This window comes from Kitasatospora sp. NPDC002551 (assembly GCF_040296005.1).
Lineage (GTDB): Bacteria > Actinomycetota > Actinomycetes > Streptomycetales > Streptomycetaceae > Kitasatospora.
The window spans coordinates 1-57,671 of record NZ_JBEOWI010000029.1 but is presented as its reverse complement, the minus strand read 5'-3'; the positions used below and the strand labels follow the sequence as shown (position 1 = coordinate 57,671).

Annotated in this window: 46 protein-coding genes and 2 pseudogenes; 18 read left to right on the top strand and 30 right to left on the bottom strand. The window is 73.2% G+C overall.

The window, feature by feature from the left end; translation table 11 throughout:
- Positions 1–49: 49 nt before the first annotated feature.
- The 10 genes from secG to uvrA form a co-directional block, all read right to left on the bottom strand.
- On the bottom strand, positions 50–286 hold the full coding sequence (secG, locus tag ABT093_RS23630) for a preprotein translocase subunit SecG (RefSeq protein WP_350567525.1): 237 nt from the start codon (positions 284–286) through the stop codon (positions 50–52).
- 87 nt (positions 287–373) lie between these two features.
- A complete protein-coding gene (gene tpiA / locus ABT093_RS23625; protein WP_350567522.1) occupies positions 374–1,159 on the bottom strand; it encodes a triose-phosphate isomerase in 786 nt (261 codons plus the stop codon).
- A 7-nt stretch (positions 1,160–1,166) separates the two neighbouring features.
- A complete protein-coding gene (locus tag ABT093_RS23620) occupies positions 1,167–2,369 on the bottom strand; it encodes a phosphoglycerate kinase (protein WP_350567519.1) in 1,203 nt (400 codons plus the stop codon).
- A 151-nt stretch (positions 2,370–2,520) separates the two neighbouring features.
- Positions 2,521–3,525, bottom strand: a complete 1,005-nt coding sequence (gap, locus tag ABT093_RS23615; protein WP_350567516.1) for a type I glyceraldehyde-3-phosphate dehydrogenase — start codon at positions 3,523–3,525, stop codon at positions 2,521–2,523.
- A gap of 327 nt (positions 3,526–3,852) precedes the next feature.
- Positions 3,853–4,833: a DNA-binding protein WhiA gene (gene whiA, locus ABT093_RS23610; protein ID WP_209411690.1), complete on the bottom strand. Its 981-nt coding sequence runs from the start codon at positions 4,831–4,833 to the stop codon at positions 3,853–3,855.
- Entirely contained in the window at positions 4,824–5,972 is a 1,149-nt protein-coding gene (locus ABT093_RS23605; RefSeq protein WP_502884297.1) for a gluconeogenesis factor YvcK family protein, read from the bottom strand. The genes whiA and ABT093_RS23605 overlap by 10 nt, the downstream gene beginning before the upstream one ends.
- 63 nt (positions 5,973–6,035) lie before the next feature.
- Positions 6,036–6,947, bottom strand: a complete 912-nt coding sequence (rapZ, locus tag ABT093_RS23600; RefSeq protein WP_344324851.1) for an RNase adapter RapZ — start codon at positions 6,945–6,947, stop codon at positions 6,036–6,038.
- Between the two features lie 118 nt (positions 6,948–7,065).
- Complete coding sequence (uvrC, locus tag ABT093_RS23595) at positions 7,066–9,102, bottom strand: excinuclease ABC subunit UvrC (RefSeq protein ID WP_350567512.1); 2,037 nt, start codon at positions 9,100–9,102, stop codon at positions 7,066–7,068.
- A gap of 51 nt (positions 9,103–9,153) precedes the next feature.
- Positions 9,154–9,588: a Rieske (2Fe-2S) protein gene (locus tag ABT093_RS23590; RefSeq protein WP_350567509.1), complete on the bottom strand. Its 435-nt coding sequence runs from the start codon at positions 9,586–9,588 to the stop codon at positions 9,154–9,156.
- A 114-nt stretch (positions 9,589–9,702) separates the two neighbouring features.
- The gene (gene uvrA, locus ABT093_RS23585) at positions 9,703–12,621 is read right to left on the bottom strand and encodes an excinuclease ABC subunit UvrA (protein WP_350567506.1); all 2,919 of its coding nucleotides are present in this window, start codon (positions 12,619–12,621) and stop codon (positions 9,703–9,705) included.
- Positions 12,622–12,899: 278 nt separating this feature from the next.
- Here uvrA and ABT093_RS23580 point away from each other — a divergent pair, with 278 nt between their 5' ends.
- Positions 12,900–13,634 (top strand): maleylpyruvate isomerase family mycothiol-dependent enzyme, encoded by a 735-nt coding sequence (locus ABT093_RS23580; RefSeq protein WP_350567503.1) that lies wholly within the window; start codon positions 12,900–12,902, stop codon positions 13,632–13,634.
- A 57-nt stretch (positions 13,635–13,691) separates the two neighbouring features.
- Complete coding sequence (locus ABT093_RS23575; RefSeq protein WP_350567500.1) at positions 13,692–14,345, top strand: MBL fold metallo-hydrolase; 654 nt, start codon at positions 13,692–13,694, stop codon at positions 14,343–14,345.
- A gap of 77 nt (positions 14,346–14,422) precedes the next feature.
- Here ABT093_RS23575 and ABT093_RS23570 read toward each other — a convergent pair whose 3' ends face one another.
- The 5 genes from ABT093_RS23570 to zapE form a co-directional block, all read right to left on the bottom strand.
- Positions 14,423–15,406, bottom strand: a complete 984-nt coding sequence (locus ABT093_RS23570; RefSeq protein WP_350567498.1) for a TerC family protein — start codon at positions 15,404–15,406, stop codon at positions 14,423–14,425.
- A 254-nt stretch (positions 15,407–15,660) separates the two neighbouring features.
- Entirely contained in the window at positions 15,661–16,242 is a 582-nt protein-coding gene (locus tag ABT093_RS23565) for a TerD family protein (RefSeq protein WP_350567495.1), read from the bottom strand.
- A 279-nt stretch (positions 16,243–16,521) separates the two neighbouring features.
- Entirely contained in the window at positions 16,522–18,621 is a 2,100-nt protein-coding gene (gene uvrB / locus ABT093_RS23560; RefSeq protein ID WP_350567492.1) for an excinuclease ABC subunit UvrB, read from the bottom strand.
- 56 nt (positions 18,622–18,677) lie between these two features.
- Positions 18,678–18,986, bottom strand: coding sequence for a helix-turn-helix domain-containing protein (locus tag ABT093_RS23555; protein ID WP_350567489.1), 309 nt, complete (start codon positions 18,984–18,986; stop codon positions 18,678–18,680).
- Positions 18,987–19,383: 397 nt separating this feature from the next.
- Positions 19,384–20,457, bottom strand: coding sequence for a cell division protein ZapE (gene zapE / locus ABT093_RS23550; RefSeq protein ID WP_502884296.1), 1,074 nt, complete (start codon positions 20,455–20,457; stop codon positions 19,384–19,386).
- Between the two features lie 129 nt (positions 20,458–20,586).
- Between zapE and ABT093_RS23545 the strand changes: the two genes are divergently transcribed.
- The 4 genes from ABT093_RS23545 (at position 20,587) to msrB (ending at position 23,890) form a co-directional block, all read left to right on the top strand.
- Positions 20,587–21,354, top strand: coding sequence for a pyrimidine reductase family protein (locus ABT093_RS23545; RefSeq protein WP_350567487.1), 768 nt, complete (start codon positions 20,587–20,589; stop codon positions 21,352–21,354).
- A 141-nt stretch (positions 21,355–21,495) separates the two neighbouring features.
- Positions 21,496–21,957: an indole-3-glycerol phosphate synthase gene (locus tag ABT093_RS23540; protein ID WP_350567486.1), complete on the top strand. Its 462-nt coding sequence runs from the start codon at positions 21,496–21,498 to the stop codon at positions 21,955–21,957.
- 124 nt (positions 21,958–22,081) lie between these two features.
- Positions 22,082–23,464 carry a UDP-N-acetylmuramate--L-alanine ligase gene (murC, locus tag ABT093_RS23535; protein WP_350567630.1) on the top strand — a complete coding sequence of 461 codons (1,383 nt, stop codon included), beginning with the start codon at positions 22,082–22,084 and terminating at the stop codon, positions 23,462–23,464.
- A gap of 21 nt (positions 23,465–23,485) precedes the next feature.
- Positions 23,486–23,890 (top strand): peptide-methionine (R)-S-oxide reductase MsrB, encoded by a 405-nt coding sequence (gene msrB / locus ABT093_RS23530; RefSeq protein WP_350552787.1) that lies wholly within the window; start codon positions 23,486–23,488, stop codon positions 23,888–23,890.
- 51 nt (positions 23,891–23,941) lie between these two features.
- Here the strand turns inward: msrB and ABT093_RS23525 are convergent, their stop codons facing one another.
- The 8 genes from ABT093_RS23525 to ABT093_RS23490 form a co-directional block, all read right to left on the bottom strand.
- Complete coding sequence (locus tag ABT093_RS23525; RefSeq protein WP_350567483.1) at positions 23,942–25,144, bottom strand: cytochrome P450 family protein; 1,203 nt, start codon at positions 25,142–25,144, stop codon at positions 23,942–23,944.
- Positions 25,141–25,776 carry a GTP-binding protein gene (locus tag ABT093_RS23520; RefSeq protein WP_502884294.1) on the bottom strand — a complete coding sequence of 212 codons (636 nt, stop codon included), beginning with the start codon at positions 25,774–25,776 and terminating at the stop codon, positions 25,141–25,143. The genes ABT093_RS23525 and ABT093_RS23520 overlap by 4 nt, the downstream gene beginning before the upstream one ends.
- Positions 25,754–26,116, bottom strand: a complete 363-nt coding sequence (locus tag ABT093_RS23515) for a DUF742 domain-containing protein (RefSeq protein ID WP_350567480.1) — start codon at positions 26,114–26,116, stop codon at positions 25,754–25,756. Before ABT093_RS23515 ends, ABT093_RS23520 begins: the two co-directional genes overlap by 23 nt.
- On the bottom strand, positions 26,113–26,565 hold the full coding sequence (locus ABT093_RS23510) for a roadblock/LC7 domain-containing protein (RefSeq protein ID WP_350567478.1): 453 nt from the start codon (positions 26,563–26,565) through the stop codon (positions 26,113–26,115). Before ABT093_RS23510 ends, ABT093_RS23515 begins: the two co-directional genes overlap by 4 nt.
- An 11-nt stretch (positions 26,566–26,576) precedes the next feature.
- Positions 26,577–28,430 (bottom strand): ATP-binding protein, encoded by a 1,854-nt coding sequence (locus ABT093_RS23505; RefSeq protein WP_350567476.1) that lies wholly within the window; start codon positions 28,428–28,430, stop codon positions 26,577–26,579.
- A 77-nt stretch (positions 28,431–28,507) separates the two neighbouring features.
- Complete coding sequence (locus tag ABT093_RS23500) at positions 28,508–29,530, bottom strand: MBL fold metallo-hydrolase (RefSeq protein ID WP_350567473.1); 1,023 nt, start codon at positions 29,528–29,530, stop codon at positions 28,508–28,510.
- 167 nt (positions 29,531–29,697) lie between these two features.
- A complete protein-coding gene (locus tag ABT093_RS23495; RefSeq protein ID WP_350567470.1) occupies positions 29,698–30,444 on the bottom strand; it encodes a hypothetical protein in 747 nt (248 codons plus the stop codon).
- Between the two features lie 241 nt (positions 30,445–30,685).
- Positions 30,686–31,609 (bottom strand): GNAT family N-acetyltransferase, encoded by a 924-nt coding sequence (locus ABT093_RS23490; protein WP_350567468.1) that lies wholly within the window; start codon positions 31,607–31,609, stop codon positions 30,686–30,688.
- A gap of 268 nt (positions 31,610–31,877) precedes the next feature.
- On the opposite strand from ABT093_RS23490, the pseudogene ABT093_RS23485 reads away from it, so the two are divergent.
- The 3 genes and pseudogenes from ABT093_RS23485 (at position 31,878) to ABT093_RS23475 (ending at position 35,243) form a co-directional block, all read left to right on the top strand.
- Positions 31,878–33,205, top strand: a pseudogene (locus ABT093_RS23485) (MbnB/TglH/ChrH family RiPP precursor modification enzyme).
- An 86-nt stretch (positions 33,206–33,291) separates the two neighbouring features.
- A complete protein-coding gene (locus ABT093_RS23480) occupies positions 33,292–34,380 on the top strand; it encodes a TIGR04222 domain-containing membrane protein (protein WP_350567465.1) in 1,089 nt (362 codons plus the stop codon).
- An 86-nt stretch (positions 34,381–34,466) separates the two neighbouring features.
- Positions 34,467–35,243, top strand: a complete 777-nt coding sequence (locus ABT093_RS23475) for a TIGR04222 domain-containing membrane protein (RefSeq protein ID WP_350567462.1) — start codon at positions 34,467–34,469, stop codon at positions 35,241–35,243.
- Between the two features lie 57 nt (positions 35,244–35,300).
- Here the strand turns inward: ABT093_RS23475 and hemQ are convergent, their stop codons facing one another.
- The 3 genes and pseudogenes from hemQ to ABT093_RS23460 all read right to left on the bottom strand — a co-directional run.
- Positions 35,301–36,026 carry a hydrogen peroxide-dependent heme synthase gene (gene hemQ / locus ABT093_RS23470; RefSeq protein WP_350567459.1) on the bottom strand — a complete coding sequence of 242 codons (726 nt, stop codon included), beginning with the start codon at positions 36,024–36,026 and terminating at the stop codon, positions 35,301–35,303.
- Positions 36,023–37,459 (bottom strand): protoporphyrinogen oxidase, encoded by a 1,437-nt coding sequence (hemG, locus tag ABT093_RS23465; RefSeq protein WP_350567456.1) that lies wholly within the window; start codon positions 37,457–37,459, stop codon positions 36,023–36,025. Before hemG ends, hemQ begins: the two co-directional genes overlap by 4 nt.
- Positions 37,460–37,493: 34 nt before the next feature.
- Positions 37,494–37,727: pseudogene (locus tag ABT093_RS23460) on the bottom strand (Uma2 family endonuclease); the annotation flags it as partial.
- A 162-nt stretch (positions 37,728–37,889) separates the two neighbouring features.
- On the opposite strand from ABT093_RS23460, the gene ABT093_RS23455 reads away from it, so the two are divergent.
- Both ABT093_RS23455 and ABT093_RS23450 read left to right on the top strand, forming a co-directional pair.
- The gene (locus tag ABT093_RS23455) at positions 37,890–38,363 is read left to right on the top strand and encodes a 2-thiouracil desulfurase family protein (protein ID WP_350567453.1); all 474 of its coding nucleotides are present in this window, start codon (positions 37,890–37,892) and stop codon (positions 38,361–38,363) included.
- Positions 38,364–38,499: 136 nt separating this feature from the next.
- The gene (locus tag ABT093_RS23450) at positions 38,500–39,510 is read left to right on the top strand and encodes a DUF4349 domain-containing protein (protein WP_350567451.1); all 1,011 of its coding nucleotides are present in this window, start codon (positions 38,500–38,502) and stop codon (positions 39,508–39,510) included.
- A 52-nt stretch (positions 39,511–39,562) separates the two neighbouring features.
- On the opposite strand, the gene hemE is transcribed toward ABT093_RS23450, so the two are convergent.
- A complete protein-coding gene (hemE, locus tag ABT093_RS23445) occupies positions 39,563–40,576 on the bottom strand; it encodes a uroporphyrinogen decarboxylase (RefSeq protein WP_350567625.1) in 1,014 nt (337 codons plus the stop codon).
- A 259-nt stretch (positions 40,577–40,835) separates the two neighbouring features.
- Here hemE and ABT093_RS23440 point away from each other — a divergent pair, with 259 nt between their 5' ends.
- From ABT093_RS23440 to ABT093_RS23420, 5 genes are all read left to right on the top strand, one after another.
- On the top strand, positions 40,836–41,498 hold the full coding sequence (locus tag ABT093_RS23440; RefSeq protein ID WP_350567448.1) for a DUF3000 domain-containing protein: 663 nt from the start codon (positions 40,836–40,838) through the stop codon (positions 41,496–41,498).
- A gap of 317 nt (positions 41,499–41,815) precedes the next feature.
- Positions 41,816–42,541, top strand: a complete 726-nt coding sequence (locus ABT093_RS23435) for a LuxR C-terminal-related transcriptional regulator (RefSeq protein ID WP_350567446.1) — start codon at positions 41,816–41,818, stop codon at positions 42,539–42,541.
- A 164-nt stretch (positions 42,542–42,705) separates the two neighbouring features.
- Positions 42,706–43,956 (top strand): HRDC domain-containing protein, encoded by a 1,251-nt coding sequence (locus ABT093_RS23430; RefSeq protein WP_350567444.1) that lies wholly within the window; start codon positions 42,706–42,708, stop codon positions 43,954–43,956.
- Positions 43,957–44,209: 253 nt separating this feature from the next.
- Complete coding sequence (locus ABT093_RS23425; protein WP_350567441.1) at positions 44,210–45,427, top strand: thiolase family protein; 1,218 nt, start codon at positions 44,210–44,212, stop codon at positions 45,425–45,427.
- A 2-nt stretch (positions 45,428–45,429) separates the two neighbouring features.
- Positions 45,430–47,559, top strand: a complete 2,130-nt coding sequence (locus ABT093_RS23420) for a 3-hydroxyacyl-CoA dehydrogenase NAD-binding domain-containing protein (protein WP_350567439.1) — start codon at positions 45,430–45,432, stop codon at positions 47,557–47,559.
- Positions 47,560–47,673: 114 nt separating this feature from the next.
- On the opposite strand, the gene ABT093_RS23415 is transcribed toward ABT093_RS23420, so the two are convergent.
- From ABT093_RS23415 to ABT093_RS23405, 3 genes are all read right to left on the bottom strand, one after another.
- On the bottom strand, positions 47,674–49,215 hold the full coding sequence (locus ABT093_RS23415) for an ArnT family glycosyltransferase (protein WP_350567437.1): 1,542 nt from the start codon (positions 49,213–49,215) through the stop codon (positions 47,674–47,676).
- A 137-nt stretch (positions 49,216–49,352) separates the two neighbouring features.
- Positions 49,353–51,257: a 1-deoxy-D-xylulose-5-phosphate synthase gene (gene dxs / locus ABT093_RS23410; RefSeq protein WP_350567434.1), complete on the bottom strand. Its 1,905-nt coding sequence runs from the start codon at positions 51,255–51,257 to the stop codon at positions 49,353–49,355.
- Between the two features lie 193 nt (positions 51,258–51,450).
- On the bottom strand, positions 51,451–52,635 hold the full coding sequence (locus tag ABT093_RS23405; RefSeq protein ID WP_350567431.1) for an ROK family transcriptional regulator: 1,185 nt from the start codon (positions 52,633–52,635) through the stop codon (positions 51,451–51,453).
- Positions 52,636–53,109: 474 nt separating this feature from the next.
- Between ABT093_RS23405 and ABT093_RS23400 the strand changes: the two genes are divergently transcribed.
- Together ABT093_RS23400 and pepN are read left to right on the top strand one after the other, a co-directional pair.
- The gene (locus ABT093_RS23400; RefSeq protein WP_350567428.1) at positions 53,110–54,852 is read left to right on the top strand and encodes an outer membrane protein assembly factor BamB family protein; all 1,743 of its coding nucleotides are present in this window, start codon (positions 53,110–53,112) and stop codon (positions 54,850–54,852) included.
- 135 nt (positions 54,853–54,987) lie between these two features.
- Positions 54,988–57,567, top strand: a complete 2,580-nt coding sequence (gene pepN, locus ABT093_RS23395; protein ID WP_350567425.1) for an aminopeptidase N — start codon at positions 54,988–54,990, stop codon at positions 57,565–57,567.
- The last annotated feature ends 104 nt before the right edge of the window (positions 57,568–57,671 follow it).

The following is a 57,671-nucleotide window of genomic DNA, read 5'->3' as shown; positions in this document are numbered from 1 at the left end:
CCGGACCTTCCAAGAATAGGCCGCGGGGCGACGGGGTGTCAGAGGTATGTCAGCCCTGGTACTTCAGGACCAGGCCGAGCACCAGGAGGCAGGCGAACCAGCCGAGACCGACCACGATCGTGATGCGGTCCAGGTTGCGCTCGGCCACCGCCGAGCCGCCGCCGGTGGACATCGCGCCGCCACCGAACATGTCCGACAGGCCGCCGCCCTTCCCCTTGTGCAGCAGCACCAGGAGGATCATCAGCAGGCTGAAGACGATCAGGGCAATCGAGAACCCGAGAACCACGACGCGACCAACTCTCTCGTATCTTCGGCGAAGGGGCCGGACCACGTCGGGTGGTCCGGCCCCAAAGCCTACGTTGCTGCGGCGGCGTTAGCCTACTGCCTGCTCACGGTACCGCACGATCTTGACGAACTCGTCGGCGTCCAGCGAGGCTCCGCCGATCAGGCCGCCGTCGATGTCGGGCTTGGCCATCAGACCGGCCGCGCTCGACGACTTGACCGAACCGCCGTAGAGCACCCGGACCTTGCCGGCCAGCTCGGCGTCGTACAGTTCGGCGATCCGCGCGCGGATGGCGGCGCAGACCTCCTGGGCGTCCTCGGGGGTCGCCACCTCGCCGGTGCCGATCGCCCAGACCGGCTCGTAGGCGACCACGACGGACTCGGCCTGCTCGGCCGGGACGCCCTCAAGGGCGCCGTCGAGCTGGGCCAGGGTGTACTCGACGTGGGTGCCCGCCTTGCGGACCTCCAGCGGCTCGCCGATGCACAGGATCGGGGTGATCCCGTTGCGGTAGGCGGCCTTGACCTTGGCGTTGACGATCTCCTCGTTCTCGCCGTGGTACTGGCGGCGCTCCGAGTGGCCGATCACCGCGTAGGCGCACTTCAGCTTCGCCAGCATCGGGCCGGAGACCTCGCCGGTGTAGGCGCCGCCGTCGTGCCGGGAGATGTCCTGCGAGCCGTACTTGATCTTCAGCTTGTCGCCGTCGACCAGGGTCTGCACCGAGCGGAGGTCGGTGAACGGCACGAGGACGGCCACCTCGACCGCCGCGTAGTCCTTGTCGGCCAGCGCGAAGGCCAGCTTCTGGGTGTGCTGGATGGCCTCAAGGTGGTTGAGGTTCATCTTCCAGTTGCCCGCCATCAGCGGGAGACGCTCAGTCATGCGTGATTCAGCCTTCCAGGGCGGTGAGACCGGGGAGCTGCTTGCCCTCCAGGTACTCCAGGCTCGCGCCACCGCCGGTCGAGATGTGCCCGAACTTCGTCTCGTCGAAGCCCAGGATGCGGACGGCCGCGGCGGAGTCCCCGCCGCCGACCACGGAGAACGCGTCACTGTCGAGCAGGCCCTGCGCCACGGCCGCGGTGCCGCCGGCGAAGTCCGGGTGCTCGAAGACGCCCATCGGGCCGTTCCAGAACACCGTCTTCGCGTCGGCCAGCTTCTCCGCGAACAGCTTGCGGCTCTCCGGGCCGATGTCCAGGCCCAGCTGGTCGGCCGGGATCGCGTCCACGGAGACGACCGAGTAGGTGGCCGGGGCCTTGGTCTTGACGTCCGGGAACCCGGTGGAGACCAGGACGTCCGTCGGCAGGACGAACTCGACGCCCCGCTCCTTCGCCTCCGCCAGATAGCCCTGGACGGTCGGGATCTGGTCCTCCTGCAGCAGCGAGGCGCCGACCTCGTGGCCCTGAGCCTTGAGGAAGGTGAACACCATGCCGCCGCCGATCAGGATCCGGTCGGCCTTCTTCAGCAGGTTCTCGATCACACCGACCTTGTCGGAGACCTTGGAGCCGCCGAGCACCACCACGTACGGGCTCTCGACCTCCTCGGTGAGGCGCTTGAGCACGCCCACCTCGGTGGCGATCAGGTCGCCGACCGCGTGCGGCAGCAGCGCCGGCAGGTCGAACACCGAGGCGTGCTTGCGGTGCACCGCGCCGAAGCCGTCGCCCACGTAGAGGTCGGCCAGCGCGGCCAGCTGCCCGGCGAACGCCGCGCGCTCGGCGTCGTCCTTGCTGGTCTCGCCACCGTTGAAGCGCAGGTTCTCGAGCAGCGTGACCTCGCCGTCGGCCAGGGCGGCGACGGTGGCCTTCGCGCTCTCGCCGACGGTGTCGGTCGCGAAGGCGACCGGCCTGCCGAGGAGCTCGCCGAGGCGGACGGCCACCGGCGCGAGGGAGAACTGCGGGTCCGGCGCGCCCTTGGGGCGGCCGAGGTGGGAGGCGACGACGACCTTCGCGCCGCGCTCGACGAGCTTGGCGATGGTCGGGGCGACGGCACGGATCCGGCCGTCGTCGGTGATCGTGCCGTCGGAAAGCGGAACGTTCAGGTCCGCGCGCACGAACACGCGCTTACCGGCGACGTCCAGATCTTCGATGGTCTTCACGGGCTTCGGTCTCCTGGCGAGATGGTGGAGCAGGCGACGACACAACGTTGTGCCGTCAATGGGGAGTTGAGGGTGCGCAGACGGAGGGCCCGGTCGGCTTCGCACATGCCTTCCGGGCCCTCCCCCCTACTTCACGTCAGCTCCCGCTGCGTCAGAGCCCGGCACCGACGAGGGTGGTCAGGTTGACGAGGCGGTTCGAGTAGCCCCACTCGTTGTCGTACCAGCCGAAGATCTTGACCTGGTTGCCCTGGGCCATGGTCAGCAGCGAGTCGAAGATCGTGGAGAACGGCGAGTTCACGATGTCGGAGGAGACGATCGGGTCCTCGGTGTACTGGAGGATGCCCTTGAGGGTGGTCTCGGAGGCCTTCTTGAAGGCCTCGTTGACCTCGGCGACGGTGACGTCGCGCTCCAGGGTGACCACGAGGTCGGTGATCGAGCCGGTCGGGACCGGGACGCGCAGCGAGGTGCCGTCCAGCTTCCCCTTGAGCTCCGGCAGGACCAGCGCGGTGGCCTTGGCGGCACCGGTCGAGGTCGGGATGATGTTGAGGGCCGCGGCGCGGGCGCGACGCAGGTCCTTGTGCGGGAAGTCCAGGGTGACCTGGTCGTTGGTGTACGCGTGCACCGTGGTCATCAGACCCTTGACGATGCCGAAGCTCTCGTTCAGCACCTTCGCCAGCGGCGCCACACAGTTGGTGGTGCAGGAGGCGTTGGAGATGACGGTGTGCTTGGCGGCGTCGTACTTGTCGTCGTTGACGCCCATGACGATGGTGATGTCCTCGTCGGTGGCGGGCGCGGAGATGATGACCTTCTTGGCGCCGGCCGCGACGTGCTTCTTCGCCGCCTCGGCCTTGGTGAAGATGCCGGTCGACTCGATGACGATGTCGGCGCCCAGCTCGCCCCAGGGGAGGTTGGCCGGGTCACGCTCGGCGATGACCTTGAAGGTCTTGCCGTCGACGGTGATGCTGTCGGCGGTGTGCGAAACCTCGCCCGGGAAGGTGCCCAGGATCGAGTCGTACTTGAGCAGGTGCGCCAGGGTCTTGGTGTCGGTCAGGTCGTTGACACCGACGATCTCGATGTCCGCCCCCTGGGCCTTAACCGCACGGAAGAAGTTGCGGCCGATGCGGCCGAATCCGTTGATGCCTACCCGGATCGTCACGAACCGATCTCCTCGTTAGGTACGCCGGACGCTATGCCGACGGGGTGGAATTTTGGGATGTCCCCGACCGCCTATGACCCTACCCCTCCGAGGCCGGGTAGAGCACATCAGGCGCACGCGCAAGCCCTGGCGTGGCGCGTGTTCACAACAATTCCGGGCCCGTCCGGCCTTGCCCCTCCGGGCAGTTGTCCCCGACCCCGCGCGGCCCCCGCCGCGGTCCCCCGTCCCACCCTCCGGACACGGCTCCGCCGGTGCCCGCGGGAGGCGGACACCGGCGGAGGAGGACCGGTACCGGGCGCGGCCGTCGGAGGCGACGGCCGCCCCGCGTCAGTTGAGCGCCATCTCGTCCGTGAGGTTGGCCTCGGTGCTCGGCAGGCCGAGCTCGGAGGCGCGCTTGTCGGCCATCGCCAGCAGCCGGCGGATCCGGCCGGCCACCGCGTCCTTGGTCAGCGGCGGGTCGGCGAGCGCGCCCAGTTCCTCCAGCGAGGCCTGCTTGTGCTGCATCCGCAGCTGGCCGGCGGCGGCCAGGTGCTCGGGCACCTCGTCGCCGAGGATCTCCAGCGCGCGCTGCACCCGGGCGCCGGCCGCCACCGCGGCCCGGGCCGAGCGGCGCAGGTTGGCGTCGTCGAAGTTGGCCAGCCGGTTGGCGGTGGCCCGCACCTCGCGGCGCATCCGGCGCTCCTCCCAGGCCAGCACCGACTCGTGCGCGCCGAGCCGGGTGAGCAGCGCGCCGATCGCGTCGCCGTCGCGGATCACCACCCGGTCGACCCCGCGCACCTCGCGGGCCTTGGCCGGGATGCCGAGCCGGCGGGCGGCGCCGACCAGGGCGAGGGCCGCCTCCGAGCCGGGGCAGGTGATCTCCAGCGAGGACGAGCGGCCGGGCTCGGTGAGCGAGCCGTGCGCCAGGAAGGCCCCGCGCCAGGCCGCCTCGGCGTCGCAGGTGGCGCCGGAGACCACGGCCGGGGGCAGGCCCCGGATCGGGCGGCCCCGGCCGTCTACCAGGCCGGTCTGGCGCGCGAGCAGCTCACCGTCCTTGACCACCCGCACCACATACCGGCTGCCGCGCCGCAGGCCGCCTGGGGCCATCACGACCAGGTCCGAGGAGTGTCCGAAGATCTCCAGCAGGTCCTTGCGCAGACGCCGCGCGGCGGCTCCGGTGTCGAGCTCCGCCTCGATCACGATCCGGCCGCTCACGATGTGCAGCCCGCCCGCGAACCGCAGGATCGCCGACACCTCCGCCTTGCGGCAGCAGGCCCGGGTGACCGGGAGCCGGCTGATTTCGTCCTTCACCGCTGGAGTCATCGCCATGGCCCGATCCTTCCATGTGTCCGGAAAATCCGGTCGTACGCGGCTGCCAAGAGCTCCGGGTCGTGTCGCGGCGTGCCGTCGGTGCGGGCGACCCGGCCGAGCACCAGGGCTGCTCCCATCCGCTCGGCGGCCTTTTCCAGGCCGGCCAGGTCGGCCTGGCCGAAGGCGCCGCCGGTGACGGCGCGCTCGTCCACCAGGATCGCATCCACCGCGAGGTCCGGGGCGTGGTCGGCGATGACCTCCAGGTGACGCTGCGGGGTGAAGCCCTCGGTCTCGCCGGGCTGCGGGGCCAGGTTCAGGGTGAGCAGGCGGCGGGCGCGGGTCTCCACCAGGGCCTTGACCAGCTCGGGAACCAGCAGGTGCGGCAGCACGCTGGTGAACCAGGAGCCGGGGCCGAGCACCACCCAGTCCGCCTCCCGCACGGCGGTGACCGCCTCCGGCACGGCGGGCGGCTCGTCCGGCACCAGCCGGACGGACTGCACGGTGCCGGGGGTGACCGCGACGCTGGCCTGGCCGCGGACGGCGGCCAGCTCGGCCGGGAAGGCCGGGTCGTGGCCGCGGACCACCGCCTCGATGTCCAGCGGCACCGCCGACATCGGCAGCACCCGGCCCTGCACGTTGAGCAGCCGGCCGACCCAGTCCAGGGCGGCGACCGGGTCTCCGAGCTTCTCCCAGAGCGCGACGATCAGCAGGTTGCCCACCGCGTGGCCGCCCAGCTCGCCGGTCCCGGTGAAGCGCTGCTGGATCACCTCGGACCAGGTGCGGCCCCAGTCGTCGTCCCCGCAGAGCGCGGCGAGCGCCTTGCGCAGGTCGCCGGGGGGCAGCACCCCGAGCTCCTCGCGGAGCCGGCCGCTGGAGCCGCCGTCGTCGGCGACGGTGACCACGGCGGTGAGGTCGCTGGTGAGCCGGCGCAGCGCGGAGAGCGAGGCGGACAGCCCCTGCCCGCCGCCGAGCGCGGTGATCCGCGGCGCCTGGTTGGTCCGGGCGGCCGGACTGGTCCGGGGCGCCGGGTGGGGACGGGAGGGACCCGTGCGGACCGCCCCGGAGCGGGGCCGGCCGGCCGCGGTGGACCGGGCCTGGGCCCCACTCCGGTCGGCGGTCCTGTTCTGGAACTGCCGCCCGGGCACGTATCCCGTCACACCTACCTCGCGTTCCTCTAGCCCGCCGCCGGCCTCCGCCGGCGGCCCGGCAGGGCGCGGCGGCTACTCCCGTCCCATGTCACGGTGGACGAGCACCGTTTCCACTCCGTCCGCGATGAGACGCTTCGTCAGGCGCTCGGACATCGCGACGCTGCGGTGCTTGCCACCGGTGCAGCCTACGGCAAGGGTCATGTAACGCTTCCCCTCGCGCCGATAGCCCTCGGTGACAATGCGCAGCAGCTCGGCGTAACCGTTGAGGAACTCGTTGGCTCCGGGCTGCTGGAAGACGTAGTCGGCGACGTCCGCGTCGGTGCCGGTGCGGGCCCGCAGCTCGGGCACCCAGTGCGGGTTGGGCAGGAATCGGCAGTCCACCACGAGGTCGGCGTCGACCGGCAGGCCGTACTTGAAGCCGAAGGACATCACGGTGGCGCGCAGCTCGGGCTCGTCGTGGTCGGCGAACTGGGCGTCGAGCTTGGCCCGCAGCTGGTGGACGTTGAGGTTGGAGGTGTCGATCACCAGGTCGGCCTCGCCGCGCAGCTCGCGCAGCAGGTCGCGCTCCTGGGCGATGCCGTCGACGATCCGGCCGTCGGCCTGGAGCGGGTGCGGGCGGCGCACGCTCTCGAAGCGGCGGACCAGTGCCTCGTCGGAGGAGTCCAGGAAGACGACGCGCAGCCGCACGCCGCGCTTCTCCAGCTCGTCCAGCGAGGTCAGCAGGTCGTCGAAGAACTGCCGGCCGCGGACGTCCACCACGGCGCCGATCCGGGCGACGTTGCCCTGGGAGCGGGCGCCGAGGTCGACCATGGTCGGGATGAGGGCCGGGGGCAGGTTGTCCACCACGAACCAGCCCAGGTCCTCCAGGCACTTGGCGGCGGTGGAGCGGCCGGCTCCGGACATGCCGGAGATGATCACCAGCTCCGGGGTGTTCTCGCCGCCGGCCTCGGGCCTGGCGGTCCCCCCGTAATCGGACACGGTCACTTCGGTTCCCCGCTCTCGGTGGTTCTGCTGTGGAGAACGCGCGTCGCGCGGGCGCGCTTCCCCGGCTCACTCGGACGAGTGGAGCGGGGGCGCGCCGGCTGACGGGCGGCGTCGGCCGTCATGGCGTCTCCTGGATGGGTGCGGTCTCGGGCGCCGCGGGCGCCGGCTCGTCGACGCCGTCCTCGATGATCTCGCCCGTGGCGGTGTTCACGGCGGGTGCGGCAGGTGTACGGGACGACAACGCCGCCGCAACGGTCTCCGCCGTCCGCCGGCCGATGCCGGGGACGGCGCAGAGTTCGTCGACGGTGGCCGCCCGGAGCTTCTTCAGCGAGCCGAAGTGCTTGAGCAGCGCCTGACGGCGAGTCTCGCCGAGGCCGGGGACGGAGTCCAGTTCTCCGGCGGTGAGTCGCTTGGAACGCTTGCCGCGCTGGTAGGTGATCGCGAAGCGGTGGGCCTCGTCGCGGACCCGCTGGAGCAGGTAGAGGCCCTCGCTGCTGCGCGGGAGCACGACCGGGTCGTCCTCGCCGGGCAGCCAGACCTCCTCCAGGCGCTTGGCCAGGCCGCAGAGCGCGACGTCGTCGATGCCGAGCTCGTCCAGGGCCCGCCGGGCGGCGGCGACCTGGGGCTGCCCGCCGTCGACGACGAGCAGCTGCGGCGGGTAGGCGAAGCGCTTGGGGCGGCCGTCCTCGGTGCGCGGGCCGTCCTCGGCGTCGGCCTCGTCCGGGCCGGTCTCGGGGACGGCCCACTCGCCGGTCTGCTCGCGCTCCTGGAGGTAGCGGCGGAAGCGGCGGCTGATCACCTCGTGCATCGAGCGGACGTCGTCCTGGCCCTCGAAGCCCTTGATCTGGAAGCGGCGGTACTCGCTCTTGCGGGCCAGGCCGTCCTCGAAGACGACCATGGAGGCGACCACGTCCTCGCCCTGGAGGTGGGAGATGTCGAAGCACTCGATGCGCAGCGGCACGCTGTCCAGTTCGAGCGCGTCGGCGATCTCCTGGAGGGCGCGGCTGCGGGTGGTGAGGTCGGAGGCGCGCTTGGTCTTGTGCAGCGCGAGCGCCTGCTGGGCGTTGCGCTGCACGGTGGCCATGAGGTCCTTCTTGTCGCCGCGCTGCGGGATGCGCAGGTCGACCTGGGCGCCCCGCAGGCCGCTCAGCCAGTCGCGGACCGGCTCGACCGGCTCCGGCAGGGCGGGGACGAGCACCTCGCGGGGGACGGACTCGCTGCCGCCGCCGTAGAGCTGCTGGAGGGCGTGCTCGACCAGGCCGGCGGTGTCCACGTCCTCGACCTTGTCGGTGACCCAGCCGCGCTGGCCGCGCACCCGCCCGCCGCGGACGTGGAAGATCTGGACGGCGGCCTCCAGTTCGTCCTCGGCGACGGCCAGCAGGTCGGCGTCGGTGGCGTCGGCGAGGACGATGGCGTTCTTCTCCATGGCCCGCTTGAGCGCGCCGATGTCGTCGCGCAGCCGGGCCGCCTTCTCGTACTCCAGGTCGGCGGCGGCCTCCTGCATCTCGGTCTCCAGCCGGCGCAGGTAGTTGCCGGTACGGCCGGCCATGAAGTCGCAGAAGTCCTCGGCGAGGGCGCGGTGGTCCTCGGGCGAGATCCGGCCGACGCAGGGGGCGGCGCACTTGCCGATGTAGCCGAGCAGGCAGGGGCGGCCGACCTGGCGGGCGCGCTTGAAGACGCCGTTGGAGCAGGTGCGGACCGGGAAGACGCGCAGCATCAGGTCGACGGTCTCGCGGATCGCCCAGGCGTGGCCGTAGGGGCCGAAGTAGCGCACGCCCTTCTTGTGCGCGCCGCGCATCACCTGGACCCGCGGGTACTCCTCGTCGAGGGTGACGGCGAGTTCCGGATAGCTCTTGTCGTCGCGGTACTTGACGTTGAACCGGGGGTCGAACTCCTTGATCCAGGAGTACTCCAGCTGGAGCGCCTCGACCTCGGTGGAGACGACGGTCCACTCCACCGAGGCGGCGGTGGTGACCATGGTCGCGGTGCGCGGGTGCAGCCCGGCGAGGTCCTGGAAGTACGAGGAGAGCCGGGGCCGCAGGCTCTTGGCCTTGCCGACGTAGATGACCCGCCCGTGGGCGTCGCGGAACTTGTAGACGCCGGGCGAGGTGGGGATCGCACCCGGCGCCGGGCGGTAGGTGGACGGGTCAGCCATGGGTCCACCGTACCGACTCGGGCCGGGGGCGCGTGCGGGAGATCAACTGCTTCAGCGGGGGGTCACCTTGAGGTTGCCGCCCTCGACCGCCACGGTGTACTCGGGCAGCGGGGTGGGGGCCGGGCCGTCCAGCACGGCGCCGTCGGTGATGCCGAACAGGCTGCCGTGGCAGGGGCATTGGATCTTCTGGTTCTTGACCTGGTCGACGACGCAGCCGGCGTGGGTGCACTTGGCGCTGAACGCCTTGTACTGGCCCTCGGTGGGCTGGGTGACGACGATCTTCTTCTCGCGGTAGACGGTGCCGCCGCCGACCGGGACGGCGGAGGCCGGGCCGACGTCGACCGGGGTCTTGGCGGCGGAGCCGGAGTCGGAGGAGGACGAGGAGCAGCCGGAGACGGCGAGGGTGCCGCCGGCGGCGAGGACGGCCGCCGCTCCGCAGAGCAGGGTGCGGCGGGTGGGGGCGGGGCCTTCGGGTGCCTCGGACATGTGGTTCAGCTCCTGGTCGCACAGCGGCCCGCGGCTGCGGGCCGCCCGGCAGTCTATGCGCCCTCACAACGGCCGCCCCCGGAGCGTCCGGGGGCGGCCGTGGTCGTGTCCGGGCTACTTCTTGGCCGCGGCGGCCGCCCGCTTGCGCGGGGCGCGGGCCTTGGCCGGTGCCTTGACCGGGGCGTCGGCGAACTCGCCCGGCAGGATGTCGCGCAGGAACTTGCCGGTGTGGCTCTCCGGGACGGCGGCGATCTGCTCGGGGGTGCCCTCGGCGACCACGGTGCCGCCGCCGGAGCCGCCCTCGGGGCCCATGTCGACGATCCAGTCGGCGGTCTTGATGACGTCGAGGTTGTGCTCGATGACGATCACCGTGTTGCCCTTGTCCACCAGGCCGCTGAGCACCTTGATCAGTTTGCTGATGTCCTCGAAGTGCAGACCGGTGGTGGGCTCGTCCAGCACGTAGACGGTCCGGCCGGTGGAGCGCTTCTGCAGCTCGGAGGCGAGCTTGACGCGCTGGGCCTCGCCGCCGGAGAGGGTCGGCGCCGACTGGCCGAGCCGGACGTAGCCGAGGCCGACGTCGTTGAGCGTCCGCAGGTGGCGGGCGATCGCCGGGACGGCCTCGAAGAAGCCGAGCGCCTCCTCGATCGGCATGTCCAGCACCTCGGCGATGGACCTGCCCTTGTAGTGGACCTCCAGCGTCTCCCGGTTGTACCGGGCGCCGTGGCAGACCTCGCACGGCACGTAGACGTCCGGCAGGAAGTTCATCTCGATCTTGATGGTGCCGTCGCCCGAGCAGTTCTCGCAGCGGCCGCCCTTGACGTTGAACGAGAACCGGCCGGGCAGGTAGCCGCGGACCTTGGCCTCCTGGGTCTCCGCGAAGAGCCGCCGGACGTGGTCGAACACGCCGGTGTAGGTGGCCGGGTTGGAGCGCGGGGTGCGGCCGATCGGCGACTGGTCGACGTGCACCACCTTGTCCACCAGGTCGGTGCCGGTGATCCGGGTGTGCCGGCCGGGCACCGTGCGGGCGCCGTTCAGCTCCCGGGCGAGGTGGGTGTAGAGGATGTCGTTGACCAGGGTGGACTTGCCCGAGCCGGAGACACCGGTGATCGCGGTGAAGGTGCCGAGCGGGAAGCCGACCGTGACGTCCTTGAGGTTGTGCTCGCGGGCGCCGTGCACGGTGAGCTGGCGCTTGCGGTCCCGCTCCCGGCGGGCGTCCGGGATCGGGATGGAGCGCTTGCCGGAGAGGTACTGGCCGGTCAGCGACTCCTTGTTGCCGAGCAGCTGCTTCAGCGAGCCGGAGTGCACCACCTTGCCGCCGTGCTCGCCGGCGCCGGGGCCGATGTCGACCACCCAGTCGGCCATCTTGATGGTGTCCTCGTCGTGCTCGACGACGATCAGCGTGTTGCCGATGTCGCGCAGCCGGACGAGGGTCTCGATCAGCCGGTGGTTGTCGCGCTGGTGCAGGCCGATGGACGGCTCGTCCAGCACGTAGAGCACGCCGACCAGGCCGGAGCCGATCTGGGTGGCGAGCCGGATGCGCTGGGCCTCGCCGCCGGACAGGGTGCCGGCCGCGCGGTCGAGCGAGAGGTAGTCCAGGCCGACGTCGACCAGGAAGCGCAGCCGCTCGTTGACCTCCTTGAGGACGCGCTCGGCGATCTGCTTGTCCCGGGCGTTGAGCTTCATCGCGCCGAGGAAGTCCGAGCAGTCGCTGATCGACATCGAGGAGACCTCGGCGATCGACCGGCCCTCGACGGTGACCGCGAGCACCACCGGCTTGAGCCGGGTGCCCTGGCAGGTCGGGCAGGGCACCTCGCGCATGTAGCCCTCGAAGCGCTCGCGGCTGGAGTCGCTCTCGGCCTCCTGGTGGCGGCGCTGGATGAACGGCACCGCGCCCTCGAAGCCGGTGCTGTAGGAGCGGTCGCGCCCGTAGCGGTTGCGGTAGCGGACCTGCACCTGGTGCTTGTGGCCGTACAGCAGGGCCTTCCTGGCGCGGGCCGGCAGCCCGGCCCAGGGGATGTCGGTGCGGAAGCCCAGCTCGCCGGCCAGGGCGTCGATCAGCCGCTGGAAGTACTCCTTGGTGTGGCCGCCGGACCACGGGTGGATGGCGCCCTCGTCCAGCGAGCGCTCCTCGTCGGGCACCACCAGCTCCGGGTCCACCTCCATCCGGTTGCCGAGGCCGGAGCAGTCCGGGCAGGCGCCGAACGGCGAGTTGAAGGAGAACGAGCGCGGCTCCAGCTCCTCGAACGACACGTCGTCGTACGGGCAGTAGAGGTGCTCGGAGTACATCCGCTCGCGCTCGGGGTCGTCCTCGGGGAGGTCGACGAAGTCGAGCACGACCATGCCGCCGCTCAGCCGCAGGGCGGTCTCCACCGAGTCGGTCAGCCGGCGCTTGGCGCTGTCCTTGACGGTGAGGCGGTCGATCACCACCTCGACGGTGTGCTTCTCCTGCTTCTTCAGCTTGGGCGGCTCGGCGAGCTGGATCGTCTCGCCGTCCACCCGGGCGCGGGCGTAGCCCTTGGACTGGAGGTCGGCGAAGAGGTCGACGAACTCGCCCTTGCGTTCGCGCACCACCGGGCTGAGCACCTGGAAACGGGTGCCCTCGGCGAGTTCGAGCACCTTGTCGACGATGGCCTGCGGGGACTGCTTGGCGATCGGGCGCCCGCAGTGCGGGCAGTGCGGCTTGCCGATCCGGGCGAACAGCAGGCGGAGGTAGTCGTAGACCTCGGTGATGGTGCCGACGGTCGAGCGCGGGTTGCGGTTGGTGGACTTCTGGTCGATCGAAACGGCCGGGGAGAGGCCCTCGATGAAGTCCACGTCGGGCTTGTCCATCTGGCCCAGGAACTGGCGGGCGTAGGACGACAGCGACTCGACGTAGCGGCGCTGGCCCTCGGCGAAGATGGTGTCGAAGGCGAGCGAGGACTTTCCGGAGCCGGAGAGGCCCGTGAAGACGATGAGGGAGTCGCGGGGCAGGTCGAGCGAGACGTTCTTGAGGTTGTGCTCGCGAGCACCGCGGACGATGAGGCGGTCGGCCACTGCTTCTGGCGCCTTTCTCCGGGGCGAGAGGGCTGGGAAACGCAAGGTGTACTTCTTCCAGGATGCGGCAGCCAGCCTACTAGCTCACGCGTTCGATTAACGACCATGTCCAGCCGGGTCCACCCGAACGAGTGAGGACGGCTTGCGGAGCCTTGACGAGCGGTCCGCAAAGCCCCTGCTCAGCAGCGGGAAACGGCGGTAGCGTCGTCCCGGTGTCACCCCTTCAACGAGCCGAGCCCCGCCCGGGCAACGCGCCGCACCCCTGGAAGGCCGATCCGATGACCGACCCGCAGTCCGCCGCCGCCACCGCCTCGCGCTACCTCGCGCTGGTCGAGGAGGGCACCCGGCACCTGCTGCACACCGTCGCCGAGCTCAAGCCCGACGCCGTCGCCGAGCCCTCCGCGCTGCCCGGCTGGACCCGCGGCCACGTCCTGGCCCACCTCGCCCGCAACGCCGACTCCCTGGTCAACCTGCTGGACGGCGCCCGCACCGGCACCGACATCCCGCAGTACACCAGCGAGGAGGCCCGCGACCTGGGCATCGAGGAGGGCGCGCCCCGCCCGGCGGACGTCCAGCTCGCCGACCTGCGCGCCACCGGCGAGCGCTTCGCCTCGGCCGCCGCCCTGCTGCCCGCCGAGGCCTGGGCCGCCGAGGTCCGGCACCGCAGCGGCTACCTCTTCCCGGCCGCCGACATCCCCTGGAGGCGGCTGATGGAGGTCGAGTACCACCACGTCGACCTGGACGCCGGCTACACCCCCGCGCACTGGCCGGCCGAGTTCGCCTCCGCCGAGTTCCGCCGCCTCGCCGGCAAGCTCGCGGGCGCCGACCTGCCCGCCGTCGAACTCTTCAGCGACGACACCGCCGAGCGCGCCGTGATCGGCACCGGCGCCCCCGCCCTCACCGTCGAGGGCCCGGTCCGCGCGCTGCTCGCCTGGCTCTCCGGCCGCGCCGACGGCGACGGCCTGCGCCGCACCCCCGACACCCCCCTGCCCACCCTCCCCCCTCTGGGCTGACCGGCCCGCCAGGCGCGAGGATGACCAGGAACCTGTAGCCCGACAAGGAGCGGACGGATGACGTACCACGGAGCGGTCAAGGTCGGCGGGCCACCGGACGTGCGCGAGCTGGCGCACCTGATCATCACCAAGGTGGCGGTCGGCCCGTACGAGAACAACGCCTACCTGCTGCGCTGCCGCGACACCGACGAGCAGCTGCTGATCGACGCGGCGGCGGAGGCGCCGGTGCTGCTGGAATCGGTCGGCGAGAACCTCGCCACCGTGGTGACCACCCACCGGCACCACGACCACTGGGGCGCGCTGGCCGAGGTGGTCGCCGCCACCGGGGCGCGGACCGCGGCCGGCGAGCACGACGCGGAGGGCATCGAGGTGCCCACCGTGCTGCCGCTGGCGGACGGCGACACCCTCACGGTGGGCCGCTGCGCGCTGACCGTGCGGCACCTGGTCGGCCACACGCCCGGGGCGATCGTGCTGGTCTACGACGACCCGCAGGGCCACCCGCACGTGTTCACCGGTGACTGCCTCTTCCCCGGCGGGGTGGGCAACACCTGGGGGGACCGGGACGCGTTCGCCAGCCTGTTCCGGGACGTCAACGAGAAGATCTTCGACGTCCTGCCGGACGAGGCCTGGGTCTACCCCGGCCACGGCAACGACACCACCCTCGGCGCCGAGCGCCCCCACCTCCCCGAGTGGCGCGAGCGCGGCTGGTAGCCGACCCGGACGAGGGACGGGCGGGCCCGCGACCACTGCTCGGTCGCGGGCCCGCCCGGTCCGGGGGGGGTGGTGCGTCAGGCGTCCAGCTTCTCCGGCTCGGACTGCTCGGCCAGGGCGGCCCGCTTGGAGGCCATCAGGCTGGTCACCGTGGTGATGGCGAGCACGACCACGATGAAGCCCAGCGAGAACGGGATGCCGATCTCCGGCACGTGCACGCCCTGCTCGTGCAGCGCGTGCAGCACCAGCTTCACGCCGATGAAACCGAGGATCACCGACAGGCCGTACGAGAGGTGGACCAGCTTCTTCAGCAGGCCGCCGATCAGGAAGTACAGCTGGCGCAGGCCCATCAGGGCGAAGGCGTTGGCGGTGAAGACGATGTACGGGTCCTGGGTCAGGCCGAAGATCGCCGGGATCGAGTCCAGCGCGAACAGGACGTCGGTGGTGCCGATCGCCAGCATGACGATCAGCATCGGGGTCATCAGCCGGCGGCCGTTCTCCCGGATGAAGAGCTTGGTGCCGTGGTACTTGTCGGTCGACGGGAAGCGCTTCTCGATCGACTTGAGGAGGCGGTTCTCCTCGAACTCCTCGTCCTCCTCGTCGGCCCGGGCCTCCTTGATCAGCTTCCACGCCGTCCAGATCAGGAAGCCGCCGAAGATGAAGAACACCCAGGAGAACTGGGCGACCAGCGCGGCGCCGCCGGCGATGAAGACCGCGCGCAGCACCAGGGCGATGATCACACCGAACATCAGGACGCGCTGCTGGTAGATCCGCGGCACCGCGAACTTGCCCATGATCAGGATGAACACGAAGAGGTTGTCGACGCTGAGCGACTTCTCGGTGATGTAACCGGCGAAGAACTCACCGGCCGGCGTCGCGCCGGAGTGCCACCAGAGGAACCCGCCGAAGAGCGCCGCCAGCACGACCCAGACCGTGGTCCAGATACCGGCTTCCTTGATCGACACCTCGTGCGGCTTGCGTCCGCCGATGAAGAAATCGGCCACGACCAGGGCCAACAGCACCACGATGGTGCCGACCCAAAGGCTTACGGAAACGTCCACTACTGCTCCTCCGGCAGGTAGGCGAGACAGTCATCGTCACTGCCGGAGGTCTCTTCCGCCCGTCGGGCACGCGAGGGCGCGCCCGCGGACCAGCGCCCCGGGGCACCGCGACGGGTGCCCGTGATGACGGGGACGGCTGCGTGGGAATACTCCCCTCCGCTGCCAAGAAGGGTAACAGCACCACCAAGGAAAGGTAAAGAAGGTAAAGACCCGTCAGATGGGGGCGTCAGCCGGCGGGCGTCAGCGGTGCTACGTCAGAGGTGCGGCTCGATGGCCGGCAGCAGGTCCTGGAAGGTCCGCCCCTTGGCCGGGGCGCCGATCGCCTGCATCTCCCAGCCGCCGTTGCCGTCGCGGAACACCTTCGCCATGATCTGGCCGGTGTGCGGGCCGCCGCCGGTCAGCTCGTAGCGGGCCAGCTCCAGCCCGGTGGACTCGTCCACCAGCCGGCAGTGGGCGTTCTGCACCTCGGCGAAGGTCTGCCCGGTGTACGAGCTGACCGTGAACACCACCTGGGTGATCTGCGGCGGCACGTGCGCCAGGTCCACCAGGATCGACTCGTCGTCCTCCCCCGCCCCGGAGCCGCCGACCAGGTTGTCCCCGGTGTGCCGCACGGAGCCGTCGGCGCTCTCCAGGTGCTGGAAGAACACCACGTCGGACGGGGTGCGCTCCTCGTACAGCAGCGCCGAGGCGTCCAGGTCGATCTGCCGGGTCCGGCTGCCGAACAGGCCGCGCCGGGGCGCCGCCTTCCAGCCCAGGCCCATCCGGACCACGGTGAGCGTCTCCCCCGGCCCCTTCTGCAGACTGACCCGCTGGCCCTTGGCAAGGTTCACCGACACGGCGTATGTCCTCTCTGCCCGCCCGCGCGGCAACCCCGCGCCGGCTCCACGGTGGAACACCCCGTTGCCGTCCCCCGGCTGAGGCCCCCTCTTCAGGCCCGCCCGTCCCGGGGCGGCACCGCAGGCCAGCCTAAGGCCTGGTCCTCGGGCCTGGCCCTGCGGCAAATTGCCCTGCCCGCCGTGTACCCCTTCGCGGCGGTGCTGAGACACCGCCGGGCCCGACCGGGAACGGAACCGGCCACGCCCGGCGGGCGCCTTCCGCGGGAGCCTCCCGACCGGCTAGGCGATACCGGCCTCGCGCATCTGCCGCAGCTCCTTCTTCAGCTCCTTGACCTCGTCGCGCAGCCGGGCCGCCACCTCGAACTGGAGGTCGACGGCGGCGGCGTGCATCCGCTCGGTCATCGACTGGATCAGCTCGGCCAGCTCCGCCGCCGGCAGCGACTTCGCCGGCTTGCGCTCGGCGCCCAGCGCCGGCACCGGGGCCTTGCCGCCCTTCGCCGCGCCCGAGCCGCGGTACCCCGTGGAGAGCAGCTCGCCGGTGTCCACGTCCTCGCGGGCGAGGGTGTCCAGGATGTCGCCGATCTTCTTGCGCAGCGGCTGCGGGTCGATCCCGTGCTTCTTGTTGTACGCCTGCTGCACGGCCCGGCGCCGGTTGGTCTCCTCGATGGCCTTCTCCATCGCCGGGGTGATCCGGTCCGCGTACATGTGGACCTGGCCGGAGACGTTGCGGGCCGCGCGGCCGATGGTCTGGATCAGCGAGGTGCCGGAGCGCAGGAAGCCCTCCTTGTCCGCGTCCAGGATCGCCACCAGGGAGACCTCCGGGAGGTCCAGGCCCTCGCGCAGCAGGTTGATGCCGACCAGCACGTCGTACTCGCCGGCCCGCAGCTCGCGCAGCAGCTCGACGCGGCGCAGCGTGTCGATGTCGCTGTGCAGGTAGCGCACCCGGATGTCCAGGCCGAGCATGTAGTCGGTGAGGTCCTCGGCCATCTTCTTGGTGAGCGTGGTGACCAGGACGCGCTCGTCCTTCTCCACCCGCCGGCGGACCTCGTGCACCAGGTCGTCGATCTGGCCCTCGGTCGGCTTGACGATCACCTCGGGGTCGATCAGGCCGGTCGGTCGGATGATCTGCTCGACCTGGCCGTCGCCGCGCGACAGCTCGTACTGGCCCGGGGTCGCCGACAGGTAGACGGTCTGGCCGATCCGCTCCAGGAACTCCTCCCACTTCAGCGGGCGGTTGTCCATCGCGGACGGCAGCCGGAAGCCGTGCTCCACCAGGGTGCGCTTGCGCGAGGCGTCGCCCTCGTACATCGCGCCGATCTGCGGGACGGTGACGTGCGACTCGTCGATCACCAGGAGGAAGTCCTCCGGGAAGTAGTCGAGCAGGGTGTTCGGCGGGGAGCCGGGCTCGCGGCCGTCGAAGTGCATCGAGTAGTTCTCCACGCCGGAGCAGGTGCCGATCTGGCGGAGCATCTCGATGTCGTAGGTGGTGCGCATGCGCAGCCGCTGGGCCTCCAGCAGCTTGCCCTGCTTCTCCATCCGGGCGAGGGTCTCCTCCAGCTCCTTCTCGATGCCGTTGACCGCGCGCTCCATCCGCTCCGGGCCCGCGACGTAGTGCGAGGCCGGGAAGACGTACACCGAGTCGTCCTGGCTGATGATCTCGCCGGTGAGCGGGTGCAGCGTGTACAGCGCCTCGATCTCGTCGCCGAACATCTCGATCCGGACGGCCAGCTCCTCGTAGACCGGGAAGATCTCGATGGTGTCGCCGCGCACCCGGAAGGTGCCGCGGGTGAAGGCGAGGTCGTTGCGGGTGTACTGGATGTCGACGAAGCGCCGCAGCAGGACGTCCCGGTCGATCTCCTCGCCGACCTTCAGCCGCACCATCCGGTCCACGTACTCCTGCGGCGTGCCGAGGCCGTAGATGCAGGAGACGGACGCGACCACGATCACGTCCCGGCGGGTGAGCAGCGAGTTGGTCGCCGAGTGGCGCAGCCGCTCGACCTCCTCGTTGATCGAGGAGTCCTTCTCGATGTAGGTGTCCGTCTGCGGGACGTACGCCTCGGGCTGGTAGTAGTCGTAGTACGAGACGAAGTACTCGACCGCGTTGTTCGGCAGCAGCTCGCGGAACTCGTTCGCCAGCTGCGCGGCCAGCGTCTTGTTCGGCGCCATCACCAGGGTGGGCCGCTGCAGCTTCTCGATCATCCAGGCCGTGGTGGCCGACTTGCCGGTACCGGTGGCACCGAGCAGGACGACGTCCTTCTCCCCGCCCCGGATCCGCCGCTCCAGCTCCGCGATCGCCGCCGGCTGGTCGCCGTTGGGCTGGTAGGGACTGACGACCTCGAAGGGCGCCACTGACCGCTCAATACTCGTGATGGGTCGCACGCCTCCACCGTACGACCCACCACCGACAACCGAGGACCGAACCGAGGACCGTCCGCTCAGGCCGCGTGGGCCTCGAACCTGATGGTGGGCTCTCCCGCGGGGTCGATGCGGACCGCCGAGTCGAAGGCGGCGGCCAGCCGCTCGATCAGCGGCAGGGTGGGATCGACCCCGCTCTCCTCGATGCTCTCGACGGTCTCCTCGTCCAGGCCCGCCCGCCCCGCGAGCTCGGCAGGGGTCCAGCCGAGGGCCGCGCGACGGGCGTACACGGCCTCGGCCAGCGCCATCCGCCGGCCGGCCGCCCGGTACTCCTCGGTCTCCCGGTGCTCCGGCGGCACGACCCAGCGGGTGTGGTAACCGCTGCTCATCGCTCCTCCTCGTCCCTGTCGTAGACCTGGTGGTCGCCGGCGGGGCCGTGCTCGGCCTCGCACACCTTCTGGGCCCGGTGCGCCCGCCCGACTGCAGCACAGCCCGCTGGCCGGGGGCGAGCCAGTACGTGATGCGCATCGGCCCGACCCGCGGTTCCCGCAGCGGGCCGCCGAGGTGGCTGGCCAGCGGGAACTGCAGCAGCTCACCGTCCTCGGCCAGCCGGTCGGCCGCACGTTCGGCCGCCCGGTACTCGGTGGTCGAGCAGGTGCGCAGCCACGCGCGCACCTCGGGCTCGATCTCGATCGTCCGGGCGGCCTGGTCCCCGGTCATGTTCTCCCCTCTCCGGCTCTCCCCTCCGCAGAGAGCAACGCCCGACCGGGGCTCGGGTCACGCCCGTCAGTTCCCGGCGCTGTCGCGGGCGAGGGCGACGAGGCGGGAGATGGCGCGGAGGTACTTCTTGCGGTAGCCGCCGCGGAGCATCTCCTCGGGGAAGACCTGGTCGAAGGGGAGGCCGGAGGCGGTGATGGGGAGTTCGCGGTCGTACATGCGGTCGGCGAGGACGACCAGGCGCAGGGCGGTGGACTGGTCGTCGACCTGGTGCACGCCGCGCAGGCAGACGGCGGTGACGTCGTCCAGCAGGGCGCCGTAGCGGCTGGGGTGGACGGCGGAGAGGTGGGCGAGCAGGGCGTCGAAGTCGTCCAGGGAGGCGCCCGGGGTGCGGGCGGCGACGGCGTCGACCTCGGCGGCCGGGTAGGGCGGCGGGGCGTCCGGCAGGCCGCGGTGGCGGTAGTCCTGGCCGTCGATCCGCATCGGGCGGAAGTGCGCGGACAGGCCCTGGATCTCGCGCAGGAAGTCGGCGGCGGCGAAGCGGCCCTCGCCGAGCTTCTCGGGCAGGGTGTTGGAGGTGGCGCAGAGCTTCACGCCGTTCTCCACCAGGCGGCCGAGCAGGGTGGAGACCAGGACGGTGTCGCCCGGGTCGTCGAGCTCGAACTCGTCGATGCACAGCAGCTTGTGCCCGGACAGGGTCTGCACGGCCTGCTGGAAGCCGAGCGCGCCGACCAGGTTCGTCAGCTCGACGAAGGTGCCGAAGGCCTTGGGGCCGGGGGCGGCGTGCCAGAGCGAGGCGAGCAGGTGGGTCTTGCCGACGCCGTAGCCGCCGTCCAGGTAGACGCCGGCCGGACCGGCCGGGGCCGGGGCGCCGCGGCGGAACCAGCTGCGCTTGGGCGCGGAACCGTTTCCGCTGTTGAGCGTGCCGGCGAACTGCTCCAGGACCTGCACGGCCTCGTACTGGCTGGGCTGGGCCGGGTCCGGGATGTACGTCCCGAAGCTCACGCCGGAGAAGCGCGGCGGCGGCACCATCTCGGCGACCAGGCGCTCGGCGGGCACCACGGGGCGCCGGGAGGTGAGGACGATCGGCGAACCGGGGACTATCCGCTCGGTCGCGTCGGGGTGGGAGGCTGCTGCGGGCACGGTGATAAAGGGTACGCCTGGTCGGTAGGGCCCCGGGACGGTGGCCGGTGGAGCACCCGCCCCGAGCCGGAGGGCGCCGGGTTCGAGCGCCCCGCGGGCTCGCGGGCGAGCGGCTGCGAGACTGGGGGCATGCGACAGCTGATCAGTCCCGTGGCGGAGACCTTCGACGATCCCGGCTCGCTGGAGGCGCTGGCCGCCGTCTACGCGTACCCCGGGCAGGTGAACCGGGGGCACCCCTGGCTGCGCGCCAACATGGTGGCGGGGCTGGACGGCGGGGCCCGCCTGGACGGGCTCTCCGAGGGGCTCTCCGGCGACGCCGACAAGCGGATCTTCGGTGTGCTGCGGGCGCTGTCGGACGTGGTGCTGGTGGGCGCCGAGACGGTGCGGGCGGAGGGGTACCGGCCGGCCCGGGCGCGGGCCGACTTCGCCGAGGCGCGCCGGGCGGCCGGGCAGGCGCCGGCGCCCGCGATCGCGGTCGTCAGCCGCTCGCTCGGGCTGGACCTCGCGGCGCCGCTGTTCACCGAGCCGCTGGTGCGCACCGTGGTGATCACCACCGAGGACGCGCCGGTGCGCAGCCTGGCGGCGGTGACCGAGGTGGCCGACGTGATCGCGGTCGGCCGGGGCGCGGTGGACCTGCGGGCGGCGGTCGCGGCGCTGGCCGACCGCGGCTGGACGCGGATGCTCACCGAGGGAGGCCCGCGGCTGCTCGGACAGCTGGCCGCCGAGGACCTGCTGGACGAGCTGTGCCTGTCGCTCGCTCCGCTGCTCACCGGCGGCGACGCGCCGCGCATCCTGCACGATGCGCAAATGCCTGACGTGCAGCGGATGCGACTGGTCTCATTGATCGAGCAGAAAGGATTCCTCTTCACCCGCTACCTGCGTCCGCCCAGCCCCTGACCTCAGGACCGTGATCCCGCTCCCACTTGGGGCTTCCTCCGCGTGGCCCGTGTGCCGGGTGGGCGGCGTGCGGAAAGCTTCCGCCGGGCAGTATGGGATGCGAAGCCGGAGCCCGGGGGCCGGCGACTGGAAGGGACTCACGTGTTCAAGACGGTACTGATGATCGAAAAGGCGCTCTCCGACGCGGACGTGGAGCTGGTCACCACGCTCCACAGCGAGGAGAAGGTGTCCTTCGTCGTCCTGATGCAGCCGCGCGGCAAGCAGGACGAGCTGCTGAGGGCGCTGGACGACGTCGCCCTCGGCCACCTGGACAAGGTGGTGCGCGAGCACGACGAGTCCGAGAGCGGACCGACGGTCGCCACCGAGTCGCTGGAGCACAGCCTGCGCCACCTGCGCCGGGCCGGTGCCGAGGCGGTCGGCGAGCTGGTCGAGGAGAAGCCGCTGGACCGGCTGCGCGCCGTGGTCGAGGAGCACCAGGCCGACGAGGTGGTGGTGCTCACCTCCCCGCACTTCGTGGAGGAGTTCTTCCACCGCGACTGGGCCTCCCAGGCCCGCCACAAGGTGGGCGTCCCGGTGCTGCGGCTGTTCGCCAGCGACTCCTGACGAAACCCCGACGTGGTGCAGAATCGTCCTTGCGGTCCGGCCGCGAGGACGATTCGCACGTCGTCCGCCCCTCCCCTGATCCCCGCCCGTACGGAGCCCCGCCTTGAACGACGCCGCGCACGACCTGCACGCCCCGCACTTCATCGGCATCGGCGGCGCCGGGATGTCCGGTCTGGCGAAGATCCTCGCGGCGCGCGGGGCCAGCGTCTCCGGCAGCGACGCCAAGGAGTCCGAGACCGTCCGCGCGCTGCGCGCCCTCGGCGCCGGCGTGCACATCGGACACGCCGCCGAGCACGTGCCGGACGGCGCGAGCAGCATCGTCGTCTCCAGCGCCATCCGCGCCGACAACCCGGAGCTGGCCGCCGCCCGCGAGCGCGGCATCCCGGTCGTGCACCGCTCCGACGCGCTGGCCGCGCTGATGGGCGGGCGCCGGGCGCTGGCCGTGGCCGGCACCCACGGCAAGACCACCACCACCAGCATGCTCGCCGTCGCCCTCGGCGAGCTGGGCCTGGACCCGTCCTACGCGATCGGCGGCGACCTCGACGCCCCCGGCTCCAACGCCCAGCACGGCACCGGCGAGATCTTCGTCGCCGAGGCCGACGAGAGCGACCGCAGCTTCCACAAGTACGCGCCCGAGGTGGCGATCGTGCTCAACGTGGAACTGGACCACCACGCCAACTACGCCTCGATCGACGAGATCCACGAGTCCTTCGAGACCTTCGTCGGCCGGATCGTGCCCGGCGGCACCCTGGTCGTCTCCGCCGACCACGACGGCGCCCGCGAGCTGACCTCCCGGGTGGCCGGCCGCGAGGGCCTGAACGTGGTCACCGTCGGCGCCGCCGAGGACGCCGACGTGCGCGTGCTGTCGGTCGTCCCGCGCGGCATGACCAGCGAGGTCACCGTGCTGCTGGACGGCGCCGAGCTGGGCTTCACCGTCTCGGTGCCCGGGCGGCACTACGCCCACAACGCGGTCGCCGCGCTGGCCGCCGGTGTCGCCCTGGGCGTGCCGGCCGCCGACCTGGCCAAGGCGCTCGGCGCCTACACCGGGGTGCGCCGCCGGCTGCAGCTCAAGGGCGAGGCGGGCGGCGTCCAGGTGATCGACTCCTACGCCCACCACCCCACCGAGATGACCGCCGACCTGGAGGCGATCCGCGAGGCCACCACCGGCCGGGTGCTGGTGGTCTTCCAGCCGCACCTGTTCAGCCGCACCCAGCAGCTCGCCGAGGAGATGGGCGCCGCCCTGGCGCTGGCCGACGCCTCCGTGGTGCTCGACATCTACCCGGCCCGCGAGGACCCGATCCCCGGCGTCACCAGCGAGCTGATCATCGACGCCGCCCGCCGGGCCGGCGCCGAGGTGACCGCCGAGCACGACTTCGCCGCCGCCCCCGCGGTCCTGGCCGGCCTGGCCCGCCCGGGCGACCTGCTGCTCACCATGGGCGCGGGCGACGTGACGAACCTCGGCGAGGAAATCCTGGAGCACCTCGCGAACGTTGCCACCAACGTCTGATCCCCCCGACGTGGAGCCGTCATGAGCTACGAGATCGAGAAGACCGACGCCGAGTGGCGCGCCCAGCTCACCCCCGAGGAGTACCACGTCCTGCGGGAGGCCGGCACCGAGCGCCCCTTCACCGGCGAGTACACCGACACCAAGACGGTCGGCGTCTACGGCTGCCGCGCCTGCGGCGCCGAGCTGTTCAGCTCGGAGACCAAGTTCGACAGCCACTGCGGCTGGCCGTCCTACTACGCGCCGCTCGCCGGTGACCGCGTCCAGTACATCGAGGACACCTCGCTCGGGATGCGCCGGGTGGAGGTCCGCTGCGCCCGCTGCGGCGGCCACCTCGGCCACGTCTTCGAGGGCGAGGGCTACGGCACGCCCACCGACCAGCGGTATTGCATCAACTCGGTCTCGCTCACGCTGAAGCCCGCGGAGTGACGAGGAGCCGAACCTGAAGGCCCGGGCACCGAGAGGTGCCCGGGCCTCGTGTCATCCGGCGACCGGGGTGAAGCGGACCGGGAGGCGGACCAGGGCGCGGTGGAAGGGGCCGGGGCGCCAGTGCAGGGTGTCGGCGGGTTCGGCGAGTTCGAGGTCGCCGATCCGGCTGGTCAGCTGTTCGATCGCGGTGATCGCGATCAGCAGGGCGGGGTCGCGGGCGGGGCAGGCGTGCGGGCCGGCCGCCCAGGCCAGGTGGGCGGACTCGCCGCTGCGCAGCCCGGCGGTGTCCGCGGTGTCGGCGGGCGGGGCGGCCTGGGAGTTGGCGGCCGCGTAGGAGACCAGGACGAGCGAGCCGGCCGGGATCGCGCGGCCGTGGAAGGTGACGTCGACGCGCGGGTAGTGGGCGGAGAGGTTGGCCAGCGGCGGCTCGTGCCAGAGCACCTCGTCGATCGCCTGGTGCGCCGTCATCGCGCCGCCGAACAGCGAGCCGGCGTAGCGGGCGTCGGTGAGCAGGCGCAGCAGGGCGTTGCCGATGAGGTTGGTGGTCGGTTCGTTCCCGGCGATCATGGTGAGGGTGATCTGCCGGACCACCTCGTCGTTGTCCAGGCCCGCCGGGTGGGTGAGGAACCAGGAGGTCAGGTCGTGCCGGGGGCGTTCGCGGCGCTCGGCGACCATCCCGGTGACCACCTCGACGAGGTCGGTGTACGCGGCCACCGCGTGCCGGGTGGACTCGATCGAGCCGACGATGCCGGCCACCAGCCGCTCGCGGTGCTCCTCGGGCACGCCGAAGCCGGTGGTGAGGACGTGGACGGGCAGCCGGCGGGCGTAGTCGACGATGAGGTCGGCGGAGCCGCTCTCCCCGAAGGCGTCGATCAGCCGGTGGGAGACCTCGGCGACCCGGCGCTGCAGCTGGTGGGGTTCCAGCAGGGCCAGACCGTCGGTGATCACCTGCCGGTAGCGGGCGTGCGTCGCGCCGTCGCTGAACAGCGCGGTCGGCCGGTAGCCGAGCACCGGCAGCAGCGGGGAGTCCGGCGGGACGGTCCGCTGCCAGGCGCGGGAGTCCTTGGAGAAGGTGTCGGTGTCGCGCAGCAGGTCGAGGGCGGCCTGGTAGTCGGTGACCAGCAGGGCCGTGACGCCGGGCGCGATCTCCACCTCGGCGACCGGCCCCTGGCGGCGCAGCCGCTCGTAGACGGCCCGCGGGTCGGCGGCGAAGGCCGGGCCGTGGAGCGCGGCCGGGGGGTGCGCGGGGGTCATGGCTGCTCCGGGTCGGCGGCGGGGAGGCCGTGCAGGACGTGCTCGGTGAGGGCGATCAGCGCGTCCAGGCTGGAGCCGCGCTCCCGGGCGTCGCAGAGCACCAGCGGGGTGCTCGCGTGCAGGTCGAGGTGGCTGCGCAGGACCGCGGCCGGGTGGACCGGTGAGTCGGGGAAGCGGTTGACGGCGACCGCGTAGGGCAGTCCCTGCTCCTCGACCATGTCCATGATCTCGAAGGAGTCGGCGAGCCGGCGGGTGTCGGCCAGGACGAGGGCGCCGATGGCCCCGCGCGCGATGTCCTGCCAGAGCGGGAAGAACCGCCGCTGGCCCGGGGTGCCGAACATGTAGAGCACCAGCTCGCCGGGCAGGGTGAGCCGGCCGAAGTCGACCGCGACCGTGGTGGTGGTCTTGCCCGGGAGGCCCGCCACGTCGTCGACGGGGGCGCCGGTCTCGGTCATCGCCTCCTCGGTGTGCAGGGTCGGGATCTCCGAGAGGGTGCGGATGAAGGTGGTCTTGCCGACGCCGAACGGGCCGGCGACCACCAGCTTCATCAGGGTCTGTTCGGGGTCGGGCAGGTAGCCCACCCGGTCCGGCCGCCCCGGGCCGGGCGGATTACCGGAGAGTGCGGAGTCCAACGAGGAGCCTCTCGACGAGGGAGCGGTCGGTCTGCTGGGCGCGGGGGATCGGCGCGCGGGCGTGCAGGCAGCCCGCCTCGACCAGATCGGCCGCGAGGAACACGGTGGCGCTGACCGGCAGCCGCAGGTGCGCGGCGGCCTCCACCACGGTGAGCGCGCCGGGCCGTAAGAGTTCCCAGAGCCGCCGGTGCTCCGCCTCCAGTTCCGCGAGCGCCGACGGCCGTTCGGCGCCGGCCGCGAACAGCACGGTGAGCCGTTCGAAGCCGTCGCCGCCCGGTCGGGTCCGGCCGCCGGTCGCCAGGTAGGCGGGGACCATCCGCCTGCGGGGGGTGGGGGTCATGACCGCGCGGGGGCGTCCTGCCGCCTGGCCGGGCTCGCCAGTGCCCGGCCCAGGGCGGCGACCTGGACCTGCATCTGGTAGGCGACGTTGCCCAGTTGGGCGTCGGGCGTGGTGAAGACGGCGAGCGAGGTGTTCTCGCCGGCCGGGACGACGACGGCGAAGCCCAGCTCGGACTCGACGACGGTCTGCGCGAGCCGGGGCTGCTCGGCGTCGGTGAAGGCGGTGGTGAACGCCCGGGCGGCGGCGTGCACGGTGGCGGTCATCGCGGCGACCCGCTCGGCGGAGGCGCGGGCGAGGCCGTCCGAGGCGGCCTCGACCAGGCCGTCGCCGGTGGCGACCACCGCGTGGACGACGCCCGGCAGTTCCAGGAGCGGGGTCAGCACCCAGGCGATGCCGTCGGTGTCGGACGGGCTGGGCGTGGTGCTGGTGGGGCTGGGCGTGCTGCTCACGGCGCGGCTCCTCAGGGGGTCTGGGTGGTGCGGCGGCCGGACGCGTCCGCGGGGCCGTCGCCGGTGTGCGCGGCGTCGGGGCGGGGCGGGGCCGCCCGGTCGGCGCCGGTGGGGCCGGTCGCCGCGGGGGACGGGGGGTGGGGGCTGGGGGCGGGGCCGGCCGGATCGGCGGCGGCCCCGGTGGCGGCGTCGGCCCCGGATTCGGCTTCCGCGACGGCGGCGCGGCCGGAGCCGGTGCCGTGCTGGAGCGCCTGCCAGCGGGCGGCGGCCTGCTCGGGCGTCCGTACCGGCCGGCCCGGGGTGCCGGCCGGGGCGGCCTGGGCGGCCTGGGCGCCCGGCGCCAGCGGGCGGCGCCGGCGGCGGCTGGGCAGCCCGGTGCCGTCGTCCGCCGCGCCCGGGCCGTCCGGGACCGCGCGCACCGCCGGGACGGCGTGCACGGGCGAATCGTCGGGGCGGCCGGGCCGGTCGGGCACGTCCGCCGGGTCCGGAGCGTCCGCCGCTCCGGGGGTGTCCGGCACCGGCGGGACGACGCGGATGGCCGGCACGCCGTCACGGCCCCGGCCGCCGGCCGGTCCGGGGGCGGACGGTGCGGTGGGCGCGGCCCCGGCGCGCAGCGGCAGCGGGGTGAGCACCGAGAGCTGCTGCTCCTCGTCCACCACGGTCAGCAGACCGGCCGGGATCCGGACCAGCGCGCGCATGCCCCCGTAGGGCGACGGCTCGACGTGACAGGAGAAGCCGTACTGCCGGGCCAGCTTGCCGACCACCGCGAACCCGGTCTTCGGCGGGTTGCCCAGCTCGGTGAGCAGCACCTCGGGCGGGCCGGCCAGCAGCCGGCGGGCCCGGCGCAGCTGGTCCTCCTCCATGCCGATGCCGCTGTCGTCGACGATCACCAGCGCGCCCCGGCCGCCCTGCTGGACGGTGACCGGGACGTCCGTCTCCGGGTGCGAGTACGCGGTGGCGTTGGCGAGCAGCTCGGCGACGGCGATGGCCACCGGTTCGGCGGCCCGGGCGACCACGGCGAGCCGGTCCTCGCGCAGGTGGTTGGCGACCTTGATGCGGGCGTAGCCGGGCACCCGGGAGAGCGCGCCGACGACGACCTCGGCGAGCGGCGAGTCGGTGCGGGCCAGTCCCGGCCAGGCCTCGCAGAGCACGGCGACGGTCTGGATCCGGCGCAGCGCGACCTCGTTGCGGAAGTCGACCTCCAGCAGCCGGGGGTCGTCGTTGTCGTGCTGGAGCTGCTGGACCAGGCTCTGGATCTGGTAGAGCAGGGTCTGGATCTTGGACGTGGCGCCGCGCATCGCGGAGCGGGCGGCGGCGTCGACCCGTTCCCGCTCGTCGGTGACGGCGGCGGAGGCGGCGTCCAGGACGGCCTGCAGGGCCTGGAGGGCGTCGGGGCCGACGGCGGCGGCGTCGAGCGGTGCGGCGATCGGCACGTGGGGGTGGCTCAGCCGCAGGGTGGCGGTGGCCACGCGTTCGGTGGCGAGGTGGCCGATCTCGGCCAGCAGGGCGGCGGTGCGCCGCTCGGCCCCGGCGGCGCGCTGTTCGGCCTCGGCGGCCCGCTGCCCGGTCTCGGTCGCCCGGTCCTCCGCCCGGCGGGCGCGGTCCTCGGCGGCCAGCGCGCGGTCCTCGGCGGCGCCGGCCCGCTGGGCCGCGTCGTGCGCCTCGGCCCGTGCCTCGCGCGCCTGCTGCTCGGCCCGGCCGGCCCGGCCCTCGGCGACCCGGGCGCGCTCCTCGGCCAGAGCGGCCGCGGCCTCGCCGGAGGCGGCCCGGGCGAGCGCGCCGGAGCGGCCGCGGGCCAGCCACCCGGCCGCGGCGAGCGCGGCCAGCGCGATCAGCGCCAGGGCCGGTACCAGCAGCTGCGTCATCGACGTCCTCGGAGTTTCCTTGTACGAAGAACGGAGTGGGGCGGGGCGGTGCGAAGGGTTCGGGCGGGGCGGCTGGCTCAGGCCGCGTCGCCGGCGGTGGCGCGCGGGCGGGGGGCGCGCCGTTCGGCGTCCTCCTCCAGCTCCCGGGCGACCAGGGCCACCTGGCCCATCGCCTCCAGGATGTTCGGCACCCCGGTGCCGTCCAGGTGCCGGTACTCGGCGGCGACGGTGAGCACCAGCCGCTCGGGCAGGCCGAGTTCGGGGTGGCGCTGCTCGGCGATGATCCGGCGGGCCGCGTCCAGGGCGGGCAGACCGGCCCGGTGCAGGGCGTGCGCGCGCTCGCGGACGTAGCCGAGGTAGGCGATGTGCTCGCGGACGCCGGCCCGGTCCAGCACCGGGCCGTGGCCGGGGACGATGACCTCGGCGCCGGTGGCCAGGATCGCCTCGCAGGCGGCGATCACGTTCTCCAGCGGACCGGCCCAGTGCGAGGGGTGGTCGCCGGGCTGTGCGGCGCTCGACCCGAAGATCACGTCGCCGGCGAACACCGCGCGCTGGTGCGGGAGGTGGACGATGAGGTCGCCGCCGGTGTGCGCGGAGGGCAGGCCGGTGATCTGGACGGGGTACTCCCCCACCCGCAGTTCCAGTTCGCCGCGGAAGACGGTGTCCGGGTGGACGGGCTCGGTCCGCGACCAGTCGAACTGCCCGAAGTGGCGGCGGAGGTAGCCGCCGAGCGGCGAGTCCGGGTCGCTGCCGACGACCAGGGCGTGGGTCTGCTGCGGCGTCGGCTCCCAGTGGATGTGCTCCAGCGCCTCGCGGGTGGCGATCACCTCGGCGTCCGGCAGGACGCCCGCGCCCCAGAGGTGGTCGCCGTTGGCGTGGGTGACGACGATCCGGTCGACGGTGACGCCGTCGGCCAGCCGTTTGCGGCTCTCGGCGAGGAATTCGGCGGCCAGCGAGGGGTCGTAGGGCGTGTCGATCCACAGCGCCGTCCGCTGCCCGGCGAGCAGTCCGCAGTTGGCCAGGCCCCAGCCGCGCTTCGGCGGGAGCCAGACGTACAGGTCCTCGGCAATCGCGCTCACGTTCGCACGGTTGATCGTCATGGGCGCGATTATGCCGATGATGTGACGATGATGGAGCAAAAGCCCGGCAATTCCGGCCAGTTCCTGCCCCGGAGTCTCCCGGGCTGTCCCCTTTTGCCCCTTCACTCGGCGGCCGAATGCGGCCCGACCGCACCGGGGCCGACGACGCCCGGCGTACCCGTGGACGCTCAGGCCGAGGGCAGGATGCGGCAGACCTCGACGGTCACGTCCACGGTGTCCAGTCCGATCACCCGGCCCTCGACCGCCACGAACCCCTTCTCCCCCGAGCGGAACAGCGCGGCCAGCGGGGACTGCCGCCCGGCGGACGCCAGCGCCTCCACCGCCATCGCCGACCCGAACGCGAACACCCCGCAGAGCACCACGCAGGGCGCCTGCCGGGAGGTGCGGGTGACGAACACGAAGCCGTGGTCGCGGACGAGTTCGTCGGCCGCGTTGTACTGCGCCTCGAAGGCGATCCCGCCCCAGCGGGCCCGGGCCGCCTGCGGGTGCTCCAGCCGGAAGTCCGGGAAGCCGGCGGCCAGCACGCCGGCCGAGTAGGCGTTGACGTTCGGCCCGCCGATCGAGAAGGTCGGCATCCGCGGGTCCTGCGCGCCGGCGGTGACCAGTTCGATGGTGGCCTTGCGGTTGATCTTCCGCAGCAGGTCGGTGAGCTGGGCGATGGCCCGCGCCTCGGCCATCGGCATGAAGAGCAGGTTCCGCGGCCCCCGGCTGGTGAGCCGGCAGCCGTCCTTGGCGTAGACGAACTCGGCCACCTCGATGCTCGGGGTGACGATCTGCACCCGGCCGTAGGGTCCGAGCAGCACCCGCAGGAAGCCGTAGCGCAGGAAGAGGCGGGTGCGGGCGAGCGAGCGGGCGGCGAGAAAACCGATCACGGCCGGGACGAACCCGACCAGGATCTGGAGCAGGATCTCCATAGCGTCCCCCTGCGCGGAAGACTCGGGCACGAACAGTCTGCGCGGATGTGATGCCCCGTGAGGCGCCGGGAACTCCCGCGCCCGCCGCCCTCCCGGCTGCCACGCCGGTGAACGCGCCGGATTCACCCGTCCGGCGCAATCGATATCACGCTCCGTCACCGTTCCCGGGCGTGTGCGGCGACCCCGGGAGGCCTCGGGCAGCCCCGGGAGGCCTCCGCCGGCGCCCGGCAGCCCCCGGGGCTCAGGCGTCCAGACGCTTGATGAACTTGCGCTCGCTCGCGCAGCGCTCGTAGCCCAGCCAGACGTTGATCGCGAGCATCGGCTCGTTGGTGGCGTCGTTGGAGGTGAAGGCGTGCCGCAGGCCGGCGGCGCGGGCGCGGCGCAGCGACTCCCGCTTGGCGAGCTTGCTCAGGCCCCGCCCGCGGTACGCCCGGCGGCAGGCGGTGAAGGCCGACCAGTAGCGCTCGGCGCCGTCCGTGCTGACGGCGCTGAACGCGGCCGGCACACCCTCGACCACGGCGACCACGGTCAGCTCCCGGTCGAGGTCCGGGCGGTGCCACTGCGCCGCCAGCCACTCCTCGTACTCGGTGGCGTCCATCACGATCTCGCCCGGCTCGTCCAGCGCCGCGTCCGCCTCGATCTCGAAGACCGGGTACGGGTCGGCCGCGAAGTCGCTCGCCGGGCGCAGCTCGACGCCGGCCGGCAGCGGCGGGGCCGGCGGCAGCGGGACGCTCAGGTCCCGGGCCGCGAAGTGGGCGGTCCGGCCGGCGGTGAAGCCGCGGGCCTCCGCGAAGGCCCGCGAGCCGGGCTCGTCGTCCACCCAGCTGTGCAGGTCGACGACGCCGTGCCCGGCGAGGTGCCGCTCGGCGGCGGCCAGCAGGGCGGTGAAGACCCCGCGCCGCCGGAACTCCGGCAGCACGCTGCCGTTGGCGTGGCCGACGCCGGTCGTGGTGGTGCCCGTCACCACTCCGCAGCGCACCGAGCCGACCACCCGGCCGTCCAGCTCGGCGACGAAGGTGCGGTAGTGGGCGCCCTCCGCCCGGCGGGCGTTCAGCCAGACGAACATCTCGGGCGTCAGGACCAGGTGCTCGCGCCCGGCGCGGTGGGCCGCCGCGACGGCCTCGGCGTCGTCGGGGCGGAAGTCACGAATCGTCAGTGTTGTCATAGGTGCGTCACAGTAGCCGCCGGGCGGGCGGTGCGCCGCCGGTTTCTTTCGGCCGGAACCCGCCCCACCTGCGGCGATGCGGCGGGCCCCGGTCACGGATCGACCATTGACGCCACGCCAAGCTCAAGTAATGCTCTGAGATGACCGGGTGAGGCTTGGCAATCGCACCGCCCGGGGACATGCTCAGCACCACCGCCCGGCGGCCCTGGCGACGAGGCCCGCGCCGACCGACGGCCTTCCCACCCAGCCCTCCGAAGGGGGCGCACAGATGACGTCTCCCGCCCTGCACACAGGCACCGCCGACATCACCGGCACCACTGGCACCTCCGCCACCACCGGTACCGGCGGCACCGGGCGCCGGCTCGGCGTCGGCCTCGGCTGGCGCAGCGAGATCGACACCGTGGTCGAACGGCAGCCCGGCCTGGACTGGGTCGAGGTGGTCGCCGAGAACATCTGCGCCGGCCACCTCCCGGAGTCCCTGCGGATCCTGCTCGACCGCGGCCTCACCGTCGTCCCGCACGGCGTCGGGCTCGGCCTCGGCGGCGCCGACCGCCCCGACCCGGCCCGCCTCGCCCGGCTCGCCGAGACCGCCGGGGCGCTCGGCTCCCCGCTGGTCACCGAGCACCTGGCGTTCGTCCGGGCCGGCGGCCTGGAGGCCGGCCACCTGCTGCCGGTGCCGCGCTCGCGCGACGCCCTGCGGGTGATCGCCGAGAACGTCCGGATCGCCCAGGACCAGCTGCCGGTGCCGCTGGCCCTGGAGAACATCGCCGCCCAGCTGGCCTGGCCGGACGACGAGCTGACCGAGGGGCAGTTCCTCGCCGAGCTGGTCGAGCGGACCGGCGTACGGCTGCTGATCGACGTCGCCAACCTGCACACCAACCGGGTCAACCTCGGCATCGACCCGGCCGCCGAACTGGACCGCCTGCCACTGGAGGCGCTCGCCTACGTGCACGTCGCGGGCGGCACCATGGTCGACGGCGTCTGGCACGACACCCACGCCCACCCGGTCACCGAACCCGTGCTGGAGGTGCTGGCCGAGCTGTGCGCCCGGACCGCCCCGCCCGGGGTGCTGCTGGAACGCGACGCCGCGTTCCCGCCGCCGGCCGAACTGGCCACCGAACTCGACGCCATCCGGCGGGTGCTGGACGGCGGTGCCGCGCGGTGACCGCCGCCCCGGCCCCCGGCGCCGACGCCGCCCGCGCCCGGCTGGCGGCCCGGCAGACCGCCCTGCTCACCGCCCTGGTGGCCGGCGGCCCGGTGCCGCCCGGCTTCGACCCCGCCCAGGTGCGCGCCCAGGCCGCCGGCCTGGCCGCCAAGCGGCGCGACACCGCCGCCAAGGTCGCCCCGGACCTGCCCCGCCTGCTCGGCACCCGGTACGGCCCGCTGTTCCTCGCCTACGCCCGCAACCACCCGCAGACCGGCGGCGGCTACCGCGCCGACGCCCGGTCCTTCGCCGCCTGGGCGCTCGCCGAGGGCGAGGGCCTGGACGCCGACGCCCGCCGGTCGCTGGCGCAGTGGCTCGATCCCGCCCCGGAACGGCCGCCGGGCCCGCTCGCCCGCCTGCGGCGCGCCCTACGGCCCGGCCGCGCCGCCTGAGCGGCGCCCGCCGGCCCACCCCAGAACCGCCCGAACCGCGGCGCCGCGCGCGCCGGAACCACGTCTCACGACCGGGGGAACCGCCCATGTGGCACAACGCCTACTACCTGATCCCGGCCGCCGCGCTGGCCGTCACCGTCGTGCGGGCCTCCCGCGCCAGGCAGGCCGCGCAGCGCGTCACCGACCCGCAGGGCCTGCCCGGCCGCGGCCTCCAGCTCCTCCACGCCGCCTTCCTCACCGGCGGCCCCGGCCGGGTCTTCGACACCGCCCTGGTGCGGATGCACCGGGCCGGCCACGTCGTGGTCAGCCGCTCCCGGCTGGTCACCCTCACCACCGACAGCCCGTACGACCGGGTCGAGCGGGAGATCGTCGACGCGATCGGCCCGTCCCGCAGCCGCGACCTCGGCTCGCTGCGCGTCGCCGTGATGCGCTCGCCGAGCGTCCAGGCGATCGGCGACGAGCTCGCCGCCCGCGGCCTGCTGCGCAACCCCGCCGCGCTGCGCCGGGCGCGCACCGCGAACCGGTCCATCTGGCTCGCGCTGCTGCTGACGGTGGCCGTCACCGCCGCCGCCTACCTACTGGACTCCGACGAGCCCGGCCGGGACCACCCCGCCCTGTGGATCCCCGTCGTCCTGCTCGGCTTCGGTCTGGTCTCCCTCCTGACCACCCGCTCGCCCCAGGAACGGATCACCCCGGCCGGACGCCGGCAGATCGGGCTGATGGACGGCGGCAGCCCGTGGCGGCCGCGGCACGGAGCCCGCAACGCCGACTCCGCGCTGCTGGGCGCGATCGCGCTCGGCGGTCTGGCCGCCGCCGGCGCCGCCGAGTTCGTCGGCGAGTTCGGCGACCAGGAGCTCCTGGAGGCGCTGATCGCCCCGACGGCCGAGGAGGAGGCGGCCAGGGCGGCCGGCTACTCCACCGCCTCCTCGTCCTCCTCGTCCTCCGGCTCCTCGGGTTCCTCGGGCTCCGGCTGCGGCAGCGGCCCGGCGGTCTGGTGCGGCTCCTCCTCCGACTCCGGCTCGGGCTCCGGCTCCTCCGACTCGGGTTCCTCCGGCTCCTCGGGTTCGAGCTGCGGCGCGAGTTCGTCCAGCTGCTCCTCGTCCTCCGGTTCCAGCTGCGGTTCCTCCTCGTCCTCCAGCTGCGGTTCCAGCTGTGGCGGAGGCTGCGGCTCCTGACCGCGGGCCCCACCGGACGTCACAGTTCGGTATCGCGGTCCGGGAAGACGTTCCACGTGCGGCGCGGCCGGGGCTACAACAACCCCATGTGGTTGCTCTTCCTGCTCCCGGCCTGCGTCGCCGCGGTGCTCTCCTGCATCCGGCTGGTCCGGATGACCGCCGCCGCCGACGCGCTCTCGGAGCAGGAAGGCCCCCGGCCGCCCGAGGCGGTCGGCATCGGGCTGTACGAGACGGCCTACCTGGCCGGCGGACCGGACCGGGTGGTCGAACTGGCCCTCGTCCTGATGGCCTCCCGGGGCCGGCTGCACCTCGCCCACACCGGCTGGACCACCGTGGTCGACCCGCGCGGGCGCAGCCGGCTGGAGCGCGCGGTGGTCGCCACCGTCGGTCCGGAGGGCCAGTGCCGCACCGACGACCTGCGGGCGGCGATGGCCGCCCACCCCACCGTGCTGGAGATCGGCAGCCGGCTGTCACTGGCCGGGCTGGCCACCCCGGCGGCGATCCAGCGGCACACCGTGCTGGTGGTCCGCCAGGTCCGGCAGGCACTGCTGCTCTCCCTGGTGCTGCTGGTGGTCGCGCTGGTCGTCGGCGGCCTGTTGGACGGTGACGTGCTGACCCCGCTGGCCTGGTTCTCGCTGCCGCTGGTACTCACTTCGGGCACCCTGCTGATGGCCCGGATCGACGTCTACCCCTACACCCGCTGGGCCTCACCCGTCGGCCAGGAGGTGCTGCGCGAGGTCCGCCCGCCGCGCCAGCACGGGCTCACCGACGACGAGGAGCGCGAACTGCTCACCGCCGTGGCCATGAACGGCCCCGCCGCCCTCCCGGACGCCCGCCTGCGCGCCGCCCTGCGCCGCCACTGACACGGCACCGGGCACCGTCCGGTGCCCGGTGCCGGACGGGGCCCCTTCCCGTTGCGCTCAGGCCAGGCCGTTGAGAAGCTCGGCGACCGGCTTGCGGCGGCCGGTGAAGAACGGCACCTCCTCGCGGACGTGCAGCCGGGCCCGGGACGGGCGCAGGTCGCGCATCAGGTCCACGATCCGGTGCAGCTCGTCCGCCTCGAAGGCGAGCAGCCACTCGTAGTCGCCCAGCGCGAACGAGGCGACCGTGTTGGCCCGCACGTCCGGGTAGCCGCGCGCCATCTGGCCGTGCTCGGCGAGCATCGCGCGCCGCTCGGCGTCCGGCAGCAGGTACCACTCGTAGGAGCGGACGAACGGGTAGACGCAGACGTAGTCGCGCGGGTGCTCGTCGGCGAGGAACGCCGGGATGTGCGACTTGTTGAACTCCGCCGGGCGGTGCAGCGCCATGTTCGACCAGACCGGCTCCAGCAGCCGGCCCAGGCCGGTGCGGCGGAAGCGGTTGTACGCCTCCTGGAGGTCGTCGGAGTCCCCGGCGTGCCACCAGACCATGATGTCGGCGTCGGCCCGCAGACCGGACACGTCGTAGGTGCCGCGCACCGTCACGTCCTTGGCGGCGAGCTGGGCGAACAGCTCGTCCACCTCGGCGGCCAGGCCGGTGCGGTCCTCGGGCAGGGCGCCCTTGAGCTTGAACACCGACCACATCGTGTAGCGGATGACCTGGTTCAGGTCGCGCGCCTTCTTCTTCGCGGGCTGCTCGGCGGCCTGCTGCTCAACGGTCTCAGTCATGCGCCCATTGTCCTCTCCGTGACGTTCGCCCCGGTCAGCGGGGTAAGCACTCTGTCCAGCCCGGCGACGGCGGCCCGGGCGCTCGCGATGCACGCCGGGATGCCGACGCCGTCGTACGCCGCCCCGCACAGCGCCAGCGCGCCGACCCGGTCCGCGGCCGCCCGGATCCGGGCCACCCGGTCCAGGTGGCCGACCGGGTACTGCGGCAGTCCGGCCCGCCAGCGGGTGACGGCGGTGTCGTAGGGACGGGCGGTCAGGCCGATCGCCTCGCCCAGGTCGGCCAGCGAACGGGCGACCAGTTCCCCGTCGTCCAGCTCCAGCGGCTCCTCCTCGTGCAGCCGCCCCAGCGAGGTGCGCAGCACGAAGGCGTCCGGGGCGGAGCGCTCCAGCCAGCCCCACTTGTTGGAGGAGAACGTCGACGCCTTGATCCGGCGGCCGTCCACCGGCGGGACGAGGAAGCCGCTGCCGGCCGGGGGCCGCGGCAGGTCGGCGCGGCGGAAGGCCAGGGTGACCAGCGCCATCCCGGCGTACTCGACGCCGTCCAGCTCCGCGGCCGCGGCCGGCGCGTCGGCGCGCAGCAGCCGGGCGGCGGCGGGCGCGGGCACGGCCAGTACGACGGCGTCCGCGTCCAGGGTCCCGCCGTCGCCGGTGGTCACCCGCCAGCCGTCGGCGGTGCGCCGCAGCGCGGTCACCTCGGTGCGGGTGCGCAGCTCGACGCCGGCCTCGGCGCAGGCCGCGGCGACCGCCGTCGGCAGGGTGCCGAGGCCGCCGCGCAGGCCCTGGAAGACGGGGGTGTCCGCGCTCTTCGGCCGGTTGGCCAGCTCGCGCACCCCGTCGAGCAGCGAACCGCCGCCCCGGGCGACGGGCAGCAGCGCGGGCACCGCGGCGCGCAGCGAGATCTCGTCGGCGTGCCCGGCGTAGACACCGCCCAGCAGCGGCTCCACCAGCCGGTCCACCACCTCGCGGCCGAGCCGCTCGGCGACGTAGCGGCCGATCGCGACGTCGTCCGCGACCGCGTCCCCGGCCGCCTCGTTCCTGGCCCGCTCCAGCCCCTCGGCGCTCAGCACCCCGGAGTCCGCCAGCGCGGCGAGGTCCCCGGGGACGCCCATGACCTGCCCGCCGGGCAGCGGCCGCAGCGCGCCCCGGGTCCAGATCGCGGCCTTGGCGGTGGTCGGCGGCTCCAGCTCCTCCGCGAGCCCGACCGCCCGCGCCAGCTCGACCGCCTCCGGCCGCCGGGCCAGCATCGACTCGGCCCCGAGGTCCACCCGGACCCCGCCGACCTCGCCGCCCCACAGCTTCCCGCCGAGCCGCTCCGACGCCTCCACCAGCGTCACCCGCGCCCGCGCCGGCTCCCCCGCACCCCCACCGAGCACGGCGGCAGCGGTCAGTCCCGCGATACCGCCGCCGATCACCACGACATGTGCTTGCGCCATGCCTCGCAGTCTCGCAGGTCCTTACACGTTTGCCTCAATCCGCTGCACGCTTCGCCCTGGGGGCGGGGACGAGGGCCTCCAGGTCGATGTCGACCGCGAACGGCACCGGCCGCTCCAGCCGCTTGCGGAAGATCCCGGCCGGGGCGTAGGCCGGGACGTTGACGTCGAGCTCGTACGCGTGCACCACCGGAAGACCGTCCTCCTCCTCGATCAGCCAGTAGTGCGGAATGCCGGCCTCGGCGTACTTCCGCAGCTTGACGGGTACATCCGGTCGGCCGGTTCGGACACGGCCGTACGCTGGCCACTCCGGTGTGGCCTCGTCGGGGAGAGTCCTCCGTGGTGGACCTGACGGGTGAAGCGGTGCGGTGTCGACCGCAAAGGATGGCCACCCATGGCAGAGGTGCGGATCCGAACGGGCAGGAGTGGTCGAGTGGTGGACGGGACGGTGGCGTCCGAGGGCGCCGACGGGAAGGTGCTGGTGAGTGCGTGTCTGGCCGGGGTGCCGTGCCGGTACGACGGGCGGGCGAAGACGGCGGAGGTGGCCGTCGGGCTGGTGGCGGGCGGGCGGGGGGTCGTGGTGTGCCCGGAGGGGGCGGGCGGGCTGCCGACGCCGCGGCCCGCGGCGGAGATCGTGGGCGGGGACGGGGCGGACGTGCTGGACGGGCGGGCGCGGGTGGTGGACGCGACGGGGGCGGACCGCACGGAGGAGTTCGTGGCCGGGGCGCGGGCCGCGCTGGCCACGGCCGAGGCGGCGGGGGCGCGGCGGGCGGTGCTGATGGCGCGCAGCCCGTCCTGCGGGTGCGGGCAGGTGTACGACGGCACGTTCGGCGGGACGCTGCGGCCCGGCGACGGGGTGACGGCGGCGCTGCTGCGGCGGGCGGGGATCGCGGTGGAGGCCGTCTGACGCCTTGTCCGCTCCGCGGCCGAGCCGTGATCGAGTTGCGACCTCCCGGGCGGGTCCGATCCGGGCCCGCGCCCGTCGAATGGTGCGAGCGCTCCGGAAGGGGGCGCGGAACGGTCGACGCGGGGAGGGCCCGACGGTGGGACGAGGACGGCGCAGGGCGGGGGTGCTGGCGGCGGTGGCCGTGACGGCGGCGCTGGCGGCGGGGTGCGGGGCGGGTGGCGAGGCGCGGGACAACGCGGCGGCCGCCCCGGCGCAGGCCGCGGCCGGGGAGGCGGCCAAGGGGGACGCCGCGGTGGGGGCACCGGGGGCGGCCGCGTCGGCGGCGCCCAAGGCCGCGACGGGACAGGGCGCGACGGCTCCGGTGGTGGACGCCCGGCAGATCGCCTACTCGGCGCAGCTGACGGTGCGGGCGGCGAAGGTGGACGAGGTACTGGAGCGGGCCCGGGCGCTGGCACTCGCCGCGGGCGGCTATGTGGGGAGCGAGACGGCGAGCGGCGGAGCCGACCAGGCCGAGTCGACCGGCGTCCTGAGGAGCGGGCAGCTCACCGTGAAGGTGCCCTCGGCGGCGTTCCAGCAGACGCTGGACCAGCTGGCCGGACTCGGCGAGGTGGTCTCCCGGCGCAGCCAGGCGGAGGACCTGACCCAGCTGGTCGCGGACGTCAACAGCCGGATGCAGAGCCAGCAGGCGAGCGTGGACCGGGTGCGGGCGCTGATGGCGAAGGCGACGACGCTGGCCGAGATCGTCAGCCTGGAGAGCGAGCTGAGCCGCCGGGAGGCGGACCTGGAGTCGCTGCAGAAGCAGGTCAAGGAGCTGTCGGCGAAGACCTCGCTGTCCACCATCACCCTGGACGTGCGGCAGAAGCAGGACGAGCGGCCGCAGGACACCCCGGACGCGCCGAAGAAGAAGGACGGCTTCTGGGCGTCGGTCGGCTCGGCGCTGAGCGGCGGCTGGCACGTGCTGGCCGTGATCGTGCGCGGAACCGTCGTGGCGGTGGCGGCGGTGCTGCCGTTCCTGCTGGTGGCGGCGCCGGTCGCGGCGGTGCTGTGGGCGGTGCGCGCCCGGCGCCGGAAGGCGGCCGGCCCCGCCCTCCCGGTGCCGGACCAGGAGGAGGAAGAGGACGAGGAAGAGGAGCCACAGGCGCCCTGACGGCCGCGGGCCCCTCCGGGGAACCGGAGGGGCCCGCCGCCGTCGCGGTGCGTCAGCGGGCGCTGGCCTCGTGCACGAAGGCGACCAGGCGGGAGAGCGCGTCCGGGTCCATGCTGGGCAGCACGCCGTGGCCGAGGTTGAAGATGTGGCCGCTGGTGCCGAGCGCCTGGGCGGCGTGCAGCACCTCGCGGGCCTTGGTCTCGACGGCCCTGGTCGGCGCGAACAGCACCGCCGGGTCGAGGTTGCCCTGCAGGCCCTTGCCGGGGCCGACCCGCTCGGCGGCGACGTTCAGCGGCACCCGCCAGTCGACGCCGACCACGTCGGCGCCGGCCTGGCCCATCAGGCCGAGCAGCTCGCCGGTGCCGACGCCGAAGTGGATCCGCGGCACGCCGTAGCCGGCGACCGCGTCGAACACCTTGGTGCTGGCCGGCATGACCGAGCGGCGGTAGTCGTCCGGGGCGAGCGAGCCGACCCAGGAGTCGAACAGCTGGACCGCGGAGGCGCCGGCCTCGATCTGCACCTTGAGGAAGGCGGCGGTGATGTCGGCCAGCCGGTCGACCAGGGCGGCCCACAGCTCGGGCTCGCCGTACATCATGGCCTTGGTGTTCTCGTGGTTCTTGGACGGACCGCCCTCGACCAGGTAGCTGGCCAGCGTGTAGGGGGCGCCGGCGAAGCCGATCAGCGGGGTGGAGCCGAGCTCGTCGACGAGCAGCCCGACCGCCTCGGTGATGTAGGAGACGTCGTCCGGCTCCAGCGGGCGCAGCCGCTGGAGGTCCGCGGCGGTGCGGATCGGGTCGGCGATGACCGGGCCGATGCCGGGCTTGATGTCGACGTCGATGCCGATCGCCTTGAGCGGCACCACGATGTCGCTGAAGAAGATCGCCGCGTCGACCTTGTGCCGGCGCACCGGCTGGAGGGTGATCTCCTTGACCAGCTCGGGCCGCATGCAGGACTCCAGCATGGGGATGCCCTCGCGGACCTTCAGGTACTCGGGCAGCGAGCGGCCGGCCTGGCGCATGAACCACACCGGGGTGTGCGGTACCGGCTCGTGCCGGCAGGCGCGCAGGAACGCCGAGTCGTACGCGGCGCCGCGGCGCGCGTCGGGCTGCTGACCGGGGGTGGCGCCGGTCGGGGGGACTGCCGGGGTGGCTGCCGTGGTGTCTGCCGTCGTCTCGCTCACGCTCCAAATCTTCGCACGCGGCCCGGATGCCTCCGTCCCGGTGGCCTCGTCGGTTCCTCCAAGATCTGGCCGGATTGCCGCCCCGGCGCGCCGCGCGGGAAGAAGTTGCGGCGATTACCCGCGTTTTCGACCTAGTCTTCGGGTCATGGCAGCGGTCGGAGGGCACCCCTCGCAGGGTGGCGGAGCAGGTGGCGGAACGGGTCGGGAGGCGGCGCCGAGCGAGTTCCGGTCCGCCGTGGAGGCACTCTCCGAGGCCCGGCTGCGCCCCGAGCTCGTCCTCTCCCCCGCCCCGGCGCCCCGCCGGCTGGCGCCGTTCTCCTTCGCGCTGACCGCCGCCGTCGAGGTGGACGGCGAGGAGCTGGCCGACGGCCGGCTGGTGCTGCTGCACGACCCGGCCGGGCAGGAGGCCTGGAACGGTGACTTCCGGGTGGTCACCATGACCCGGGCCGAGCTGGAGCCGGAGATGGCCGGCGACCCGATGCTCTCCGAGGTCGGCTGGGCCTGGCTGCTGGACGCGCTGCAGGCGCACGGCGCCGGGTACGCGGAGCCGTCCGGCACGGTGACCCGGTGCGCCTCGCAGTACTTCGGCGGGCTGGCGGACCGCGCGTCGAGCACCGAGATCGAGATCCGGGCGTCCTGGACGCCGGCCGACGGCCGCTTCGAGCGGCACCTGGCGGCCTGGGGTGACCTGCTCTGCATCAGCGCGGGCCTGCCGCCCGCCTCCCCGGCCCCGCACTCCCCGGCGGACGTCACGTCACTCGGTGGAGTGGTTCCGATGCCGGCGCGGCGACGCCCTCGTTCGCACTGAGGAGTGGCGCCCGCCGGGGCGTCATCGGCGGACGCGTCGCCACCCCCAAGGCTGACGGAGTGTGACTTCATGGCGGCCCTGCGTCAATAACGCGCTCGGAACCGACCACTTTGCGTCGGATCTGATCGATTTTGTACGAATTCCAGGCATGTCGCATCAGTCATCTGCGCGATTTGTCCGTATTGTGACTCACTAGATCGTGATCTTTCGCTAAAGCCGGGCACGGATGCTGCCGAAGCAGACTGTGACCCTTTCCGAACGCGGAACACTCCGACCGCCCCCTCGGGGTTCCGTCCGCCACTCCCGCAGGAGGCCTGGTGTCGGTCCTTCTTGAGCACCCCGCAAACGTGGTCGCCTACCGCCCGACCAAGCCCACCGCCATGGTGGTCATCGCGGATCCCCGCGTCCGAAACACCGTCACCCGTCACCTCTGGGCGCTCGGCGTCCGGGACGTGATCGAGGTGTCCTCGATCGCCGAGGCCCGCCCCCGGGTCTCCACGCCGCGCGACATCTGCGTCGCCGACGTCCACCTGCCCGACGGCTCCGGACTCACCATCCTCGCCGAGACCCGCGCCGCCGGCTGGCCCAACGGGCTGGCGCTCTCCGCCGCCGACGACATCGGCGCCGTGCGCAGCGCGCTGGCCGGCGGGGTGAAGGGCTACGTCGTCACCGGTACCCGCACCAACGTCGCCATGCCGGGCCGCCCCGGCCTGCCGCTCGGCGCCGCCGGGCTGGCCGGCCGGATGCGCCGGCCCGGGATGCCGGGCATGCCGGGCGTGGGCGGGGCGCCGGGCGCTCCCGGTGCGCACGGTGCGCACGGTGCGCCGGGCACGCAGCAGGCCGCCTACCGCGAGCTCTCCGGGCGCGAGGTGGAGGTGCTGCGCCTGGTGGCCGAGGGCCAGTCGAACAAGGCGATCGGCGTGGCGATGGGCCTCTCGGCGCTCACCGTCAAGAGCCACCTCGCCCGGATCGCCCGCAAGCTCGGCACCGGCGACCGCGCCGGGATGGTCGCGGTCGCGTTGCGCACCGGCATCATCCACTGACCCCGGCCGTCGCGGCGGCCCTGGAGGAACGTTTCCTCCGGGGCCGCCGCAACGTGCTGCCCGGAACCGGATCGCCGCCCGGAGGGCGGGCCGGCGGCCCCCCGCCATCGGTCTGACCAGTCCGACAACACTCCCGGTCGCGGGGACCGTCGTACCCTTGGTGGGTGACCGACGCCGTAGCAGCCATCCCAGAAGAAGCAGCCCCGGTCCCGCTCCTCGAACCGAAGGAGGGGATCCCTCCGGTCGTGGCGGACGAGCAGGCGCTGGCCGCCACCGTCGCCGCCTTCGCGGCGGGAACCGGACCGGTCGCCGTCGACGCCGAGCGGGCCTCCGGCTACCGCTACGGCCAGCGGGCGTACCTCATCCAGCTGCGCCGCGCGGGCGCCGGTACCGCGCTGATCGACCCGATCGCCTGCCCCGACCTCGGCGCGCTGGGGGCGGCCCTCGCGGACACCGAATGGGTGGTGCACGCCGCCACCCAGGACCTGCCCTGCCTGGCCGAGGTGGGCATGAGACCCCAGCGCCTGTTCGACACCGAGCTGGCCGGGCGGATCGCCGGCTTCGCCCGGGTCGGCCTCGGGCCGATGACCGAGAGCGTGCTCGGCCTGAGCCTGGCCAAGGAGCACTCCGCGGTCGACTGGTCCACCCGTCCGCTGCCCGAGCCGTGGCTGCGCTACGCCGCTCTGGACGTCGAGGTGCTGGTCGAGCTGCGCAACGCACTCGAACAGGAGCTGGACGCCCAGGGCAAGCTCGGCTGGGCCCTGGAGGAGTTCGCGGCGATCGCCGCCGCCCCCCGCCCGGCCCCGCGGACCGACCCCTGGCGCCGCACCTCGCAGCTGCACAAGGTCCGCCGGCGCCGCCAGCTGGCCGTGGTGCGCGAGCTGTGGCTGGCCCGCGACCGGATGGCGCAGGAGCGGGACGTCTCGCCCGGCCGGGTGCTGTCGGACGCCGCGATCGTCAACGCCGCACTGGCCATGCCGCTGACCGTCGCCGCGCTGCAGGCCGTCCAGGGCTTCGGGCCGCGGGTGCACCGGCGTCAGCTGGAGCAGTGGCTGGCCGCCGTCCAGCGCGGGCGGGAGGTGCCGGAGAACCAGCTGCCGCCGGCCGCCGCGCCGCACGACGGCCCGCCTCCGCCGCGCGCCTGGGCCGAGAAGGACCCGGTGGCCGCCGCCCGGCTGAGCGGGGCGCGGGCCGCGGTGAGCGAGCTGGCCGAGCACCACCACCTGCCGGCCGAGAACCTGATCACCCCGGACCTGGTCCGCCGGGTCTCCTGGGAGCCGCCGGCCGACGCCTCCGCGGCGAACGTGGCCGCGGCGCTGCGCCGGCTGGGCGCCCGCCAGTGGCAGGTGGACCTGGTCGCCCCGGTGATGGCCACCGCCTTCGCCAAGGCGGCGACGGCGGCCCAGCAGGGCTGATCGGAACACCCGGCGGGACACGCAGCAGGACGCACGGAGAAGGGGATGCCGCCCGCGAGGGGCGGCATCCCCTTTTGTCGCACCCGGAGCACAACGTGTCCGGGGACACATCGGGAGAAGCGGCCGACGGGCCTGGGCAGGTTGGTTACCGACGGGTAGCATGACGGTGAAGCGGCGCCGCTCACATCCCCTCGTGCGATGGTGAGCGGCAGCCTGCCCACTTGAACCGTTGGTCCCTGGGAGGAGAGCCCCCGTGCCTCGTACCGTGAGGGACGTCGTCTTCGTCGACGGCGTCCGCACCCCGTTCGGCAAGGCCGGCCCGAAGGGCATCTACCACGAGACGCGCGCCGACGACCTGGTCGTCAAGTGCATCCGGGAGCTCGTGCGCCGCAACCCGAACCTGCCCGTCGAGCGCATCGACGAGGTCGCCATCGCGGCCACCACGCAGATCGGCGACCAGGGTCTGACCATCGGCCGCACCGCCGCACTGCTGTCCGGCCTGCCGAAGTCCGTCCCCGGCTACGCGATCGACCGCATGTGCGCCGGCGCGCTGACCGCCGTGACCACCACCGCCGGCGGCATCGCCTTCGGCGCGTACGACGTGGTCGTGGCCGGCGGCGTGGAGCACATGGGCCGCCACCCGATGGGCGAGGGCGTCGACCCGAACCCGCGCTTCGTCTCCGAGAAGCTGGTCGACGAGTCCGCCCTGTTCATGGGCATGACCGCGGAGAACCTGCACGACCGGTTCCCGCACCTGACCAAGGAGCGCTGCGACGCCTACGCCGTGCGCTCGCAGGAGAAGGCCGCCAAGGCGTACGCCAACGGCGACATCCAGCCCGGCCTGGTGCCGATCTCGGTCCGCAACACCAACCCCGAGGTCGGCGAGACCGGCTGGGGCCTGGCCACCGTGGACGAGCCGATGCGCCCGGGCACCACGATGGAGAACCTGCGCGGTCTGAAGACCCCGTTCCGCCCGCACGGCAACATCACCGCGGGCAACTCGGCCGGTCTCAACGACGGCGCCACCGCCTCGCTGCTGGCCGCCGAGGACGTGGCCGAGGAGCTGGGCCTGCCGGTCAGGATGCGCCTGGTCTCGTACGCCTTCGCGGGCGTCGAGCCCGAGGTGATGGGCATCGGCCCGGTGCCGGCGACCGAGAAGGCGCTGGCCAAGGCCGGTCTGACCATCGACGACATCGGCGCGTTCGAGGTCAACGAGGCCTTCGCCGTCCAGGTGCTGGCGTTCCTGGACCACTACGGCATCGCGGACGACGACGAGCGGGTCAACCCGTACGGCGGCGCGATCGCGTTCGGCCACCCGCTGGCCTCCTCCGGCGTGCGCCTGATGAACCAGCTGGCCCGCCGCTTCGAGCAGCGCCCGGACGTCCGCTACGGCCTCACCACGATGTGCATCGGCTTCGGCATGGGCGGCACCGTCATCTGGGAGAACCCGCACTTCGAGGGTGGTAAGTGAGCATGAGCACCACGACTGAGCTGCTGACCCGCGGCGCCGAGCTCTTCCCCGGCGAGGTCGTCACCACCGCGCACGTGCGCCACCTGGACCTGCCGCTGCAGGCCGGCCGGCTGGCCCTGATCACCCTGGACAACGGCTTCGACCACACCAAGCCGACCACCTTCGGCCCGGGCTCGCTGCTCAAGCTGAACGAGGCGCTGGACCAGGTCGAGGCGGAGGCCGCCGAGGGCACCATCGTCGGTGCCGCCATCACCGGCAAGCCGTTCATCTTCGCGGTCGGCGCCGACCTCAAGGGCGTCGAGCTGCTCAAGGAGCACGGCGACGCGCTGGCCATCGGCAAGGGCGGCCACGAGGTCTTCAAGCGGATCGCCGCGCTGCCCGTCCCGACCTTCGCGTTCTACAACGGCGCGGCGATGGGCGGCGGCGTCGAGGTCGGCCTGCACTGCGACTACCGCACGGTGTCGGCGGGCGTCCCGGCGTTCTCGCTGCCCGAGGTCTTCCTGGGCCTCGTCCCCGGCTGGGGCGGCTGCAGCATCCTGCCGAACCTGATCGGCCCGGCGAAGGCCGTCAAGGTCATCATCGAGAACTCGATGGCGCAGAACAAGCAGCTCAAGGGCAAGGACGTGTTCGAGCTGGGGATCGCCGACGCGATCTTCGAGCCGGCCGACTTCCTGGAGCAGTCGCTGCTCTGGGCGGCCCGCGTGCTCACGGGCGACGTGGTCGTCGAGCGCGAGGCGATCGACCGCGGCAAGGCCTGGGACGACGCCGTCGCCTGGGGCCGGCTGGTCGCCGACGCCAAGGTGCACGGGGCGGCCCCGGCCGCGTACCGGGCGCTGGACATCATCGCCCGGGTCAAGGACGAGAACCTGCAGGCCGGCTTCGACGCCGAGGACGCGGCCCTGGCCGACCTCATCATGGGCGGCGAGCTGCGCAGCGGCATCTACGCCTTCAACCTGGTGCAGCGCCGGGCCAAGCGCCCGGTCGGCGCCCCGGACAAGTCGCTGGCCCGCCCGGTCACCAAGGTCGGCGTCGTCGGCGCCGGCCTGATGGCCTCGCAGCTGGCGCTGCTGTTCGCCCGCCGCCTGGAGGTGCCGGTGGTCCTCACCGACATCGACCAGGAGCGCGTCGACAAGGGCGTGGGCTACGTCCACGCCGAGATCGACAAGCTGCTGGAGAAGGGCCGGATCGGCAAGGACAAGTCCAACCGCCTCAAGGGCTTGGTCTCCGGCTCGCTCGACAAGGCCGCGGCCTTCGGCGACGCCGACTTCGTGATCGAGGCCGTGTTCGAGGAGATGGGCGTCAAGCAGACCGTCTTCGCGGACCTGGAGAACGTGGTCTCGCCGACCTGCGTGCTGGCGACCAACACCTCCTCGCTGTCGGTCACCGAGATGGCCTCGAAGCTGAAGCACCCGGAGCGGGTCGTCGGCTTCCACTTCTTCAACCCGGTCGCCATCCTGCCGCTGCTGGAGATCGTCCGCGGCGAGAAGACCGACGACGCCTCGCTGGCCACCGCCTTCGGCGTCTCGAAGAAGCTGAGGAAGACCTCGGTGCTGGTCAAGGACGCCCCGGCGTTCGTGGTCAACCGGATCCTGACCCGCTTCATGGGCGAGATCCAGACGATCATCGACGAGGGCACCCCGATCGCCACCGTCGAGAAGGGCGTCGAGCCGCTCGGCCTGCCGATGTCCCCGATCGTGCTGCTGGAGCTGGTCGGCCCGGCCATCGCCCAGCACGTCTCGGAGACCCTGCACGGCGCGTTCCCGGAGCGGTTCGCCGTCTCCGAGAACCTCGGCAAGGTGGTCAGGGCCGGCAAGCGCGGCTTCTACACCTGGGTGGACGGCCAGCAGGTCCTCGACCCCGAGGTGCTGGAGCTGCTCTCCTTCGGCGACACCGTGCTGACCGAGGAGCAGGTCCTGGCCCGCGCCCTGGAGGCCGTGGCGCAGGAGATCGGCCTGATGCTGGAGGAGGGTGTCGTCGCCGAGGCGCAGGACATCGACCTCTGCATGATCACCGGCGCCGGCTGGCCCTTCCACCTGGGCGGGATCACCCCGTACCTGGACCGTGAGGGCATCTCGGAGCGGGTGAACGGCAAGCGCTTCCTCGCCCCGGGCGTGGCCTCGGTGCCCGCCTAGCCGCGACGCGCGAAGGGCCCCGGTGACCTTGATGGTCACCGGGGCCCTTCGCGTTCCTCCTGCGGCCCTTCGCGCCCCTCCTGGGGCGCCCCGCCCGGGGCCCCGGCGGGGCGGTCAGCGCTTGAGGCGGTAGACGACGGTGTCGGCGAAGACGCCGACCATCTCGTAGTGGGTCTCCAGCAGGTTCTCGATCTTCGGGATCATGCCGGGCTGGTACGGCGCGAGGCCGGAGTCGTCGACGACGACCTCGGGCAGGCCCTTGGCGATCTCCTGGTCGAAGGTCTGCCAGGCGTTGGCCATCGAGAACTGCTCGCCGACGTTGGCACTGCCGTCCTTGCCGCCGCTGTAGTTGGTCAGGAAGCCCGCGGTGAGGTAGCGGCTGGCGGGCTTGCGGTCGGCGAGCCAGTACAGCTCCGGGTGCATGCCCCAGACCAGCACGGTGTCCTTGGGGGTGGTCTGCGCGGCGACGGCGGTGGCGACCTCGGTGGTGCGGTCCAGCCGCTCCCCCGGCCAGGCCAGCGCCAGGCCCCAGAAGAAGGTGGCGGCGGCCGTGGTGTATGCCAGCACCGGCTTCCAGCGGACGGCCGAGGTGGCGATCGCCCCGGTGCCCAGCAGCACCAGCGGCGGCATCAGCTGGAGGTAGTAGTGGCCGAAGAAGTGGAAGCCGACGCTGACCGCGACGACCGAGGAGAGCAGCCACATCCACAGGTCGGTGGTGGAGCCGTGCTCCTCGCCGGCGACCGGCAGCGGGCGGTGCCGGTACTTCAGCCAGAGCCGGCGGCCGACCGGCAGCAGGAAGCCGAGGCCGGCGCCGATCAGGATCGCCGAGTTGCCGAGCGCCCGGCCGACCATCTGCAGCAAGGCGCCGCCGGCGGTGGCGTAGTCGCCGCTGCCGGTGACCACCCAGAACAGGAAGCCCTTGGGCTTGGTGAGGATCACCGCGACCAGCGCTATCGGCAGGGTGAAGCCGAAGCCGATCTTGAGCAGGGCGGGGATCCAGCGCACACCGCGCCGGCGGGCGTCCTGGAAGAGCATCCAGAGCACCGGCAGCAGCACCGCGCCGCCGGTCTGTTTGGTCAGCGAGCAGAGCGCCACCGCGATGCCGGCGGCCAGCCAGCGGCGCCGCTCCGCGTAGCGGAAGGCGGCCACCATGGCGGGCAGCATGAAGACCTCGAAGGTCGCCGCCTGGGTGTCCTCCGGGGAGAGCCCGATGGAGACCAGCAGGTAGAGCAGCCCCGCGCCGACGCCGGCCCGGTCGCCCCAGCGGCCGCGCGCGATCGAGGCCAGCAGGATCGCGGTGACCAGGTGGGCGACCACCGCCAGGGTGCGCAGCGGCCAGAGCGAGGCGGAGCCGAAGACCGCGAAGCAGGCCTGGTAGAGCCAGGGCAGCAGCGGCGGCTTGCGGTCCACCACGGTGTCGTAGAGCACGCCGCCGTCGGCGAGCATCCGGGCCTGGGTGGCCAGGAAGCCCTCGTCGGGGCTCCAGACCGGGCGGATGAAGGACGGCAGGTGGGTGAGCAGGGCGACCAGGGCCAGCAGCGGCACCAGCCGCGACCAGTAGCCGGTCTTCACGCGCTCCCAGCCGGAGGCCGGGGGTACCCCCACGGGCAGGCGCTCGGCGAGCGCGGAGAGACGGGATCGGATGGGGGTCGGCACGGATGACAACCTACCGGGCGGGATCGGCGCGGGCAGCGCCGGTCCCGCCTTTGGTGCGATTATCAGCCCCAGGCCGGTGCGACTGGTACAGAGCTGTCACACACGGCCGGGGCGGGACGGCGGCACGGGGCGGCGGGTCAGGCCTCGACGGTCACGTCGAGGCGGGAGACCAGCGCGGCCACCCGGCGGGCGACGTCCGGGGCGGTGAGGCCGGTCTCGGCGAGGATCTCGGGCCGCGAGGCGTGGTCCAGGAACTCCTGCGGAATGCCGAAGTCGCGCACCGGCAGGTCCACGTCCGCGTCGCGCAGCGCCTGGGCGACGGCCGCGCCGACGCCGCCGACCCGGCCGTTGTCCTCGACCGTGACGACCACCCGGTGCTCGGCGGCCAGGCTGGGCAGCGCCGGGTCGACCGGCTTGACCCAGCGCGGGTCCACCACGGTGGAGGTGATGCCCCGGGCGGCCAGCAGGTCGGCCACCTCCAGGCACATCGGGGCGAGCGCGCCGACCGAGACGATCAGCACGTCGGCCCGGCGGCCCTCCTCGGCGTCCGGGTTGACGCGCAGCAGGTCCATGCCGCCGACCTTGCCGACCGCCGGGACGGCCGGGCCGACGGTGCCCTTGGAGTAGCGGACCACGGTCGGGGCGTCCTTGACCTCGACGGCCTCGCGCAGCTGGGCGCGCAGCTGGTCGGCGTCGCGCGGGGCGGCGAGCCGCAGGCCGGGGACGACCTGCAGGATCGACATGTCCCACATGCCGTTGTGCGAGGCGCCGTCGTCACCGGTGACGCCGGCCCGGTCCAGGGTGAAGGTGACGCCCAGCTTGTGCAGGGCGACGTCCATCAGGACCTGGTCGAAGGCGCGGTTCAGGAAGGTCGCGTAGACCGCGAAGACCGGGTGCAGGCCGCCGGTGGCCAGGCCGGCCGCGCTGGTGACGGCGTGCTGCTCGGCGATGCCGACGTCGAAGATGCGCTCCGGGAAGGCCTCCGCGAAGGGGGCGAGGCCGACCGGGTGCAGCATCGCGGCGGTGATGCCGACGATGTCCTCGCGCTCGTGGCCGAGCGCGACCATCTCCTCGGCGAAGACCGAGGTCCAGCTCCGGCCACCACCGCTCTTGATCGGCAGGCCGGTCTCCGGGTGGATCACGCCGACCGCGTGGAAGCGGTCCTCGTCGTTGTTCTCGGCGGCGTGGTAGCCGCGGCCCTTCTCGGTGAGGCAGTGCACGATCACCGGGCCGCCGAAGCCGCGCGCCTTGGTGAGCGCGGACTCCAGGGCGGTGAGGTCGTGGCCGTCGATCGGGCCGATGTACTTGAGGCCGAGGTCCTCGAACATGCCCTGCGGGGCGATGAAGTCCTTCAGGCCCTTCTTGGCGCCGTGCAGGGTCTCGAACAGCTGCTGGCCGACCACGGGGGTGCGCTGCAGCGCGTCCTTGCCCCAGGACAGGAAGCGCTCGTAGCCCTGGGTGGTGCGCAGGGTGGCGAGGTGGTTGGCCAGGCCGCCGATGGTGGGCGAGTAGGAGCGCTCGTTGTCGTTGACGACGATGACGACCGGGCGGTCCTTGGCGTCGGCGATGTTGTTGAGCGCCTCCCAGGCCATGCCGCCGGTCAGCGCGCCGTCGCCGATCACGGCCACCACCGGGTCGTGCTTGCCGAGCAGCTGGTTGGCCTTGGCCAGGCCGTCGGCGTAGGAGAGGACGGTGGAGGCGTGCGAGTTCTCGATCACGTCGTGCTCGGACTCGGCGCGCGACGGGTAGCCGGACAGGCCGCCCTTGGTGCGCAGGCCGGAGAAGTCCTGGCGGCCGGTGAGCAGCTTGTGGACGTAGCTCTGGTGGCCGGTGTCGAAGAGGACGCGGTCGCGCGGGGAGTCGAAGACCCGGTGCAGCGCGATGGTGAGCTCCACCACGCCGAGGTTCGGGCCGAGGTGGCCGCCCGTCTTGGAGACCTCGGTCACCAGGAAGGTCCGGATCTCCTGGGCCAGCGCGGTCAGCTGTCCGGGCGTGAGCCGGTCGAGATCGCGCGGTCCCCGAATGCGGGTCAGCAGGGCCACCCGTTCCTCCTCGTTCAGTGTTCGCGGACCGCGGGGGCCCGACGGGCGTCGCTGCCCGGTGTCGACCGGTCGAGTCTAATGTCCGCCCACCGGACGCCGGGCGGCGCGTCCGGTGCCGACGGCCGGTACGCGCCAGCCACCTCGATGGTCACTCTTTCGAGTGAACCTGGAAAACCGGCGTGTCGGTGTGCGTTCAGGAGCGGGCGACCGCGAGCGCGCTGGAGTCGCCCGCCTCGCTCATCACCAGGGCGAGCGCGCCCAGGACCTCCGCGCGGCCGCCCAGGGTACCCGGGACCACCGACAGCTGACGGGCGGCGCTGGGGATGGCGTAGCGGGCCACCGAGTCGCGGATCGGCGCGAGCACCAGCTCGCCGGCGTCGGCGAGGTCGCCGCCGAGGATCACCCGGCGCGGGTTGAGCAGGTTGCACAGGGTGGCGACGCCGGTACCGATCTGCCGGCCGGCGTCGGCGATCACCCGGCGGCAGCCGAGGTCGCCCTCGCGGGCCAGCTCCACCACCCTGGGCAGGGTGAGCCCGGTGCCGAGGGTGGGGGTGAGCAGGTTCAGGAGGTAGCGGGAGCCCACGAAGGTCTCCAGGCAGCCCCGGTTGCCGCAGCGGCAGACCGGGCCGGCCTCGTCCAGGGTGATGTGGCCGATCTCGCCCGCGGTGCCGCCCGGCCCCCGGTAGATCTGCCCGTTGACCACCAGGCCGGCACCGACGCCGCTGGCCACCTTGATGTAGGCGAGGTCGTTCAGGCCCCGGCCGGCACCCCAGACCAGCTCGCCGAGCGCGCCGAGGTTGGCGTCGTTGTCGACGTGCACCGGCATGCCGAGCCGCTCGGCCAGCTCACGGCCGGGGGCGATGCCCGTCCAGCCGGGCAGGATCGCGGTGGAGCCCAGCGCGCCGGTCTCCACGTCGATCGGGCCGGGAACGCCCAGGCCCACGCCGATCACCTTGTCGGGGCGGAAACCGGCCTCCGCGAGCAGCCGCCCGACCAGGGCCTCGGCCCGGTCGAAGCCCTGGGCCGCGGAGACGTCGACGTCCATCGGGGCGCTCTCCTCGGCGAGCACGCGGTGGGCGAGGTTGCCGACGGCGACCCGCAGGTGGGTGTGGCCGAAATCGATGCCCACCACGATGCCCGCGTCCCCGCTGAGCGAGACGCTGCGGGCGCGCCGGCCGCCGGCGGAGGTGTCGGCCACCACGACGGTGCCGCTCTCCTTCAGTTCCCGGACGATGTTGGACACGGTGGCCGCCGAGAGGCCGGTCCCGCGGGCGATCTCGGCCTGGGTCAGCGAACCGGCCATCCGCACCGCGCGGAGCACCCGCTCCAGGTTGGCCCGGTGCAGCGAGGACTGCGAGCCCGGTGTGTCCGTCGACATGATCCACCCTCCCAAGGGCGCGGGGACCCCTCCGCCGGGCGTCCCCTTTCAAGTCCTGAAGCCTAGGCCCTCCCGTGGAAGGTGAAGGCACGGCGGAGGGACGGCGAAGGGACGGCGGAGGGGCGGGGGCCGGGCGGGGGCCGCGAGCGGGCCCGGCCGGGCCCCCGGGAAGGGCCGGGGAGCAGGTCAGCGAGGTGGGCCGGGGACTGACAGCGCCCCAGGTCGGCGCGGGGACGGCCGGGCTTCCGGGTTCCGCCGCCCGTCCGAAAACCGACCCCCCGTACGATGGTGCCCAATCTCACCTGTCCCGCCGGTCACGGATCGTGCGCCGAGCCCGGGACGCTTCCAGACATGACGGGGCAACAGATGGCAGGGGATCACCCCATACCGGGAGCTGGCGAAGCTCCCGGCGGTGGACCGGACAACCGGGGCGTCGCGTTCGGACGCAAGCCGGGCGGCGTCGACCCGGCGGCCGTGGCGGACCAGCAGACTCAGCTCGACGGGGCGGCGGTCCCCGGTCAGGCCGCGCCGGCGGCCCCGGCCGCGCCGCCCGCCGCACCACCGGCACCGCCGGCCGCGGCTCCGGGCGGGTACGCCTACGCGCCCACCGCCCCGGCCTTCCCCGCGCAGGCACCGGCACCCGGCGCGCCGGTCGGCCCGTACGACCCGGCCCCCGGCCAGCCGCAGTTCGGGGCCCCGGCGCAGCAGCCGTACGGCTACGCGGCGCCGCCGCCCGCCGACGGCGGCGCCGGGTACGGCTACCCGCAGCAGGGCGGCTACTACCCGGGCGCCCCGGTGCCCGCCCCGCCCAAGCGGCGCAACCCCGTCATGGTCTGGGGCGGCATCATCGGCGGTGTGCTGGCGATCGCCATCGTCGCCGCGCTGGTCGTGCTCTTCACCGACGACAACAAGAAGAAGGACGACCCGCCGGCCGCCTCCGGCGGCAGCACCGGCCAGGTCACCGGCGGGACCTCGCCGGACGTCAGCGGCAGCACCTCGCCGTCGGCCGCGCCGAGCACCAGCAGCGGCGGCACCGGGGGTGGCGGCGGCAAGGCCGGCGCCTACAACCTGGCCTGGGCGGCCGACAAGCCGGCCAGCTCGGTCAGCGGCACCACCCGGCTGCTCGCCATCTGGGGTGCCGAGAAGGTCGCGGTGCGCGCCGACACCACCGGTATCCGCGCCGTCAACACCTCCGACGGCAAGGAGGCCTGGACCATCCCGGTGCCGTCCGGCGCCAAGGAGTTCTGCACCGCCTCGTACAACGCCAATTCCAAGCACGTCGCCGCGATCTCGCTGAACACCGGCGACAGCGACTGCTCCACCATCGCCGCCGTCGACCTCACCACGGGCAAGCTGTCGTGGACCGTCAAGGTCGGGCAGAGCCGGATGACCTCCCCCACCCTGACCATCACCGACAAGGTCGTCGGCATCGGCGCCAACACGGCCGCCGCGGTCAACGTCGCCGACGGCTCCGCGGTCTGGGCGTTCCAGCCGCGCGAGAAGGACTGCAGCGTCTACGGCACCGCCGCCGGCGCGCAGATCGTGGTCACCGACCGCTGCTACGGCCTCAACACCACCGTCAAGTCGCAGCTGGTGATCGTCGAGACGGACACCGGCAAGGTCGCCTCGCCCGCGCCGCTCACCCTGACCGGCAGCATCGAGCGGGTCGACAAGGTCCTCTCCGACCAGCCGCTCGTGCTGTCCATGTCCAGCGGCGCGAACGGCGACTACGTGCTGCCGTTCGACAAGACCAACAAGCCGGGCACCCAGATGCCCGTCAAGGAGCCCGGCTACGACAGCCTGCGGCTGAGTGGCCTGGCCGACGCCTTCACCCAGAGCGTGGTCAGCGGCACCACCCTGTACGTGCAGACCAACCCGAGCAAGCCGGCCGTCAACGCCTACGACCTGACCACCGGCAAGCGGCTCTGGTCGACCGACGGCAAGGCCAAGGACGGGCTGCGGCTGGTCTCCGGCACCGACAAGGACGGCAAGGTCCGGGCGATCCTGGACATGGGCTACGGCAACGACGCCAAGCTGGTGGCGCTCGCCCCCGCCGACGGCGCGGTCAGCGAGCTCGGCAACCTCACCGTCGGCAAGGACTCGGCCTTCAACATCGGCATGAGCACCAACGAGTTCGTCCTGAACTCCGACGGGTCGCTGTACGGCTTCTCCCGCGGCAGCTTCGACGCACCGGTGTTCAAGTACGTCAAGAAGTGACGCCGCGCGGGCGGGGCGGAGGGGACGCACGGTTCCCCTCCGCCCCGCCCGCCCCGTATCCGGGCATATACCGACGGGCCCGGCGGGCGGGCATGGCAGGATGCCAGGCATCAGCCTGACAAAGGAGTCCCGCGAGTGCCCGGCACCAACCTGACCCGTGAGGAGGCCCGCACCCGGGCCGACCTCCTGCACGTGGACGCGTACGACATCGAGCTCGACCTGAGCTCGGCCCGAGAGGGGGGCACCTTCCGGTCCACCACCGTGGTCCGGTTCACCGCCACCACCCCGGGCGCCTCCACCTTCATCGACCTGGTCGCCCCGAGCGTCGAGGAGATCGTCCTCAACGGCGAGCGGCTGGACACCGCCGTCTTCGCCGACAGCCGGATCGCGCTGGCGGGCCTCGCCGCCGAGAACGAGCTGCGCGTCGTCGCGAACTGCGCCTACACCAACACCGGTGAGGGCCTGCACCGGTTCGTCGACCCGGTCGACGGCGAGACCTACCTCTACACCCAGTTCGAGGTGCCGGACGCCCGCCGGGTCTTCGCCGCCTTCGAGCAGCCGGACCTGAAGGCCGCGTTCACCTTCACCGTGACCGCGCCCGCCGGCTGGAGCGTGATCTCCAACTCGCCCACCCCCGAGCCGGAGGGCGAGGGGGACACCCGGGTGTGGCGCTTCGCCCCGACCGGCCGGATCTCCTCCTACATCACCGCGCTCATCGCGGGCCCCTACGTCGGGGTCTTCGACGCCTACGAGAGCGGCGAGCAGAAGGTGCCGCTGGGCATCTACTGCCGGCCCTCGCTGCGCGAGTTCCTGGACGCCGAGGCGATCTTCGAGGTCACCAAGCAGGGCTTCGACTACTTCCAGGAGAAGTTCGACTTCCCCTACCCGTTCCCCAAGTACGACCAGCTCTTCGTGCCGGAGTTCAACGCCGGCGCGATGGAGAACGCGGGCGCCGTCACCCTGCGCGACCAGTACGTGTTCCGGTCCAAGGTGACCGACGCCGCGTACGAGGCCCGCGCCGCGACGATCCTGCACGAGCTCGCCCACATGTGGTTCGGCAACCTCGTCACCATGGAGTGGTGGAACGACCTCTGGCTGAACGAGTCGTTCGCCACCTACGCCGAGGCGGTCTGCCAGGCCGAGGCGCCGGACTCGAAGTGGCCCAACTCCTGGACCACCTTCGCCAACCAGATGAAGACCTGGGCGTACCGGCAGGACCAGCTGCCGTCCACCCACCCGATCATGGCCGACATCAACGACCTGGAGGACGTCCAGGTCAACTTCGACGGCATCACCTACGCCAAGGGCGCCTCGGTGCTCAAGCAGCTGGTGGCCTACGTCGGCCAGGACGCCTTCTTCGAGGGTGTGCGCGCCTACTTCAAGCGGCACGCCTGGGGCAACACCCGGCTCGGCGACCTGCTCGGCGCGCTGGAGGAGGCCAGCGGACGCGACCTCAAGGCCTGGTCCGCCGCCTGGCTGGAGACCGCCGGCATCAACGTGCTGCGGCCCGCGCTGACCCTCAACACCGACGGCGAGATCGAGTCCTTCGCCGTGCTCCAGGACGCCCCGGCGCTGCCGGCCGGCGCCAAGGGCGAGGCCGTGCTGCGCCCGCACCGGATCGCCGTCGGCCTGTACGAGCTGACCGACGGCGCGCTGGTGCGCACCGACCGGATCGAGCTGGACGTCGACGGCCCGCGCACCGAGGTGCCGCAGCTGGTCGGCCGCCACCGCCCGGCCGTGATCCTGCTGAACGACGACGACCTGTCCTACGCCAAGGTCCGGCTGGACGAGGACTCGCTGGCCGTGGTCACCGAGCACCTCGGCGGCTTCACCGACGCGCTGCCGCGCGCGCTGTGCTGGGCCTCCGCCTGGGACATGACCCGCGACGGCGAGCTGGCCGCCCGCGACTACCTGACGCTCGCCCTGTCCGGCCTGCCGGGCGAGAGCGACATCGGCGTCGTCCAGTCGGTGCACCGCCAGGTCAAGCTGGCGCTGGACGCCTACACCGACCCGGCCTGGCGCGAGCAGGGCCTGGCCCGCTGGGCCGAGGCCGCCGAGGAGGCGCTGCGCGCCGCCGAGCCGGGCAGCGACCACCAGCTGGCCTGGGCCCGCGCGCTGGCCGGCGTCGCCCGCACCGACGGTCAGCTCGGCCTGCTCGCCGGGCTGCTGGACGGCACCGCGCAGATCCCCGGCCTGGCCGTGGACACCGAGCTGCGCTGGACCCTGCTGGGCCGCCTCGCCGCGACCGGCCGGGCCGACGAGGCCGCGATCGCGGCCGAGCTGGCCCGCGACAACACCGCGGCCGGCCAGGAGCACGCGGCCAGCTGCCGCGCCGCCCGCCCGACCACCGAGGCCAAGGCCGCGGCCTGGGCGTCCGTGGTGGAGTCGGACGAGCTGACCAACTACGTGCAGGCGGCGGTGATCGCCGGCTTCCAGCAGGCCGACCAGCGCGCGCTGGTCGCGCCCTTCGCGGAGAAGTACTTCGCCGCGGTCAAGGGCGTCTGGGAGAGCCGCAGCCACGAGATCTCGCAGCAGATCATCACCGGGCTGTACCCGTCGCTGCTGGTCGAACAGGCCACGCTGGACGCCACCGACGCGTGGCTGGCCTCGGCCGAGCCGGCGCCGGCGCTGCGGCGGCAGGTCGTCGAGGCGCGGGCCGGGGTGGAGCGGGCGCTGAAGGCCCAGGCCGCCGACCGGGCCGCCGCGGCGCGCTGACGTCCCGGTTCCCCCTCCGCCCCGCGCGGGCGGAGGGGGAACGCACGAGGGGGCGCCGGACCAGGTGCGGCGCCCCCACGGGGGCTGTGCTGGGGGTGGTGGGC

Coding starts and splice junctions, on each gene's coding strand:
- tpiA (WP_350567522.1), bottom strand. CDS start 1,159: ATGACTGAGCGTCTCCCGCTGATGGCGGGCAACTGGAAGATGAACCTC.
- whiA (WP_209411690.1), bottom strand. CDS start 4,833: ATGGCGATGACTCCAGCGGTGAAGGACGAAATCAGCCGGCTCCCGGTC.
- uvrC (WP_350567512.1), bottom strand. CDS start 9,102: ATGGCTGACCCGTCCACCTACCGCCCGGCGCCGGGTGCGATCCCCACC.
- ABT093_RS23590 (WP_350567509.1), bottom strand. CDS start 9,588: ATGTCCGAGGCACCCGAAGGCCCCGCCCCCACCCGCCGCACCCTGCTC.
- ABT093_RS23580 (WP_350567503.1), top strand. CDS start 12,900: ATGACCGACCCGCAGTCCGCCGCCGCCACCGCCTCGCGCTACCTCGCG.
- ABT093_RS23575 (WP_350567500.1), top strand. CDS start 13,692: ATGACGTACCACGGAGCGGTCAAGGTCGGCGGGCCACCGGACGTGCGC.
- ABT093_RS23555 (WP_350567489.1), bottom strand. CDS start 18,986: ATGAGCAGCGGTTACCACACCCGCTGGGTCGTGCCGCCGGAGCACCGG.
- ABT093_RS23545 (WP_350567487.1), top strand. CDS start 20,587: ATGCGACAGCTGATCAGTCCCGTGGCGGAGACCTTCGACGATCCCGGC.
- msrB (WP_350552787.1), top strand. CDS start 23,486: ATGAGCTACGAGATCGAGAAGACCGACGCCGAGTGGCGCGCCCAGCTC.
- ABT093_RS23525 (WP_350567483.1), bottom strand. CDS start 25,144: ATGACCCCCGCGCACCCCCCGGCCGCGCTCCACGGCCCGGCCTTCGCC.
- ABT093_RS23515 (WP_350567480.1), bottom strand. CDS start 26,116: ATGACCCCCACCCCCCGCAGGCGGATGGTCCCCGCCTACCTGGCGACC.
- ABT093_RS23505 (WP_350567476.1), bottom strand. CDS start 28,430: ATGACGCAGCTGCTGGTACCGGCCCTGGCGCTGATCGCGCTGGCCGCG.
- ABT093_RS23500 (WP_350567473.1), bottom strand. CDS start 29,530: ATGACGATCAACCGTGCGAACGTGAGCGCGATTGCCGAGGACCTGTAC.
- ABT093_RS23495 (WP_350567470.1), bottom strand. CDS start 30,444: ATGGAGATCCTGCTCCAGATCCTGGTCGGGTTCGTCCCGGCCGTGATC.
- ABT093_RS23490 (WP_350567468.1), bottom strand. CDS start 31,609: ATGACAACACTGACGATTCGTGACTTCCGCCCCGACGACGCCGAGGCC.
- ABT093_RS23480 (WP_350567465.1), top strand. CDS start 33,292: ATGTGGCACAACGCCTACTACCTGATCCCGGCCGCCGCGCTGGCCGTC.
- ABT093_RS23475 (WP_350567462.1), top strand. CDS start 34,467: ATGTGGTTGCTCTTCCTGCTCCCGGCCTGCGTCGCCGCGGTGCTCTCC.
- hemQ (WP_350567459.1), bottom strand. CDS start 36,026: ATGACTGAGACCGTTGAGCAGCAGGCCGCCGAGCAGCCCGCGAAGAAG.
- hemG (WP_350567456.1), bottom strand. CDS start 37,459: ATGGCGCAAGCACATGTCGTGGTGATCGGCGGCGGTATCGCGGGACTG.
- ABT093_RS23440 (WP_350567448.1), top strand. CDS start 40,836: ATGGCAGCGGTCGGAGGGCACCCCTCGCAGGGTGGCGGAGCAGGTGGC.
- ABT093_RS23420 (WP_350567439.1), top strand. CDS start 45,430: ATGAGCACCACGACTGAGCTGCTGACCCGCGGCGCCGAGCTCTTCCCC.
- ABT093_RS23405 (WP_350567431.1), bottom strand. CDS start 52,635: ATGTCGACGGACACACCGGGCTCGCAGTCCTCGCTGCACCGGGCCAAC.